General features: G+C 37.6%; 47 protein-coding genes and 1 pseudogene. 31 read left to right on the plus strand and 17 right to left on the minus strand.

The annotated features are described in order from the left end of the window. The first annotated feature begins 156 nt into the window (after positions 1 to 156). The 4 genes from F9U64_RS06645 (at position 157) to F9U64_RS06660 (ending at position 2,941) form a co-directional block, all read left to right on the plus strand. Complete coding sequence (locus F9U64_RS06645; RefSeq protein WP_153402217.1) at positions 157 to 690, plus strand: hypothetical protein; 534 nt, start codon at positions 157 to 159, stop codon at positions 688 to 690. 364 nt (positions 691 to 1,054) lie between these two features. Next, the gene (locus tag F9U64_RS06650; RefSeq protein WP_153402218.1) at positions 1,055 to 1,450 is read left to right on the plus strand and encodes an NUDIX hydrolase; all 396 of its coding nucleotides are present in this window, start codon (positions 1,055 to 1,057) and stop codon (positions 1,448 to 1,450) included. Between the two features lie 83 nt (positions 1,451 to 1,533). Next, entirely contained in the window at positions 1,534 to 2,304 is a 771-nt protein-coding gene (locus F9U64_RS06655; protein ID WP_153402219.1) for an alpha/beta hydrolase family protein, read from the plus strand. Positions 2,305 to 2,383: 79 nt separating this feature from the next. Further along, positions 2,384 to 2,941, plus strand: a complete 558-nt coding sequence (locus F9U64_RS06660; RefSeq protein WP_153402220.1) for an AAA family ATPase — start codon at positions 2,384 to 2,386, stop codon at positions 2,939 to 2,941. A gap of 49 nt (positions 2,942 to 2,990) precedes the next feature. On the opposite strand, the gene F9U64_RS06665 is transcribed toward F9U64_RS06660, so the two are convergent. Then, entirely contained in the window at positions 2,991 to 3,137 is a 147-nt protein-coding gene (locus tag F9U64_RS06665; protein ID WP_153402221.1) for a small acid-soluble spore protein P, read from the minus strand. 106 nt (positions 3,138 to 3,243) lie between these two features. Next, entirely contained in the window at positions 3,244 to 3,486 is a 243-nt protein-coding gene (locus tag F9U64_RS06670) for a DNA alkylation repair protein (RefSeq protein WP_153402222.1), read from the minus strand. 199 nt (positions 3,487 to 3,685) lie between these two features. Here F9U64_RS06670 and F9U64_RS06675 point away from each other — a divergent pair, with 199 nt between their 5' ends. From F9U64_RS06675 to F9U64_RS06700, 6 genes are all read left to right on the plus strand, one after another. Beyond that, positions 3,686 to 4,411, plus strand: a complete 726-nt coding sequence (locus F9U64_RS06675) for a ferredoxin reductase domain-containing protein (RefSeq protein WP_153402223.1) — start codon at positions 3,686 to 3,688, stop codon at positions 4,409 to 4,411. 138 nt (positions 4,412 to 4,549) lie between these two features. Continuing rightward, positions 4,550 to 5,377, plus strand: a complete 828-nt coding sequence (locus tag F9U64_RS06680; RefSeq protein ID WP_153402224.1) for a GNAT family N-acetyltransferase — start codon at positions 4,550 to 4,552, stop codon at positions 5,375 to 5,377. 31 nt (positions 5,378 to 5,408) lie between these two features. Beyond that, a complete protein-coding gene (locus F9U64_RS06685) occupies positions 5,409 to 6,308 on the plus strand; it encodes an aminoglycoside phosphotransferase family protein (RefSeq protein WP_153402225.1) in 900 nt (299 codons plus the stop codon). Between the two features lie 10 nt (positions 6,309 to 6,318). After that, a complete protein-coding gene (locus tag F9U64_RS06690; protein WP_153402226.1) occupies positions 6,319 to 6,570 on the plus strand; it encodes a hypothetical protein in 252 nt (83 codons plus the stop codon). A 35-nt stretch (positions 6,571 to 6,605) separates the two neighbouring features. Beyond that, positions 6,606 to 7,064, plus strand: coding sequence for a 2-thiouracil desulfurase family protein (locus F9U64_RS06695; RefSeq protein WP_153402227.1), 459 nt, complete (start codon positions 6,606 to 6,608; stop codon positions 7,062 to 7,064). A gap of 94 nt (positions 7,065 to 7,158) precedes the next feature. Beyond that, complete coding sequence (locus F9U64_RS06700; protein WP_153402228.1) at positions 7,159 to 8,061, plus strand: alpha/beta hydrolase; 903 nt, start codon at positions 7,159 to 7,161, stop codon at positions 8,059 to 8,061. A 142-nt stretch (positions 8,062 to 8,203) separates the two neighbouring features. On the opposite strand, the gene F9U64_RS06705 is transcribed toward F9U64_RS06700, so the two are convergent. Then, positions 8,204 to 8,596, minus strand: a complete 393-nt coding sequence (locus F9U64_RS06705; RefSeq protein ID WP_153402229.1) for a DUF1259 domain-containing protein — start codon at positions 8,594 to 8,596, stop codon at positions 8,204 to 8,206. A gap of 614 nt (positions 8,597 to 9,210) precedes the next feature. Continuing rightward, positions 9,211 to 9,438 carry a hypothetical protein gene (locus F9U64_RS06710; protein WP_153402230.1) on the minus strand — a complete coding sequence of 76 codons (228 nt, stop codon included), beginning with the start codon at positions 9,436 to 9,438 and terminating at the stop codon, positions 9,211 to 9,213. A gap of 418 nt (positions 9,439 to 9,856) precedes the next feature. Between F9U64_RS06710 and F9U64_RS06715 the strand changes: the two genes are divergently transcribed. Continuing rightward, positions 9,857 to 10,399 (plus strand): NAD(P)H-dependent oxidoreductase, encoded by a 543-nt coding sequence (locus F9U64_RS06715; RefSeq protein ID WP_153402231.1) that lies wholly within the window; start codon positions 9,857 to 9,859, stop codon positions 10,397 to 10,399. An 852-nt stretch (positions 10,400 to 11,251) separates the two neighbouring features. Further along, positions 11,252 to 12,730, plus strand: a complete 1,479-nt coding sequence (locus F9U64_RS06720; RefSeq protein WP_153402232.1) for a serine hydrolase domain-containing protein — start codon at positions 11,252 to 11,254, stop codon at positions 12,728 to 12,730. A 441-nt stretch (positions 12,731 to 13,171) separates the two neighbouring features. Here F9U64_RS06720 and F9U64_RS06725 read toward each other — a convergent pair whose 3' ends face one another. Next, the gene (locus F9U64_RS06725; RefSeq protein WP_153402233.1) at positions 13,172 to 13,621 is read right to left on the minus strand and encodes a DUF305 domain-containing protein; all 450 of its coding nucleotides are present in this window, start codon (positions 13,619 to 13,621) and stop codon (positions 13,172 to 13,174) included. 370 nt (positions 13,622 to 13,991) lie between these two features. Here F9U64_RS06725 and F9U64_RS06730 point away from each other — a divergent pair, with 370 nt between their 5' ends. Next, positions 13,992 to 16,016, plus strand: coding sequence for a heavy metal translocating P-type ATPase (locus tag F9U64_RS06730; protein WP_153402234.1), 2,025 nt, complete (start codon positions 13,992 to 13,994; stop codon positions 16,014 to 16,016). 111 nt (positions 16,017 to 16,127) lie between these two features. On the opposite strand, the gene F9U64_RS06735 is transcribed toward F9U64_RS06730, so the two are convergent. Both F9U64_RS06735 and F9U64_RS06740 read right to left on the minus strand, forming a co-directional pair. Next, positions 16,128 to 16,760 carry a YdhK family protein gene (locus F9U64_RS06735; protein WP_153402235.1) on the minus strand — a complete coding sequence of 211 codons (633 nt, stop codon included), beginning with the start codon at positions 16,758 to 16,760 and terminating at the stop codon, positions 16,128 to 16,130. 84 nt (positions 16,761 to 16,844) lie between these two features. Next, positions 16,845 to 17,357 (minus strand): CueP family metal-binding protein, encoded by a 513-nt coding sequence (locus tag F9U64_RS06740; protein ID WP_153402236.1) that lies wholly within the window; start codon positions 17,355 to 17,357, stop codon positions 16,845 to 16,847. Positions 17,358 to 17,576: 219 nt separating this feature from the next. Between F9U64_RS06740 and F9U64_RS06745 the strand changes: the two genes are divergently transcribed. Beyond that, positions 17,577 to 18,980, plus strand: coding sequence for a sensor histidine kinase (locus F9U64_RS06745; RefSeq protein ID WP_153402237.1), 1,404 nt, complete (start codon positions 17,577 to 17,579; stop codon positions 18,978 to 18,980). Next, the gene (locus tag F9U64_RS06750) at positions 18,958 to 19,632 is read left to right on the plus strand and encodes a response regulator transcription factor (RefSeq protein WP_153402238.1); all 675 of its coding nucleotides are present in this window, start codon (positions 18,958 to 18,960) and stop codon (positions 19,630 to 19,632) included. The genes F9U64_RS06745 and F9U64_RS06750 overlap by 23 nt, the downstream gene beginning before the upstream one ends. A 59-nt stretch (positions 19,633 to 19,691) precedes the next feature. Here the strand turns inward: F9U64_RS06750 and F9U64_RS06755 are convergent, their stop codons facing one another. Continuing rightward, a complete protein-coding gene (locus F9U64_RS06755) occupies positions 19,692 to 20,018 on the minus strand; it encodes a four-helix bundle copper-binding protein (protein WP_153402239.1) in 327 nt (108 codons plus the stop codon). 261 nt (positions 20,019 to 20,279) lie between these two features. On the opposite strand from F9U64_RS06755, the gene corA reads away from it, so the two are divergent. Then, positions 20,280 to 21,236: a magnesium/cobalt transporter CorA gene (gene corA / locus F9U64_RS06760; RefSeq protein ID WP_153402240.1), complete on the plus strand. Its 957-nt coding sequence runs from the start codon at positions 20,280 to 20,282 to the stop codon at positions 21,234 to 21,236. A gap of 100 nt (positions 21,237 to 21,336) precedes the next feature. On the opposite strand, the gene F9U64_RS06765 is transcribed toward corA, so the two are convergent. Together F9U64_RS06765 and F9U64_RS06770 are read right to left on the minus strand one after the other, a co-directional pair. Further along, positions 21,337 to 21,756 carry a universal stress protein gene (locus tag F9U64_RS06765; protein WP_153402241.1) on the minus strand — a complete coding sequence of 140 codons (420 nt, stop codon included), beginning with the start codon at positions 21,754 to 21,756 and terminating at the stop codon, positions 21,337 to 21,339. Positions 21,757 to 21,771: 15 nt separating this feature from the next. Then, positions 21,772 to 23,208, minus strand: a complete 1,437-nt coding sequence (locus F9U64_RS06770) for a SulP family inorganic anion transporter (protein ID WP_153402242.1) — start codon at positions 23,206 to 23,208, stop codon at positions 21,772 to 21,774. Positions 23,209 to 23,295: 87 nt separating this feature from the next. On the opposite strand from F9U64_RS06770, the gene F9U64_RS06775 reads away from it, so the two are divergent. From F9U64_RS06775 to F9U64_RS06815, 9 genes are all read left to right on the plus strand, one after another. Beyond that, positions 23,296 to 23,844, plus strand: a complete 549-nt coding sequence (locus tag F9U64_RS06775; RefSeq protein ID WP_194287299.1) for a recombinase family protein — start codon at positions 23,296 to 23,298, stop codon at positions 23,842 to 23,844. Between the two features lie 329 nt (positions 23,845 to 24,173). Next, positions 24,174 to 25,637 carry a SulP family inorganic anion transporter gene (locus F9U64_RS06780; protein ID WP_153402244.1) on the plus strand — a complete coding sequence of 488 codons (1,464 nt, stop codon included), beginning with the start codon at positions 24,174 to 24,176 and terminating at the stop codon, positions 25,635 to 25,637. Between the two features lie 20 nt (positions 25,638 to 25,657). After that, entirely contained in the window at positions 25,658 to 26,074 is a 417-nt protein-coding gene (locus tag F9U64_RS06785) for a universal stress protein (RefSeq protein ID WP_153402245.1), read from the plus strand. A gap of 560 nt (positions 26,075 to 26,634) precedes the next feature. Further along, a complete protein-coding gene (locus F9U64_RS06790) occupies positions 26,635 to 27,114 on the plus strand; it encodes a DsrE/DsrF/DrsH-like family protein (RefSeq protein WP_153402246.1) in 480 nt (159 codons plus the stop codon). 103 nt (positions 27,115 to 27,217) lie between these two features. Then, on the plus strand, positions 27,218 to 27,790 hold the full coding sequence (locus F9U64_RS06795) for a sulfurtransferase TusA family protein (protein ID WP_153402247.1): 573 nt from the start codon (positions 27,218 to 27,220) through the stop codon (positions 27,788 to 27,790). Positions 27,791 to 27,869: 79 nt separating this feature from the next. Beyond that, positions 27,870 to 28,997, plus strand: a complete 1,128-nt coding sequence (locus F9U64_RS06800) for an MBL fold metallo-hydrolase (protein WP_153402248.1) — start codon at positions 27,870 to 27,872, stop codon at positions 28,995 to 28,997. A gap of 40 nt (positions 28,998 to 29,037) precedes the next feature. Further along, positions 29,038 to 29,265, plus strand: a complete 228-nt coding sequence (locus F9U64_RS06805; RefSeq protein ID WP_153402249.1) for a sulfurtransferase TusA family protein — start codon at positions 29,038 to 29,040, stop codon at positions 29,263 to 29,265. 52 nt (positions 29,266 to 29,317) lie between these two features. After that, a complete protein-coding gene (locus F9U64_RS06810; protein ID WP_153402250.1) occupies positions 29,318 to 30,094 on the plus strand; it encodes a sulfite exporter TauE/SafE family protein in 777 nt (258 codons plus the stop codon). Between the two features lie 526 nt (positions 30,095 to 30,620). Then, positions 30,621 to 32,522, plus strand: a complete 1,902-nt coding sequence (locus tag F9U64_RS06815; RefSeq protein ID WP_153402251.1) for an endonuclease MutS2 — start codon at positions 30,621 to 30,623, stop codon at positions 32,520 to 32,522. A gap of 235 nt (positions 32,523 to 32,757) precedes the next feature. Here F9U64_RS06815 and bioB read toward each other — a convergent pair whose 3' ends face one another. Both bioB and F9U64_RS06825 read right to left on the minus strand, forming a co-directional pair. After that, on the minus strand, positions 32,758 to 33,738 hold the full coding sequence (bioB, locus tag F9U64_RS06820; protein WP_153402252.1) for a biotin synthase BioB: 981 nt from the start codon (positions 33,736 to 33,738) through the stop codon (positions 32,758 to 32,760). Between the two features lie 11 nt (positions 33,739 to 33,749). After that, positions 33,750 to 34,352 carry a biotin transporter BioY gene (locus F9U64_RS06825; RefSeq protein WP_153402253.1) on the minus strand — a complete coding sequence of 201 codons (603 nt, stop codon included), beginning with the start codon at positions 34,350 to 34,352 and terminating at the stop codon, positions 33,750 to 33,752. 532 nt (positions 34,353 to 34,884) lie between these two features. Here F9U64_RS06825 and F9U64_RS06830 point away from each other — a divergent pair. The 3 genes and pseudogenes from F9U64_RS06830 to F9U64_RS22870 all read left to right on the plus strand — a co-directional run. Beyond that, complete coding sequence (locus F9U64_RS06830) at positions 34,885 to 35,301, plus strand: DUF3139 domain-containing protein (RefSeq protein WP_153402254.1); 417 nt, start codon at positions 34,885 to 34,887, stop codon at positions 35,299 to 35,301. 475 nt (positions 35,302 to 35,776) lie between these two features. Beyond that, on the plus strand, positions 35,777 to 36,178 hold the full coding sequence (locus tag F9U64_RS06835) for a disulfide bond formation protein DsbD (RefSeq protein WP_153402255.1): 402 nt from the start codon (positions 35,777 to 35,779) through the stop codon (positions 36,176 to 36,178). A gap of 28 nt (positions 36,179 to 36,206) precedes the next feature. Then, positions 36,207 to 36,343 (plus strand): annotated as a pseudogene (locus tag F9U64_RS22870) (DsbA family protein); the annotation flags it as partial. 281 nt (positions 36,344 to 36,624) lie between these two features. Here the strand turns inward: F9U64_RS22870 and F9U64_RS06840 are convergent. Continuing rightward, positions 36,625 to 37,749 (minus strand): response regulator, encoded by a 1,125-nt coding sequence (locus F9U64_RS06840; RefSeq protein WP_153402256.1) that lies wholly within the window; start codon positions 37,747 to 37,749, stop codon positions 36,625 to 36,627. Between the two features lie 281 nt (positions 37,750 to 38,030). On the opposite strand from F9U64_RS06840, the gene F9U64_RS06845 reads away from it, so the two are divergent. Continuing rightward, on the plus strand, positions 38,031 to 42,857 hold the full coding sequence (locus F9U64_RS06845) for a collagen binding domain-containing protein (RefSeq protein ID WP_153402257.1): 4,827 nt from the start codon (positions 38,031 to 38,033) through the stop codon (positions 42,855 to 42,857). A gap of 53 nt (positions 42,858 to 42,910) precedes the next feature. Here F9U64_RS06845 and F9U64_RS06850 read toward each other — a convergent pair whose 3' ends face one another. The 4 genes from F9U64_RS06850 to F9U64_RS06865 all read right to left on the minus strand — a co-directional run bounded on the left by F9U64_RS06850 (position 42,911) and on the right by F9U64_RS06865 (position 50,601). Beyond that, positions 42,911 to 45,970: a hybrid sensor histidine kinase/response regulator gene (locus F9U64_RS06850; RefSeq protein ID WP_194287300.1), complete on the minus strand. Its 3,060-nt coding sequence runs from the start codon at positions 45,968 to 45,970 to the stop codon at positions 42,911 to 42,913. A 261-nt stretch (positions 45,971 to 46,231) separates the two neighbouring features. Next, entirely contained in the window at positions 46,232 to 47,785 is a 1,554-nt protein-coding gene (locus F9U64_RS06855) for a putative polysaccharide biosynthesis protein (RefSeq protein ID WP_153402259.1), read from the minus strand. Then, the gene (locus tag F9U64_RS06860) at positions 47,782 to 48,522 is read right to left on the minus strand and encodes a WecB/TagA/CpsF family glycosyltransferase (protein ID WP_153402260.1); all 741 of its coding nucleotides are present in this window, start codon (positions 48,520 to 48,522) and stop codon (positions 47,782 to 47,784) included. The genes F9U64_RS06855 and F9U64_RS06860 overlap by 4 nt, the downstream gene beginning before the upstream one ends. A gap of 93 nt (positions 48,523 to 48,615) precedes the next feature. Further along, the gene (locus F9U64_RS06865; RefSeq protein WP_153402261.1) at positions 48,616 to 50,601 is read right to left on the minus strand and encodes an S-layer homology domain-containing protein; all 1,986 of its coding nucleotides are present in this window, start codon (positions 50,599 to 50,601) and stop codon (positions 48,616 to 48,618) included. A 307-nt stretch (positions 50,602 to 50,908) separates the two neighbouring features. On the opposite strand from F9U64_RS06865, the gene F9U64_RS06870 reads away from it, so the two are divergent. Both F9U64_RS06870 and F9U64_RS06875 read left to right on the plus strand, forming a co-directional pair. Next, positions 50,909 to 52,336, plus strand: a complete 1,428-nt coding sequence (locus F9U64_RS06870) for an N-acetylmuramoyl-L-alanine amidase (protein WP_153402262.1) — start codon at positions 50,909 to 50,911, stop codon at positions 52,334 to 52,336. A 4-nt stretch (positions 52,337 to 52,340) separates the two neighbouring features. Beyond that, a complete protein-coding gene (locus F9U64_RS06875) occupies positions 52,341 to 53,981 on the plus strand; it encodes a S8 family peptidase (RefSeq protein WP_153402263.1) in 1,641 nt (546 codons plus the stop codon). Positions 53,982 to 54,408: the final 427 nt, after the last annotated feature.

A 54,408-nucleotide genomic window follows, 5' to 3' on the forward strand; every position in this document is an offset into this window, starting at 1 on the left:
ACTCTGTTGTCATTGCAAGAAATAAGGTGAAACGAATTACACCTACCCTTTCGTCGAAGTTCATCCTTACAATGGCTAATGGGAAAACTGTTGATGTCACAAGAACTTATTACTACATTTTCAAAGAATATTTCGGAATATAGAGGAGGCAATTACATGGGTTTTCCTATTTATATCTTCGCACTGTTTGCCATTCTGATTATATTAGTCGCTACCGTTATCGTCTATTTTCAAGTCTATAAACGGCATGTCAATAAAGCTTTAGAAACAGCAGACGGCAAGCGTACTTCAATGGCTCCACCATATAGAGTCGCTATTGTTATGTCCATAATCGTTCTACTCATTGGCATCTTGATTAGCTATTTTGCGGGATATGCTAATGCCTATAAAGAACACCAAGAAGAGGAAGATGCATGGGTGATGTCACATTCTGATATTCAGACATTCTATGCAGAAGTAAAAGAAGTTGGCGAGAAATCTCTATCGGTTGACGGTATTTCCCTCACTGACGAAAATTATCGAGGTGAGTTTCATTATGATGTATGGGGAGAAGTGACTATATATCGCCAGGATGCTGTTATCCCGCTAACTGATTTGTCAGAAGGTGATTTGGTTTCCATCACACTGTTGACCGACCGTACAGGCCATACTAATATTTTCAAAATTCAGCTATTAGTAGACGAGGAGTAATTTCTTACCTGACGGGTGACTATAAGGTTATATGTGAACAGATTCAGGAAATGATATACTACACTTAGAGAAGAATGTAAGGTAGGGTATTCCTCGAGAAAATTTTAAATGTTGCAGGTATGAAAGAAGGAGTTTTACTGCTTTCATACCTCTCAACGAATTACTGAAATTTGATGAAAGCGTTGCATTACGTTTGAACTCTAAGAAGGATATGACGCTGGATGAGGTATTAGAAATAGTATCGGACATAAGAAAGAATGCTGGTCAGAAATGAAAATATTTGAAAGAGAGCACGAAGAATATATTATTATTTCTTTCTTTTTTTGTAAGCGTTATAATTACTGTGTTAACAAAAAAGGAGCGGATGAATTTGAGGGATAGAGGCTCTGCTGTACTTATCGAAAATAATAAAGTCGCTCTGATCAAAAGAATCAAAAAGGGTGCTGCTTATTATGTCTTTCCAGGTGGAGGTATTGAAAAAGGCGAAACACCTGAAGAAGCAACAAAAAGAGAAGCTTATGAAGAGTTAGGGATTGATATGGAGGTAAAAGAATGCATTGCTGAAATTGAATATAATGGTAAGCAATTTTTTTATCTAGGAGATATTGTTGGTGGAAATTTCGGTACTGGCCAAGGAGAAGAATTATCGGATGAAAGAAAAGGGACGTACATACCTGTGTGGGTGGAAATTCATGAGCTTTTATCCATTGAGGTGAAACCAAAGGAAGTTGCTGAAAAAATATATTTCCTATTCAAGTAATGGATCATTATTTTAAACAGAGGTATGGCTAATTTCCTATTCCTGGTACTAGTTATATTCATCTTATCCACATTGAAAAATACATGGAGGTATATAAAATGAACAGTTATCAAAAAGAAATAGTAAAGATTAAACATCAGGGGAGGGAAATTCATGGTGTTTCTTACATGCCTGATAGGAAGAGAAAGTGCCCTGTCGTAATCTTCAGTCATGGTTTTAATGGAACAAATGCTGATTTTGCTATGAATAGCGATTATTTGGCAAAAAAGGGCGTGGGCGCATTTTGCTTCGACTTTTGTGGTGGCTCCATAAATTCAAAGAGTGACCTAAAGACAGATGAAATGTCTATATTTACAGAAAAAGATGATCTGTCTGCTGTTATTGAAACCATAAAACATTGGAGCAATGTGGATCCTGATAATATCTTCTTATTTGGAGGAAGTCAAGGTGGATTAGTATCAGCATTAGTAGCCGATGAATATCTAGAGGACATTAAAGGGCTCTTATTGTTATTCCCGGCGTTAGGTATCCCAGATGACTGGAATAAAAGGTTTCCAACAATTTCTAGCATACCTGATACAGTTGAGTTATGGGGAGTGCGCTTAGGCAGAAAATATTTTGAATCAATTCACAACTATGATGTATTCAACCATATTGGGAAATTCGATAAAAATGTTCTCATTTTCCATGGAGATCAAGATGATATTGTGGCACTTGAATATGGCAAAAGGGCAGAAATGATATACCCAAACGCTGAATTGGAAGTGTTTTCAGGAGAGGGACATGGGTTTTCAGAAGCTGGTAATAAAAAAGTCGCTGAGATGACATATGAATTTATAAAGAAAAATATATGACATCGATTATGGCAAGTTGCCTTTGAAGGGTTTTCTTTTCTAATGTGCAGGTTCAGTTCATAATTTGGAGGAAAATGAAATGAAGTTTGTTATAATAGTTGGCCCGCAAGCTGTCGGAAAAATGACAGTTGGACAGGAATTGGCAAAAATTACGGACTTAAAACTGCTTCACAATCATATGACGATTGAGTTGCTTGCTCCTATTTTTGGATTTACCTCTGAAATGTGGCGGATATCTAAATTGTTTAGAGAAGAAATATTTACATCTGTTGCGAAAAGTGATTTGCCAGGTATGATCTTTACTTGTGTTGTTGCATTTAACAAAAAAGAAGATTGGCAAGATGTCGAAAAAATATGCGGCATCTTTGAGTCTAATGGAGGCGAAGTATTCCTTATCGAGTTAGAAGCCGAATTGGAGGAAAGGATAAGAAGGAACAAAACGCCAAACAGGTTAGAGCATAAACCATCCAAAAGAGAAATAGAGCAATCAGAACAAAGGTTAGTTGCCTCAATGGAAAAATTCCGGTTAAATTCTGTCGAAGGCGAAGTGGATAAAGAAAATTATTTGAAAATAAATAATACAGAGTTAAGTGCGGAAGAAGTAGCTAGTATAATAAAAAATACGTTCCAATTATAGTTGATGGTGATCCCATTTTGTTGAACAAAATGGGATGCTGCAGGTTTCTTTAACCTATTCCACCATGTGCGTTTCGGGTATGTTTTTTATTTTTTACTTTATGTGATCCTGATAATGGTTCACCGTTGGGCTGTTGTCCGCTTTTCGGTAAATTTGGTTCTTCCTGCTGTTTCGGTCCTTTACGATTTTTAGCCATATCTATTCATCCTCCCATGGTTATTTATCAGACGCTTAAGCATCCTGATAAGTTTCGCTAATGATCAGTGGCAGATCCCAAAACCTCCACTGATCAAAGTCTCACTTTATGATCGCTGTGCATACTTAATAAAGGTGTTTTCATCTTCAATTACGCCACATAAACCGCATTGTATTCTTCTTTCAGGGCCATTGTAGGCAACATGATAAGCTTCTAACGCTTCCTGCTCGTAATTATTGATCACTTCTCCAGTAGCTGAGTTTAATTTTACTGGTTTGGCAACTTGTTCAATTACATTAAAACGTGAACGGTTTGTTTTACATTTCGGGCACTGGTAAGGCTGATTCAATTAAATCAACTCCATGATTACTTTGTATTTGAGTATTGCTACATTTATTTTCTCTAGTTTCTGCTAAATTATACGAAGTAAAGCAGCTCACGAAAAAAAATACAATTCTGAAGAAAGTAAATCATTTACTTGAGAATGATTATCATTTCTAGTATAGTAGATAGTAACAATACTAATAATTGGTTAAGGAGAATAGCTAATGCAAATATACTGGACGAAAATAAATAAAATTATTGAAGAAACACCAGAAGTGAAAACATATCTTCTCGATTTGCCGGAAGGTTTTACATGGCAGGAAGGTTCCCATACTCATTTTGCCTTTGAAGGTTTCAATGCTGGAGATAAGCCAAACCGCAGCCTGATTCGCCATATGTCAATTTCCACATTACCGCACGAAAATTCAATTGGTATCACAACGCGCATCAGGGAACAATGTTCTGAATTTAAGGCCATTTTAAGAAGTCTTGAAGTCGGAAATGAAGTAGCCATATTTAAAACGCATTCAAATGTACCGCTTAAAAGAGAGGACAAAAACGTTTATTTGCTATCATCAGGTGTCGGCCTGGCAACTTTCCGACCGCTTGTACTGGATTATTTAAATCGTGCTGACAATGTCAATCAAATTCATTCCTTGAACATCGATTCATCAAAAGATTTCTTGTTCCCGGATGTATTCGAATCTGCACCTGACAAGAAGTTCACATCACAGTTCGTCGATAATCGCAATGAATACTATGATGAAGTGAAAAAACTTGCAGCAGACAAGGATGGACTTTTCTATATTGTCGGCAGCGACGAATTCCTTGTGGAAAACATGGAAGTCTTACGTGATCAGGGCATCAAGCCAGAACAGATTATGCTCGACAAGCGTGAACAGCAACTGCCTGAGTTATTATCACCGATTTTTGCAAGTGAGATGAAATAATATTTTATAGAGAGCAACGCAGAAACTTCTGTGTTGCTCTTTTTCAATTTTTTATGAACAAGGCAATTAACAGTTGTCTTCTTTTTTTGTGAAAAGATTTGGAATATTATGTTATTATTAAACTGCAGAGAGGAGTAAATGATGATCGTTAAATTGCCTAAAGATGATTATGATAAAATCAATAAACTATTGGTTAGCCCGCAAGAAAAAAATGATAATGTATTAAATGCAGTTATTAGCGGTATGAATCAAGGCGTAGTATATGTTGATCAAATAAAGGAGCCTCGTACTGCGATAGTATATGCAGTAGGCTTGGAATATTATCTGCTCGGTGATCCTGAGAATGAGTCATTTAACAGCTGCCTGGGTGCTTTAATTTCAAAGCAATTAAAACAAGAAAGTCTGGACTTATGTGGAGGCACGTGGTTTATCGCCAGAGTTTTTAACGAGAAATGGATAAAGGCACTGAAAAAAGTAGTTGATGGGCGTAATTATTATGTGGATTACAGCGTCTATTATGAATTGAATAATGATCGCTTTCATGAAGGTTGTGAGCCTTGTCATGTACTTGATGATGATTTTTCCATAATAAAAATTACTAAGGATTTAATTAATTCTGATAAGGATTTAAGAGAAGAATTAACCGAATATTGGTCCTCTGCTGAATCTTTTATTCAATTTGGATTAGGATATGCGATTTTAAAAAATGACAAGGTTATAAGTACATGTTATTCATGTTGTGTGAATGGAGATCGCCATGAAATTTATGTAGCAACTTTTGATCAAAATGTACGAAACCGCGGCTTGGCAACGATACTGGCACAACTATACATAAAGGAATGCATGGAAAGAGGGTTTCATGTATTTTGGACAACTGATGAATCGAATGAGCCATCCAAAAGAGTGGCCGAAAAATTGAGCTTTGAATTTTCGCATCGAGTGATGTCGTTCGAATTTGAGTTTTAATACAAAGTAATTTAAGACAGGGGGCGAGACTATGCTCGAAACATTAACAAATCAAATTCCAATACTAAGTAAATGCAAGGATATTTTCCAAATTGAAAAGGGATTCTCTCAAGATGAAAAATATCTCCTGCATATGAATGATAAAAAGTTAATTCTTCGGTTATTTAACTTGGAAGCATTGGAATCGAAAAAACAGGAATATGCTATTTTGGAGAAGATGCAGCAATATCATGTCACTTGTTCGCGCCCCATCTCTATAGGGGAAATAGGAAATCAAGGCTATTTGATCACATCCTACATAGAAGGAAAAGATGCTGAGGAGGAGCTGCCAAAATACTCGGAACAAGAACAATATAATATCGGGATAGAAGCTGGCAAGGAATTATGGAAAATGCATCAATATGCTGCTCCAATTCATGTCTCCTCATGGTATGAAAGGAAAACGAAAAAACATCAGAGATATATCGATGCATACTTAGCCTGTGGTGTAAGAGTTGAAAATGACCAAAAAATCATGAAGTTTATTGATGAGAATATTCACCTGATGAAACACCGCCCGAACTTATTTCAACACGATGATTTCCATGTAGGTAATATTATTGTAAATAAGAAAAAATTCTCAGGCGTCATTGACTTTAACAGCTATGATTGGGGCGATCCATTTCATGAATTTCTTAAGATCGGAATTTTCACCCGGCAATACAGTATTCCTTTTTCGATCGGACAAATCAGGGGATATTTTCATAATAATGATCCTGATGAATATTTTTGGAGACTGTATTCTCTGTACCTGGCAATGTGCGTTTTCTCAACTGTAGTATGGACATTGAAGGATATTCCAGACGACATCAATGATATGATGGATAAAGTGTACACGTTTTTGGAAGATCATGATTATTTTAATAAGTTGAAGCCGGCGTGGTATAGATAGGAGGGATTACATGAATACAAACAAACTCCATTATTTAATTGCACTCATTTCCTATCCAATAACTATAATGCATTTTATTATCTATTATTTTTTGAATGATTATACAAAAGACATGTTTATTAGTGGCGTTGTCTTTTTTTCAATTGCTTTTCTCCTTTATGTTATTTTTGTTTATTTGTCTTCGAAAAACGATACAGGCAAGAAATTAGTCATAGTGGGATTACTTCTAATTGGCATTGCTTCAATTTTCTTGGCTGTCTAACAGCATAAAATAAAATTCGAAAGGAGTTACTGTTCATGATTCTGGTCAGTTCTTGTTTGGCAGGATTGAAAGTAAGATATAACGGTACAGATAGTTTAGATGAACGGATAAATAAATTAGTTAGAGAGAAAAAAGCAGTTACTATTTGTCCCGAACTGCTTGGTGGATTTTCGACCCCGAGAGAACCCGCTGAAATAGTAGGCGGAGATGGGGAAGATGTCCTTGATGGCAAGGCAAGAGTTGTGGAGAAGTCTGGGAATGACGTAACAGAACTTTACATAAAAGGGGCTTATGCTGCATTGGAAAAAGCTATAAAGCTAAATACATCACTAGTTGTTCTCAAGGAAAACAGCCCATCCTGTGGCAGTTCCATCATCTATAATGGTGAATTTAAAGGTAAGAAAATTGTGGGGAATGGCGTTACTTCCGCCTTACTTAAAAGAAATGGGATAAAGGTAATTTCTGAAGTACAATTTGCTGAAAGCTGCTTTTAGTTTGGCTCTCTTTTTGGATAAAATTAGTGAGTGATTATGTTATGATTGATTAGAGGAACTGGATGATAAGTTTTGCATAAAAGGGGAGAACATGATGCGAAGTATCCAAAGCTGGATTGTAGAGCGCCTGCTTGCTGGTCAGGGGAATAAAAAAACTTTTACCGATCCGAAGCTCTTTGCTGAATATATGGAAAAAAGACGAGTTGAAAATGATAAACCATATGTATTACCTGAAGATATTAAGGGAAAGTTCGGAATAGAAAAAAAGCAATACGACGATATGGATTGTTACATATTTAACCAAGAAACCAATCCATCAGGAAAAAAGATCCTTTATTTGCATGGAGGAGGATATGTAGAACATCCTATTGTTTACCATTGGAGGTGGCTTGGGAAATTAGCAGCAGAAACCACTGCTTCCATCTATGTGCCAATTTACCCGAAAGCCCCAAATCATCAATATAAAGCTTCTTTTGATAAAGTGCTCCCAATCTACGAAGAGTTGTTAGCTGCGACGGATAATAAAAATATTGTCCTGATGGGTGACTCTGCTGGCGGAGGGTTTGCATTATCTTTAGCGCAGTTGCTTCTGGAGAAGGAATTGCCACAACCACGTCATATCATGTTGCTTTCACCATGGCTTGATATAACGCTGACAAATCCGGAAATTTATGAATATGAAAAGAAAGACCCATCGCTAGCGGTTAAAGGTTTAATCGAAATGGGAAAAGCATATGCAGGAGACACAGATCCAACTAACTTTTTACTCAGCCCTATCAATGGAAAGGTGATTGGATTGGGCGAAATTACTATATTTGTAGGAACACACGAAGCATTTTTGCCAGATGCTAGAAAGTTCAGAGATTTAGCGGAGTCCCAGGGAGTTAGCATTAATTATTATGAATATCCGAAAATGAACCACGTTTTTCCGCTTTTCCCTATCCCGGAGGCGAAGAAAGCGACAAGAACGATTGTAAGTATTATTAACGGGATGTAAACGGAAGTTTGGAAAGTGGCGGGCAGGAATAGTAAATACAAGCAAAAGACGAGATCACACACTAGATGTACTAGTATGTATGATCTCTATTTTTTTTAGAATTTAAAAATACCATGTTAGTCGAGGGAAATTCTAATCGCCTCTAAGCCTTCAGAACTTTAATAGAATCTGCTAATTTCTGCGCGAAATCTTCCGGTTTTTCTACAGATTGAACATGCAGATATTTGATGCTTGGCTCGGCAAATAGCCAATGATTATGCAATGCTGTTATGGTTAAATCGTTTTTTCCAAGTGCTCTTGTGAAATCAGGAATTTCTTCAGGGAGCAGAACAATTTCCGCATGATTTAGTGCAGTGCCATCATCTTCTAAAGCTTCAAAATGGATTTCCATGCTTAATTCACTTTTAAACGGTCGCCCTTGGACTGTTACATCTAAATCTCTTTCTATCTCTGCAGCGCCCATACCTTCCTCTGTTGAAACTTCTGTATCTAGAATTTCTCCGAATTTTTTTGCAATACTTTCTAGATCTGCCATTTTATCAGCTCCTTTTATTGTTTATAAATCATTTCCTCACAAAGTCGAGTGATAAACATCATCAAGCCAAGGAGTTTTTTTCTGCAAAATTGTGAATCTTCCAGCTAAAGATAATAAACACAACATTGCTGACTCAGTCATGAGATAACCGGGAAAACATGGAAGAAGCAGCGAGTGATTTCCGGTTAATCAAGAGATAACCGGGAAAACGAAAGAGAAGCAGCGAATGATTTCCGGTTAATCAAGAGATAATCGGGAAAACGAGGGAGAAGCAGCGAGTGATTTCCGGTTAATCAAGAGATAACCGGGAAAACGAGGGAGTAGTAGTGAGTGATTTCTAGTTAATCAAGTTATAACCGGGAAATTGAAGGAATAGTAGCATGAGTTTTCCGGTTAATCAAGAGATAACCGGGAAAACGAAGGAGTAGTAGCGAGTGATTTCCGGTTAATCATAAGATAACCGGTAAAACGAAGGAGAAGTAGCCTTTGATTTCCAGTTAATCAAGAGATATTAAATTTTATATTAGAATTTTTAACATAATATAAATAATAATGTAATGGGGAATTTTTTTTGAAAAAGAAACAGACCCCGAAAAATATCGAATGGGTCTGCTTTAAACCAATATACTATATTTATGTTTTAATTCGTTTTTTATTACAGTAGCCCAGTACTTTTCATCGAAATGATGGACATATTCTGGGTTTTCCTCAAGTCTTCTAATAAAACTGGATTCCAAAAGGATATATCTTGCTTCGTTACCAAAATAACGTTTTAATTCTTCTGTTATTTCCAAAATTAAGTCAAGGTCTAACTCATCTAGATTATAATTTGATTTTCTCAATTATATCGACCTCCTTATTTATTACACAATCCAAGATCTGTTCGTGATTCATTGAAAGTTGAAATACCTCACCTCTAGGTTTAATTTCATCCCTAAATTCTTGAGGAGTTATTCTCTTCTAGACCCAAATAGCACTGTCTGGTAATATTCTAATCTAGTATATTGCAAAAACATGGTATTTTAAAAGTATATTGTATGAATCTTTTAAAATTAGCTCGGATATTACAAGTTAGGACCCAACACGAAATATCTGAATACATTTGTTATGCTTCTTATGATACAAGTTTAGTGAAATCATCAAATGGGAAAGGGTAAATAGTAATCATCTTGATACTGAGAGAAAAAGTATTAGGAGTACTGGGTTACTCTCCCTTACCATTTTAATAAAATTTATTTATCATTTGAAAGGAGCTTTTCGATGAAGGTCTATGTTTTATATGGAAGTTTGTTTGGTCACACAGAAGTACTAGGTAATGCTGTTGCAGAGGGTGCCAAGCAGGCTGATGGTGCGGAAGTTATTTTCAAGTCGGTGGAGGACGTAGATCCAGACGAGCTTAAAGACGCGGCGGGTATAATCTGGGGCTCATCAGGAATCTTCGGTGAACCGAATCCAAAACTGGCAACATTCTTTTCAAAATTAGGACCACTATGGTTTTCAGGAGCACTCCAAGGAAAAGTTGGCGGGGTTTTTGCGACAACTTCGACTCAACATGGGGGAGTGGAAAATGTCTGCCGAGCATTACAAACGCCAATGCAGCATCACGGCATGGTGATTGTTTCCAAGGCTGGGCCAGTAGATGACGACCGCGCAAAATACGGAAACCCTTATGGAGCAACTGCGGTTATCCCTGTAGAAGAGTCCAAAGATGCACCAATGAACAAGCCAAATGATACCGAAATGCAGATTGCCAGAGAATATGGAAAATTAGTTGCGGAAACTGCGATAAAACTTCATAAATAATGGAATCAAGGCAGCCTGATTGGTTGCCTTGATTTTTTTTAGTTAACTAGAAGATCTATGATAAATAAGGAGTCGGCTTTTGATATGGATAATTTAGGAATCATTCGAAGTGAGAAATTTTATGATAAAACAGCCTGCATAAAAAGCAGACGACCATGTAGTAATTTAAGAGATTTCCGCTTTTTACTGTGATAAACGGGAAATCTTGATTGATAGAACGGCAGATTTCCGCTTTTTACTGTGATAAACGGGAAATCTTGATTGATAGAACGGCAGATTTCCGCTTAATCATGAGATAAACGGGAAATGCCGGTAGAAGAAGCAAGAGATTTCCGGTTATTCATGAGATAAACAGGAAATCCCGGTAGACGTAGCAGGAGATTTCCGCTTAATCATGAGATAAACGGGAAATCCCAGTAGACGGAGCAGCAGATTTCCGCTTAATCATGAGATAAACGGGAAATCCAGGTAGAAGGAGCAGCAGATTTCCGGTTAATCATGAGATAAACGGGAAATCCAGGTTGATGAAGCAAGAGATTTCCAGTTAATACCATGTGAAATAGCAAAAAAACTTATGGAGATTGGAGAATAATATAATGAGATATATCTTCGTTCATGGTTTAGGACAAAGTGCCTCAAGTTGGGATAGTAAATAGGGAGACTCCAGAAAATTTGGCATCTATACTTAATGACTTTTTCACAAAAAGAAAACATTGAGTCTTACCGCTTTCCGCCTCCTTCTTACCTTACAAAAATGTAAGCCTTCTGTAAGATAGTTCGATATTACCTTGAATCATCCTTTGATATTCTGTAAAAGAACCCCTCTATATGAAAATCAAAGGAGAAACAAAAATGAAATCATACATAAAAATACTTCTGGTTATAATTGCTGTAATCATTAGCGGCTTGATGCCCCAAACCGTACATGCGGAAGCTGATGAAAGAATAAAACAATTTGTGGAAGAGCAAAGAGAAATTAGTGAAATTCCAGGAATCTCATTGGTCATTGTGGAAAAAGGGAAGACAGTTTTTCAAGAAGGCTTTGGTTATGCAGATATAGATGCGAAAACTCCCGTAACCTCTCATACATTATTTGAGTTGGGATCTACGGCGAAGGCATTTACAGCCCTGGCCATTTTACAATTGGAAAAAGAAGGGCTGTTACAGCGATCAGATAATGTTCAAAAATATATTCCATGGCTGGAGTTGGAATATAATGGAGAACCACAGACAATTACGATCGACCAACTGCTTCATCATACCAGCGGGATCGCCTCTAAGACTATCGTTCATATTCCTGAAAGTAATGCAGAAAATGCACTTGAAGAGACAGTAAGAACTCTGCTTGATCAACACCTAAACCGTAAACCAGGAAGCTCTTTTGAATATGCAACAATCAATTATGATGTATTGGGACTTGTAATCGAAAAAGTAGCCAAACAACCATACGATACATATATCAAACAGCAAATTTTAGAAAAAGCCAATATGCAAGATTCCTATGCAGGGTTGCATCAAGTCAAATCCGATGAAATGGCAACAGGTTATAAAATTGGCTGGATGAGCGCACAACAATACATCCCACCAATATACCGCGGTAATATCCCTGCTGGTTATGTTATCAGCAACCCCCAGGATATTGCCGAATGGATGAAACTTCAGCTCGGTAACAATCCTGACAGTCCAATTGATCGACAACTGATTCAGCAATCACATGTGCCTGATCAATCAGTAGAGCCTTTTGACAAGAATACTTACTATGCAAGTGGCTGGTCTGTTATGACAAAAGATGATCAAAAATACATCTACCATGCAGGAGAAAATCCGACTTTTTCATCTTATATCATCATGCAGCCTGATAAACAGTTGGGAGTGGCCGTATTATCGAATATGAATTCCTCTTTTACACCCAGCAGTGGGCAAAATGTCCTGAATCTATGGGAAGGAAAGAATATTAGTACAAACCATACCGACAGCTACCAGAAAATTGACCAGATCGCAACAATTGCCTGTATTGTCGTCTGTGTGATCGGCGTTCTTTTCCTCCTTTTCTCAATGAGAGTGCTTCGGCAGATTATCACAAAAAAACGAAGCCGAGCTGTCAACGTAAGGAGAATTATTTTTTTTATAATTCATGTGTTGGTTGCTGTCGCTGTTTGGATAATGATCATTTGGTTGCCAAAAATCCCTGGAATGACCTGGAAATTTATCGAAGCATGGGCCCCTGTCTCGGTTACAACACTTTTATATATGGCACTAGCCGCAAGCCTGCTTTATTTTTTATTGGGAGTGTTGCTTATTCTTACTAGAAAAAGTAGGAGCATAGATTGAAATGGGAGGGAATCCGATTTTTTTAAGAAAATTCGTTCAATTTGATGATATTGAAACCCCATAGCATCAAAACTAGAGATAGAGCGAGGAATTATGATGTTATGAAAGCATCATAGCATCAAAAGTCGGGATAGAGGCAGGAGTTATGAAGGTAAGGAGCCCTCAACCTATCAAAACTCCCACACGACCGAAGAGTTATGATAGGAAAAAGCTCTCATCCTATCAAAACCCCCGCGCGACCAAAGAGTTATGATAAGAAAGAGTGTTCAACCTAAAATAAAGAACAAATCCAAGCCACCAAAGCAGAAGATTTGTCGATAAAACAAAAATAAAGAACAAATCCAAGCACCAAAGTCCAAGATTTGCCTTTTAAAAAAACATAATAAACTCATCACGAAACAAGCATGAAACGATAATGTTCCATGCTTGCTTCCAAAAAAACTATTCTTCCTCTAAATCATCGATATACTTCTTCATTTCCGCAATTTCTTTCCGCTGGGCTTTTATGATTTCGTCTGCCAGTTCTCTTACTCGCGGATCGGTAATTTCTGCTCTTTCACTTGTCAGAATCGCGATAGAATGATGGGGAATCATTGCTTCCATATAGTCCACATCATCGACGAGCGTCTGGCTTCTAAGCAGATAAAGGGAGAAAGCAAATACGACGGCGCTTCCCGCAAAAATGCCGATATTCACTTTCCGGTTTTTTAACATATGAGACATAAATAACAACATGATAACAGCCATCGTTGCACCCATTAATAAAGCCATATAACCCCTTGTCTCACTGAAAAAAATGTGATCAGCTTTGTATGTGCTCCAGTACTTAAAGATAAACATGATAATAGTTGATGTAATAACCATTCCAGCAAATTTCCAATATGGTTTCATTTTTATACACTCCTTTAAATTAAATTCTATCTCTTACATCCCCGGCACTTTTGCAGAAAGTGTGCAAGATATAAATTTTTTTAATTCAATTTCAAATAACCAAATCAGCTTTGGATATAATACAGATATAAATTGGATATGCAGGTAGTTTCAAACAATTAAATATTGTCTTAATTTTAGGAATCTTTCCTTTGCATAACGTAACAAGACGGAATATGTTATTTATCTGCAAAGCAGATGGTTCGTTATTTACGTAAAGTATTTCAACTCGATCGTTCCAATTATATTGAGATTTAATAGATGATCTTCACACTTTTTGCATTTTTTATGGGAATAACATATCAGACACTAGATTGAAGGAGGTATTTCTATGAAGCAACATCATCATCATACAGAAGGAGAACAGCATTCTGAAGAGGGTCATCTGCATGAAAGCAAGGAGGATCATGCGTCTCATCATGCCCATATGGTAGATGACTTCAAAAAAAGGTTCTATTTATCGCTGGTAATTACAATTCCTATATTGATTCTTTCACCAATAATTCAAGATTTATTAGGAATAGATTTTAGCTTTCCTGGCGCTAGGTATATTTTGTTTGGTCTTTCATCATTTATTTTCTTCTATGGAGGGAAGCCATTTCTACAGGGGGCATGGGAAGAGCTAAAGAAAAAAGAACCCGGAATGATGACATTGATTTCCTTGGCCATAACCGTTGCTTATGTCTACAGCTCTTTAACGGTTTTTGGACTTTCTGGTAATAACTTTTTTTGGGAATTGGCAACCTTGATTGATATTATGCTGCTTGGTCACTGGATTGAAATGAAATCAGTAATGGGTGCTTCACGTGCCTTGGAAGAATTGGTCAAACTAATGCCGTCTGAAGCTCATCTCATCGATGAAGCAGGGAATATACAAAATGTCCCAACGTCTAAGTTAAAACAAGGGGACAGGTTGCTGATAAAGCCAGGTGAGAAAGTGCCAGTGGATGGAGTCATTATAAAAGGAGAGTCCTCACTTGATGAATCAATGTTAACAGGGGAATCAGTGCCTGTAGATAAATTTAAAGAGGATCAGGTGATCGGCGGTTCGATTAATGGAGAAGGTTCCTTAACTGTTTCCGTCGAAAAAACAGGAGAAGACAGCTATCTTTCCCAAGTGGTTACAATGGTTAAAGAAGCTCAAGAATCGAAGTCGCGCACACAGGACCTTTCCAATAAGGCGGCAAAATGGCTTTTTTATATAGCTTTACTTTCCGGTATTATTACTTTGACAATCTGGCTGTTCCTTGGACAGAGCTTCGTATATGCTTTGGAAAGAATGGTAACAGTAATGGTCGTTGCCTGTCCGCATGCGTTAGGATTAGCTGCACCACTTGTAGTTGCACGGTCAACTGCGATTGCTGCGAAACGCGGATTGTTAATTAGAAATCGAGCTAGCTTTGAAGGAGCCAGAAATCTTGATGCAATCGTATTTGATAAAACTGGAACATTAACTGAAGGAAGGTTCGGGATTACTGATATAAAGACGATGGGGAATTTTGATGAAGAACAAGTGATATTACTAGCTGCATCATTAGAAGCTCAATCAGAGCACCCAATTGCAAAAGGAATTTTTGAAGAAGCGGAAAAAAGATCACTGCAATTGGTGGAACCAGAGAACTTTCAATCTCTTACCGGTAAAGGCCTTAAAGGGATCGTAAATGGAAAAAGAGTGATGGTCGTAAGTCCGGGTTTCATGAAGGAAAAAAACAATTCCTATGATGAAAAAACATACCTGGATCTATCGGAAGAAGGAAAGACCGTTGTGTTTGTATTAGTTGATGGACAATTGGCTGGAATCATTGCTCTTGCTGATCAAGTGAGAGAAAGCTCGAAGATAGCCATGAAAAGACTGAAGGAACTGAACATCCGATCAATGATGCTGACAGGAGATAACAAACAGGTAGCGAATTGGGTAGCTGGAGAATTAGACATGGATGAGGTATATGCAGAAATTCTACCACATCAAAAAGCTGATAAAATTAAAGAACTAAAAGAACAAGGTCTAAGGACAGCTATGACTGGTGACGGTGTAAATGATGCTCCTGCCCTTGCCAACGCTAATCTTGGGATAGCAGTAGGAGCAGGAACGGATGTCGCGATGGAGACAGCGGATGTAATTTTGGTAAGAAGCAATCCGAATGATGTGGTTTCTATCATCGCACTTTCCAAAGCTACTTATAAAAAAATGATTCAAAACCTCTGGTGGGCTGCTGGCTATAATATAGTCGCCATTCCACTTGCTGCAGGAGTGCTATATAAAATGGGAATTGTTTTAAGTCCTGCGGTTGGTGCAGTACTTATGTCACTTAGTACAGTGATTGTGGCGATTAATGCCAGATTGCTCAAAGTATAATCAAGTTAGAAGAGGTGTTTCCCCAGCAGGAAAACACCTCTTCTTTTGCTATCGTTATTTCCAATACCGGGAGTATACATTTATTTGAGTTAGAATTTTATAATTTTATGATTATTCAACTGGCGAGAGTTCGTCTTCCGTAACCCATTTATGATAGAGAACTTCTTCACCTGTTTGAGTATCCGGATAGCTTACCATATATACAGTGGTGTCTTCTGCAGAGTCAATTGCAGCGGCAGCTCCTTCCATGCCTTCCATATGAGCAGCTTCGATAACAATTTCCTCTCCTGGTTCATATACCTTTTCTTCTGCATTTTTAATTTCTTCCTGGATAATCCACTTATGACCTACTACCTTTTTTCCACCAGTAGTAGGTGTATAGGTAACGGTATAAACAGTTGTATCATAAGCTCCGTCAATAGTTGCGACAGCACCATTCATGCCTCCCATATGATCCGCATTAATTATCGCTTCACTCCCAACAGGGTATGCTGGATTTTCTGCGTTCGCTAAATCCTCTGGAACTTGATCCGTATTAGAATGATGCATACTTGAATGGTCCAAATCTTCCACAGAATCAGCTTGATCAGATTGCGCCTTTGCTTTTTCTTCTGCATTGTCAGAAGTTGAGTTATTCTCCGTTTGGGTGTTTTGTTCAGGTGTGCTCTCGTTAGTATTACTACAAGCTGCTAATACAACAGCCATAAGGATAATGGCAATACTAAGCAATATTTTTTTCTTCATTTTTTTTACCTCCAGTAATATTTTTAATTAATCCAGATTTTCTCCCTCACCATTAGGGTTTGGTAATGGAAATAAGTGCAACTTCTATGTCAACTTCATTGAAGTTATACAAGTATTGTCACCTTCAAAGGTAGATATTTCAGATTTAGCTGTTTTTCCTTGATGTTTTATCTTCACTTGAAAGGTCTCTCCACGTGGTAACCATAAATCAATAAATCCATTTTTAAATGATGTGATCGTTTCATTAACAATCACATTGCCTTCTTTATCCTCAATATATACATCAAATGGTTGTTCAACCAATTCCCCTTGGCAGCCTGTTAAACTATGATTGGTGCAGGGGTGTGTATTATTGATAAAGGGGGCAATCGATACAAAGAACTCCTCTTCAGGAAGCTTATAGGAGACTTGCCTTTTATCACTTTCTGTCACAATCAGTTCAGTAGATGTAATAGATGCAGAGACATCCTCAACATTTAAAGCACTATAGCTGCTTACAAGTTCCTTGATATCCTTGGTGTCTGATGTGCTTTCCCCACAAGCGGCAACAAGGATAAGGAGGATGAATCCAAATGTCTTTAATAATCCTTTACGCATAAATGTCAACTCCTCATTTATTCAAAACGTTAGCTTTATCCATTATAGCCAGAAAATATGCAAAAAATATCGAGAATCTATCTGCACAAAAAATGGATAATTCTCTTCTAAGATAAGAAAAGCAATCGTTCCATTTGGTATTCTGATATTGGTGAGCTATCCTAAAAGAATGCAGATCCGCTATTCTGCTGCAAAAACTATTGGTAAATGAGGTCAACTATGTTTAATAAATTATCAATAAAAATTGGACTTTTATTTTTTCTATTTCTATTTATCATTGAGATTTTCGTTTATTTTATCCTTTATACAAGTATAGCGAATGAGCGGATTGATGAAGTGATGAACAATTTATTAGCACGCGCCAATACCCATAGTGCTGTGTTAGAAAGCAACTTTGATCCATCCACATTGGAGCATGTTGCCATTATGGAATCAGAATCAGATTTTGCCGTTATTATTACTGATGGTAATGGGGAGATCATTATTCATTCCGATCCTCTGGAAAAAGAAATGCGTGAAGTAATAAAACATACAGACTATGAAGAGGTGCCACGCGAGGGGAAAGTAGTGGAACAAAGCTGGAAAGAAAAACAATACATTGCCGTCGATAGTCCGATAACTCTCGATGAAACGCATCACGGTCATGTCTTTATGTTCGCCGATACCTCGATTGTGAAAAGGATGGTGAACCATTTAACTGGTCAGTTTGTTTTCATCGGACTTATCACAATTCTAGTTACGATTATTACTATTTTTATTCTGTCTCGTTTTATTACATTGCCATTAGTGAAAATGAAAGAGGCAACAGAGCAGATAAGCAAAGGAAATAATAAAGTGGAATTACATACAGAGCGTAATGATGAACTGGGCGAATTGGCTGGTTCGATCATGAAGCTATCGAATGATCTCGAACGATTGAAAAATAACCGCAATGAAGTTCTTGCAAGCATCTCGCACGAACTAAGAACACCATTAACTTATATCAAAGGATATGCAGATATCATAAGCAAGCAGGATGTTACAGAGGAAGAAAGAAAAGAATACCTGGCCATTATACGGGAAGAGACAAAAGATTTAACAGCATTGGTTAAAAGTTTGTTTGATCTTGCGAAAATGGATGAAAATAAATTTATCATTCATCGAAGAAAAGTAGATCTTAGAGACTTAATCCAAACGATAGAAGAGCGAATAAGCCCAGCACTGGAAGAAAAAAATATACGATTTTCGGTATTATGTCCAAGTAATATTCAAGCAAATATTGATCCTGACAGAATGCAGCAGGTTTTACTGAATATTCTGGACAATGCCAGAAAACACACACCAGAAGGGAAACAAATTTCATTAGAGGTTTCCCGGAATAATAGCGGAGTAACGATCACCATTTCTGATGAGGGAGAAGGAATCCCGGAGGAGGATCTCCCGTATCTGTTTGAACGTTTATATCGGGTAGAAAAATCCCGTTCCAGAGAAAGAGGCGGGTCTGGCCTAGGGCTGGCAATTGCAAAAGAAATCATTAAATTGCACAAGGGGACGATTGAAATCGAAAGTGAACAAGGGAGAGGAACGACTGTGAAGATTCAATTAACAAGGAGTGAAGGCAATGGCGAAAGTTCTCTTAGTTGATGATGAAAAAAGAATGTTGGATTTAATGGCATTATACTTAAGGCCACATAACTATATATGCAGAAAAGCTGCCAATGCAAAGGAAGCATTATCTTTTTTAGAAACAGAAGCATTTGACATTGTACTGATTGATGTGATGATGCCTGATATGAGCGGCTGGGAATTATGCCAGCAAATAAGAAAAAATTCAGATATCCCGATGATTATGGTAACTGCCCGTGAACAGAAAGAAGATATTGTAAAAGGTTTAAAACTAGGTGCAGATGATTATGTAACCAAACCTTTTGATGAAGAGGAATTATTAGCAAGGATGGAAGCATTATTACGCAGAACGGAACCTGCCAATCAGATTGAGATTAACGGACTTTTATGGAATGAAGAGAAGTTTGAGTTATCTTACAATTATAATGTAATAAAGTTAACCCCAAAGGAATTTGCTATGCTGGGATATTTTATGAGAAAACCAAATCAGGTGTTTACAAGAGAACAATTGATTGAATTAATCTGGGGGTATGATTCACAGACAGAAGGAAGAACAGTGGATTCGCATGTTCGTAACATGAGAGAGAAAATCCGCCAGGCCGGTTTCCCGATCGATTCCTACTTTAAGACCGTCTGGGGAGTTGGCTATAAGTGGTTAATGAATTTGTAATAAAAAAACTTCTCAGAAATAAAGTGTTCTTATTTCTGAGAAGTTTTTCGGTTTCAGGATTATGCAACACTTTTACAAGCTTCTGCACATTTAAAGCATGCATCTGCACATTTTTGACAATGGTCATGATCATGCTTTTTGCATTCATTTCCACAATCTTCGCAAATTTTCGCGCAAACAGCAGCAAGATCAGAAACATAAGGGGAATTTCTTGAAATCGCCTGTTCAAGATAATTACAAATATCCGCACATTCTCTGTCCAAGCGGATACATTCTGCCATCATTTTGACATTGTCTTCCTGTAAGCATGCATCAAAACAGTGGTTACATTCCGTCATACAGTCATGCAGTGTTTGAATAAGTTCTCGATGTTGTTCATGTGCCAATGTTCCATTCCTCCTTTAAATCATTTCACTCGTACTATTACCTAAGAGGTTTCACAATAAACACAAATGAAAAAAATCCATAAAAACTGCACAAAATCTTAACAATGCAAGCTGGTTTTGATAAAAATTCCGGCAGCAAACGGACCGGATCATAAACCTTTCTTAATTAGAAAAGGTTTATGATAAAATAGATCATGTTGTGAAAAAACGTTCGAGAACAATCATATTAACAAAGGTATTCTCGGGAGGGATTAAATATAGATGATTGAAATCATTGGCATCACATCTGAAAATAAAATAGAGAAAGATATTTTCACAAATGCAGCGACGTTAAATAAATATAAATGGTATTGGGTCGATTTCCACGAGCCGACAGATGAGGAAATCAGGCATTTAGCGGATACTTTTCAATTCCACCCTTTAGCAATAGAGGATTGTGTACAGATACTGCAACGGCCAAAGCTTGATTATTATGAAGACCATACCTTCTATGTGGCACATTCTGTTCGGGAAGAAGATAGAGATATTGTAAAAGATGAATTCAATTTTTTCGTCAGTCCGACTTACATTGTCTCCTTCCGTCGGGAACCTTCGAAAGAGCTGAAGCAGGTTTGGGACAGACTGGCTGCTGCTAAGAACACAGACATGTGGGATCCTTATTATGTATTTTATCAAATCCTGGATAAGATTGTAGACAACTATTTTCCGCTGATTTATAAAATAGAGGACGAATTGGACCGCATTGAGAACAACACCCAGCACAAATCGATGAACAATCTGATGAATGAAGTCTATGATATCAGGTACATGCTGCTAAGTCTGCGGCATACTGTGAATCCAATGCGTGATTTGCTTTACAGAATGCTGAATTCTAATCATTTACAGGAGATCAGTGACAGAAAAGAGTACTTTTCTAATATCCATGACCATCTGTTGAAAGTATCCGAAATGGTCATGTCCAACCGTGAGCTTACAGCTGACATAAGAGACAGTTATCTTTCACTGAATTCCCATCAAACCAATAATGTAATGAAGGTTTTGACCATTATCACTTCTATTTTCGCTCCGTTAACTTTTATCGCAGGGATCTATGGGATGAACTTTGAGAATATGCCTGAATTAACATGGGAATACGGGTATTTTCTTGCACTTGGTTTGATGCTTGTAATTGGAGTTTTGTTGTATCTTTGGTTTAGGAGTAAAGGCTGGTTTAAATAACTCCTCCTTAAGATATATGGAAAGCAAACCGTTAAACGAAAGAAGGAATAGAAAAAACCGAAATTGTAACATCTCGGTTTTTTTCCTGCTTACATAATATTTATTTCACAATCATGGCAGGGCAGTGTACACGTTTCATTACCTTATGACTCACACTGCCTAGTACCATTTCCTGCAGTGCATTCAAACCTCGGCTGCCGATCACTACAATATCTACTTCTTGCTCATTTGCATACTTTACGATTTCCGGTCCCGGCTTACCGCGAAGAATAGTTGTTTTGTAATGAACGTTTGCCTCATTCAGAAATTGAATGACTTTAGAATTCTTTTTACGACGTTCTATATCAATCTCTTCATTGGAATGAGAATGCAGAACATCTGATTTGGATTTATCAATGTTGATAACATAAACAACTTCAATTATCGAATCTTTATAGTGAGATGCAAGCTTTACAGATTCCTTCGCTGCACGCACCGCATTCTCTGATCCATCTGAGGCCAATAAAATATGTTTATACATAGCAAATCCTCCTAATTAATGTGATGAAGATAAACCATCCAGTTTATCCATGATTTCCTTACTTGTTGCATCCATTTCAATAATTTCCACTTCAATATCTTTTTCTTGCAATAATTCCTTCACTTTCAGTAATGCACCTACGCTGGAATCATCCCAAATCCTTGTATGAGATAAATCGATTTTGATACTTTTTTGTTGAATATCCGCTTTTTTGAAGTAATTAACAAAGCTGTCAGTTGATGCAAAGAAAAGTTGACCATGAACCTTAAAACGATTTCCCTCTTGATTAACTTTAACGGTAGAAATCTTGATCACAAAGAAGATGGCACTCAATAACACCCCTGCAAGCACACCTTTTGATAGATCATGAGTATAGACGACAATGGCAACAGTTGCTACCATAACAACGGCATCTGTACGCGGGGCCTTTAGCAGATATTTAAACGAACTCCAATCAAATGTACCGATACTTACCATAATCATTATACCAACTAAAACAGGCATCGGAATTTGAATAACTAAATCACCCAGTACGATAATCAGGAACATGAGAAAGATTCCTGCAATAAGTGTAGACAATCGTCCGCGACCGCCAGATTTCACATTAATAACAGACTGTCCAATCATCGCACAGCCAGCCATTCCTCCGAAAAAACCAGTAATGAAGTTGGCAATCCCTTGTCCCCGGGCTTCCCGGTTTTTATTACTTTCTGTTCCTGTCATATCATCGACAATTTGTGATGTCAGCAATGATTCCAGCAGACCAACGATTGCTAATGATAAGGAATAGGGAAAGATAATTTGCAATGTTTCCAAATTAAATGGCACATCAGGAAGGAAGAATGACGGCAGGGATTGGGTAATCGTCCCAAGATCTCCTACTGTGTTTAATTCGAACCCGCCAAATATTGCTGCAGCTGTTAACACGACAATTGCTATTAATGGTGCTGGAACTACTTTTATGAAACGTGGTAAAGTGTATAATAAGACTAAAGTTACTGCAACAAACACATATGTTAATGTGGAAATACCAATAAAGTGTTCTAACTGTGCGGTGAAAATCAGTATAGCCAGTGCATTGACAAACCCAATCATCACAGCGTTAGGAATAAATTTCATCACTTTTGCGACTTTGAATACCCCGAATAAAATTTGAATAATTCCAGTTAATAGAGTCGCTGCTAATAGATAATCAAGTCCATGTTCCCGGACTAATGGCGCCATCAGTAAAGCCATTGCACCTGTTGCAGCGGAAATCATACCCGGTCGCCCGCCTGCAAAGGCAATGACAACAGCAATTATAAAAGAGGCATATAATCCAACCATTGGATCAACACCAGCTATAATAGAAAAAGCAATTGCTTCGGGAATGAGAGCAAGAGCAACGACCATACCTGCTAATATATCGCTGCGTATGTTACTAAACCATTGTTGTTTTATTTTTTGCATGATAATCTCCTTCTCTTAATTTCTTTAAACATTGTAACACCAACCGTTTCAAAAGGGAACCCTTTTGGGAAAATGAAAGGAATGAATTCAATGAATTACGGCTACATAAGGCCCTTATATAATGATCCTAATTCAGAACATCAATTAAAAAGACTGAACGATAAGTGTGAAATGATCTATAAAGAAGAACATGGCTCACCTAAAAAGAGGCATCAATTAGAATCGCTGCTGATGGAAATGCAGCCAGGTGATTCAATTACTGTGGAAAGGATGATCGTTCTGGCTGATTCTTTTCACAATTTTATGGAATTATTAAAAGTATGTGAAAAGGACAACGTAACCATACATTTTTTGATGGAGGGGCTCCAAAGTGATCAGTTACTGCATATTCAGCTGAAAGATGTCATGGAATACATATTGGCATTTCAATCAGATATTATAAAGCAATCAACAACTATCGGTATGAATCAGGCAAAGAAACACGGCAAATCAATAGGTCGCCCAAAAAAGTCAGATGATAATATTAAAAAGGCGATTTCTATGTACCATGACGGGTGTAAACTGATAGATATTAAAAATCAGACAGGCATAAGCAAGTCGACACTTTACCGTTATTTGGAGTCTGATGCAGGGCAGTAAGATTGTCCTGCTGTATTTATTTCTGCTGAAGCGTATGTAAAAATTTTATTTAATTTTGAGAAACCTTCTTAAAAACAAAACCTCAATTATCCACTTTACCAAAGCCTCTATTGCAGAAAAATAATAAACTAGTGATTTAAAAAAATAGGATATTTTATGATAATTGGCAGTATTTGAAAGATATTCTCTGAAATTCTATGAAAACAGAAATTGTTCACGCTTCCATTCCGTTTTGCTAATTTTGTGAACTGTGTTAAGTTCATTTTGTTCACGCCGGAATTTTCTCTGAAACGCTCAGGGAAGCAAAAAAAATAAGGAAGAGGTGCTGCATGAACAGAGTGGAAAAAATTAAATATGAATGGTTTGGCAATGTAAGAGGTGATGTGTTAGCAGGTATTGTTGTTGCCTTAGCGTTGATTCCAGAGGCAATTGCTTTTTCCATCATTGCAGGGGTTGATCCAATGGTTGGCCTGTACGCTTCATTTTGTATTTCTGTCATTATCGCCTTTATTGGTGGGAGACCTGGGATGATTTCTGCCGCAACAGGAGCAATGGCATTATTGATGGTTTCATTAGTAGCAGATCATGGGCTGCAATATCTATTGGCAGCAACCATCTTGACAGGGATTCTCCAGTTCTTGTTTGGGGTATTAAAGTTAGCAACTTTAATAAAATTCGTTCCTCGTTCTGTCATGATTGGATTCGTTAACGCGCTTGCTATTATGATCCTTACCTCACAGTTTCAGCATTTTAAAGGGGAAAGCTGGATTATGTACAGTATGGTCGCATTGACATTGGCTATCATCTACCTTTTGCCAATGGTTACAAAGGCGGTTCCATCCACTTTAGTTGCCATTATTGTAGTAACTGCCATTGCAGTGTTTGCTGGACTAGGAATTCGTACAGTTGGAGACTTAGGAAACATTACTTCCCAATTACCTGTCTTTATGCTGCCGGAAATTCCTTTGACATTTGACACATTGATGATAATTTTCCCATACTCGTTGGCGTTAGCGATTGTTGGTTTGCTAGAATCATTGTTAACAGCTAACATTGTTGATGATATGACAGACACGGGAAGTAACAAAAACAAAGAAAGCCGTGGCCAGGGGATTGCGAATATCGTCACAGGTTTCTTTGGCGGAATGGCTGGTTGTGCAATGATTGGACAATCCGTCATTAATGTGAAATCTGGCGGGAATGGTCGTTTGTCATCGTTAGTTGCAGGGGTTTTTCTCATGTTTTTAATTATTGCATTAGGTGGTATTGTTGTACAAATTCCAATGGCTGCATTAGCTGGTGTCATGATCATGGTATCGATTAGTACTTTTGACTGGTCATCCTTGCGCAACCTGCATAAAGTCCCTAGAACAGATGCCATCGTAATGATTGCAACAGTGATCACTGTAGTTGTTACACATGACTTATCTAAAGGTGTTTTACTAGGTGTTTTATTAAGTGCCATTTTCTTTGCTGCAAAAATTTCCAAGGTAAAAGTAAAAAGTTATGCCACGACTGATGGTAAGAAGAAGATTTACCAAGTGGATGGACAGATTTTCTTTGCCTCTGTTAATGATATGGTTGAAAAATTCGATTTCACTGAATCTATTAATGAAGTAGAAATCGATCTGACAAATGCCCATCTCTGGGATGACTCGGCTATCGGTGCTTTAGATAAAATAGAGACAAAGTTTGAACAGAACCATGTGAAGGTAAAGTATAAAGGATTAAATGCCGAAAGCAGATTGCTAAAGAGAAAAATCGGTGGTCTATCAAAAGCTTCCGGTCATTAAAAGCAGGAGAGGTGAAGGGTTTGTATAACAAAATATTGCTTGCAACAGATGGTTCAGAGCACTCCATTCGGGCAGCATCACACGCGATAAGTCTTGCTCAAGTTGATAACGGAATGATTGATATCGTGTATGTCGTGGATGGGGAAACTTCCAAGTCGGATGTACTTCATAGTGTTGATAAATATGAAGTGAAAAAAGAGAGAGAAGAAATGCTGCAGCCTATTAAGATGAAGATTGAATCGGCAGGTATAGCTTCTGAATTGCATCTTCTCCATGGCGAACCTGGCCCAACCATTGTTGAATTTGCAAATGAAAACCATTATGATTTAGTAGTTGTCGGGAGCAGAGGCCTGAACAAATTGCAGACACTAGTTATTGGAAGTGTAAGTCACAAAGTTATGAAACGGGTGGACTGTCCCGTTTTAGTTATAAAATAAGGAGAAGGCTGGGACAGAACAATATTACACGCAACAAAACCCGAACATTTTTTCATGTGTTCGGTTTTTTGTTCATGCAAAAAGTTGGGTCATATTTCGCTCCGTCAAAACATTTCGCTTTCACCACGGGCATAAGTGCGACATCTACTCAAGCACACTAAGCTTTCGTAGTGTGTTCTTTACCGCGGGCACGGCCTTAGCTTCCTCGGAAAGCAAAGTCCGCTTTCCTGCGGGATCTTCGGCTCGCGCTGTTCCCGCAGTCTACATGTTTTGACTACGCTTAGTAAGTGCGTTCATTTCTACAAATCGTATCGTTCGCATTTTAGGTAAAGCCTTTTAATTTTGTCCCAGCCTTTTTTCTATATCTAAAAGTTTTACTTAAAACAGTATAGCTTCTAAATTATTTCAAAAATTCATTGTTGACAAAATACCTAGCAGGGTATATGATGAGCTATGTAAGAAAAAATGATTCGACTAAGAGGGTAGAGACTCACTTTTTTTTGATTTCAATTATACCCCTAGGGGTAGTTAGAATGCCGGAATTATACAGGAGGATTAACATGTCAGAAAAGAAAAAAACGACGATTGTTTTATTCAGCGGAGATTACGACAAGGCGATGGCAGCTTATATTATTGCAAATGGTGCAGCTGCCTATGATCATGAAGTGACCATTTTTCATACTTTCTGGGGCTTAAATGCATTAAGGAAAGATGAGAATATCCAAGTGAAAAAGGGTTTTATGGAAAAGCTGTTTGGCAAGATGATGCCAAGAGGTACAGATAAAATGGGACTGTCAAAAATGAACTTTGCAGGTTTTGGGCCGAAAATGATTAAAGGTGTAATGAAAAAACATAATGCCTTGCCATTGCCTGATTTAGTAGAAATGGCAAAAGAACAGGATGTAAAACTAGTCGCATGTACGATGACAATGGATTTATTAGGACTTCAAAAAGAAGAACTCTTAGATAATATTGATTATGCTGGCGTTGCAGCTTATCTAGGTGACGCTGAAGATGGAAATGTGAACTTATTTATCTAAAGATGGTTGTTTGACATGTCTGGCGGAAATGTAAGGCAAGGAGAAAAAGAATCAATATTTTTTTGAATAAAAATATACCCGTACAGGTATTGGAGGATTTGATATGGAAAACGTAAAAGCAAATGTTTTATTGGATGCAAAAGGTTTAGCTTGTCCGATGCCGATTGTGAAAACAAAAAAAGCGATCAAAGATTTAGAAGCAGGACAAGTCATTGAAGTACAGGCAACGGATAAAGGATCCACAGCGGATATGGAAGCTTGGGCCAAGAGCTCTGGACACTTATATTTAGGCACACTAGCGGAAGGTGACATTCTAAAACATTTTATAAGAAAAGCTTCGAGTGATGAAGACACAGTTGAAAAGAAACATCCGCTGACGGCTACTAACGAAGAATTAGCATCAAAATTAAATGAAAATATTATAGTTCTTGATGTAAGAGAGTCAGCAGAATATGCATTTAATCATATTCCCAGCGCCATTTCGATCCCTTTAGGAGAACTGGAGGATCGTTTAAGTGAGCTGAATAAAGGCGATCAGATTTATGTGATTTGTCGTACTGGGAGTAGAAGTGATTTAGCAGCTCAAAAGTTAGCAGACAATGGTTTTGAAGATGTAATGAATGTACTGCCGGGTATGAGCAATTGGTCTGGTGAAACGGCTAAATTAGATAATTAACAATGGTTGGAAATGGGGCAGAGGCATTGATGTAGGGAAGAGCCTGTAACAAATATTATACCATAGGGGGTAATGTTGTATGACGGTAAATACGATGAGTTCACATGAAGTGACAAGAAAGATCGTGCAAAAGGAAACATTATTTATTTTGGATGTTCGCAATGAAGATGCATTTGCTGATTGGAAGATTGAAGGAGCTAACTTTGATTATCTGAACATTCCTTACTTTGAACTGCTGGATGGAGTTGAAGAGATAATTGAAAAGCTTCCGGCTGATAAAGAAATTTTAGTTGTATGTGCGAAAGAAGGTTCATCGGTTATGGTAGCCGAAATGCTTTCTGAAGAAGGGTGGACTGTTTCTTACTTGCAAGGTGGAATGAAAGCATGGAGTGAACACCTGGAACCCGTTAAAGTTGGAGATCTTCGAGATGGCGGAGAAGTATATCAGTTTGTCCGGATCGGTAAAGGCTGTCTTTCCTATATGGTCATTTCTAATGGCGAAGCTGCTGTTATTGATGCCACACGTATGACAGATATTTTCACAGACTTTGCTGCAAGTAAAGGGGTAAAAATCACCAACGTATTTGATACTCACTTACACGCGGACCACATTTCTGGCGGAAGAAAAATTGCGGAGCAAACAGGTGCCATGTACTGGCTGCCTCCAAAAGATGCTGAGGAGGTAACGTTTACGTATGCAGCGCTGGAAGATGGAACGGTTGTAACAATCGGGAATACTGCTATCGATATTCACGCACTGTATTCACCGGGACATACCATCGGTTCAACATCATTTATAGTAGAGGAAAAATTCCTGTTGTCAGGCGACATTCTATTTATTGATTCAATCGGACGTCCGGACTTAGCAGGAAAGGCGGAAGACTGGGTTGGCGATTTAAGAGAAAGTCTCTATTCTCGATACAGAGAATTATCCGGGGAATTAGTCGTATTACCTGCACACTTTATGATAATGGATGAATTGAATGAAGATGGCAGTGTTTCAGAACAACTAGGGACACTTTTTAAGAAAAACCATGGATTAAAGATGGAAGATGAAGAGAAATTTAGAAAACTGGTTACAGAGAATTTACCACCACAGCCAAATGCTTATCAGGAAATTCGGAAGATAAATATGGGTAAAATCATGCCTGCAGAAGAAGAACAGCGAGAAATGGAAATTGGGCCAAACCGTTGTGCGGTCCGTTAAGCAAAATTCAATAGTAATTAATTTTTAGGAGGAATGGAAAATGGATGTAAATAAAGTATTGGATGCAAAAGGATTAGCTTGTCCCATGCCAATTGTAAAAACAAAAAAGGCAATGAACGATTTGGAAGCAGGTCAAATATTGGAAGTGCACGCTACAGATAAAGGTTCGAAGAGTGATTTAACAGCATGGGCCAAATCTGGCGGTCATGAGTTAATAAAAGATACCGAAGAAAATGATGTGCTGAAATTCTGGATTAAGAAAGGATAAAAAGCTGGGAACCATATGGATGGTTCCCTTTACTTAAGGGGGAAAGCATAGAATGGATATCAGTTTTATCATTACTATATTTTTAATCGGCTTTATTGGTTCCTTTATTTCCGGAATGTTAGGAATAGGCGGTTCGATTATTAAATATCCCATGCTCTTATATATACCGCCATTATTCGGTGCAGCCGCATTTACCGCACATGAGGTATCAGGAATCAGTGCTGTACAGGTACTGTTTGCAACTATCGGTGGTGTCTGGGCATATCGAAAAGGTGGCTATTTAAATAAGACACTGATTGTCTATATGGGGATTAGTATACTTATTGGCAGCTTCATTGGTGGTTTTGGATCGAAGCTATTATCGGAAAGTGGCATCAACTTAACTTACGGTATGTTGGCTTTAATAGCTGCAGTGATGATGTTTGTGCCCAAAAAGGGAATTGATGATATCCCGTTAGATCAGGTAACATTCAATAAATGGCTGGCAGCAATATTTGCATTAATTGTTGGTATTGGAGCAGGGGTTGTTGGAGCTGCCGGTGCGTTTTTATTAGTGCCGATTATGCTGGTGATTTTAAAAATCCCGACTAGAATGACGATTGCTTCCTCATTAGCCATCACCTTTATTTCATCAATCGGTGCCACAGCGGGCAAAATCTCGACAGGGCAGGTGGAATATTTTCCGGCTGTCATTATGATTATCGCCAGTTTACTTGCATCACCATTAGGTGCCAATGCTGGAAAAAAATTGAATGCGAAGACATTACAAGTTATTTTAGCCATACTGATCGCCGGAACTGCGATTAAAATCTGGATGGATATTTTTTAGTATAGACGAACTAATAGATCCAATGGCAACAAGGTAATTGAAGCGGGAGATATAATAGGACAATTAATCTTCAGCATACGAGCGGATCATCGAGAATATATCCACTTTACTTTCTTATTATACCGTGGTACATTGAAGATAATTAGATTTAAATGATGAAAATTAAAAATTAAATTTGAGGTGTTTTTGTGAGTGTCGTAGGTTCTAAATAAGGAAAACTTAATGAAATAAATTTGATGATAAATGGGATTTTATGGAATTCATATCCTTCGTTTTGTCATGGATTTATTTCAGTACTTATGAAGATACCTACTATACTTTATTAACCGTGTAATTATTTTGAGATAGCTATCCTTATTTAGATGGCTTATTTCGATGTATCTGTTTACTGCGCGGGCCTTATAAATGTAAAAAGCTGTGGTATCCCCGCAGCTTTTTTGTGCTTATTTTTAAATTTCATTGGAATCTAAGAAGGTAGGCATCTTCATATGCGATAGTAAATAAATCGTTGTGAGGAGAATAGAAAATGAATAAGATAACGTATGAAAAGTTACAATATAACGAATTAAAACAACTAGTGAAGTCTCATTGTGTAAGTGGACTAGGAAAACAATTATTAGATAAATTGAAGCCAAGTTCCAACATCAAAGTAGTAAAAAACCGGTTGAATGAAACAACAGAGGCGCGGGCAATATTAGATGCAGAAGGGCATGTGCCATTTTCAGGAATTTCCAATATTCAAAGCATTATTCAAAAACTTGAAAAAGGGATCATGCTGGAACCAGGCGAATTGGTCAGTACATCGGATTTTTTAAGAGGATGCAGTAAAATGAAAAGTTTTATGTTAAAAAGGGAATTCTTTGCACCTGTGCTGGCATCGTATGCGAATTCAATGTCGGAATTTCAAAGTGTAGAAGAAGAAATTAACTTTTCCATTAAAGGAAATAGCGTTCATTCAGCTGCAAGCAAAGAATTAAAGAGAATACGAAGTAGTATGGAATCAACAGAAGAAAAAATTAAAGATCGTTTAGATAAATTTTTAAAAAATAGTGCGAATAAGAAGTACATTCAAGAATTTTTTATTAGTAAAAAAGATGAGCGATATACGATTCCAATTAAAGCTTCATATAAAGGTCAGGTCTCAGGAAAAATAATCGAAGTTTCTTCTAAAGGTTCTACGGTCTTTATCGAACCAAATACGATTACAAAATTAAGTGATGAACTCGCAAGTTTGAAAGCTGAAGAAGCAATAGAAGAATATCAGATATTATCGACTCTATCAGGAATGCTCTTAGAGAACATTTATGAAATTAAGATAAACTTAGACCTTATTAGCCAATATGATATGGTATTTGCCAAAGCCAAATTCAGCAGGCTGATAGGTGGAATGGAGCCCAGATTAAATAATCAAGGATATATTAAATTAGTGAATGTTAAACATCCACTTTTAGCAAGCGATGCTGTACCACTTAATTTTGAGATTGGGAAAGATTATCGCAGCTTAATTATTACGGGTCCCAATGCTGGCGGAAAAACCATTGTTTTAAAGACAATTGGATTATTAACATTAGCAACTATGTTAGGGCTTCATATTTCTGCTGATAAGGGAACGGAGATTGCGGTATTTGAAAACATCTTCGCAGATATCGGAGATAATCAAAGTATGGAAAATGCATTAAGCACCTTTTCCTCACATATGAAACATCTCGCAGAAATTATGAGCCTGTCAGATAATAATACGCTATTACTATTTGATGAAATAGGCAGTGGTACAGAACCAAATGAAGGAGCTGCCCTTGCTATTTCAATATTGGAGGAATTTTACTATATGGGATGTATAACTGTAGCGACAACTCATTATGGTGAAATAAAACGTTTTTCCGAATTGCATGATGATTTCATGAATGCAGCAATGCAATTTAACAACGAAACATTGGAGCCAATGTATCAATTAGTGATAGGGAAATCAGGAGAAAGCAATGCGCTTTGGATTTCCAAAAAGATGAACATACAGGAAAAAGTATTAGAAAGAGCAAAAGAATATATGGAAAATAAAGATTATCATTTAGAACGTGTGAATGGGGATAAGATCAGGAAGCCTAAGGTTGTCCATGAGAAAACGGAAGAGATGTACGAATTTAAGAAAGGGGACAGGGTAAAATTATTAAACCAAGATGACTTTGGAATTGTATATAAAGAAATGGATAATTTCTATAATGTTGTGGTGTTCTATAATGGAGAATTTATTGAAGCAAATGTTAAGCGGATTTCCCTTGATATATCAGCGAAGGAATTATATCCAGAAGGGTATGATTTAGAGACATTGTTTATCGATTACAACACTCGGAAAATGGAGCATGATATAAAGCGGGGTTCGAAAAAAGCCCTTCGGAAAATACAAAAAGAAATTAGGGAAAATAGAGATTGAGATAAGTCTATAGTCGAACCCTAATTAGCTAAGATTAACATATGCAGCTGAAGCTCTTCACGATGAATTGTTAAATCCCTGGATATTTCACATTTAATTTTACCAACAATGGTTGAGGAACCTCACTGTCAGTGACTACAGAAGTGCTTTGCTAATAAAGCACTTCTGTAGTTATTATTTAGAAGAAAGCTATTCTCAAAAAATACAAATCCTCTTATGCTGTTTCAACAGTTTTCTATGTAGTCACATAGTCAATTTCAAAACCTAGATCTTTAATCATTTGATGATCCCTAGATCCTTCCTGACCAGCTGTAGTCAAGTAATCTCCTACAAAGATTGAGTTTGCTGGGTACAGACCGAGTGGTTGAAGGCTTCTTAAGTTAACCTCTCTTCCACCAGATATCCGGATTTCTTTTGTTGGATTAATAAAACGAAACAGACATAGCACCTTTAGACAATACATAGGATTTAATTCATCCGTTCCTTCGAGTAGTGTACCATCAATAGCATGCAGAAAGTTAACAGGTATTGAGTCTGCATCAAGCATTTTTAGTGCACGTGCCATTTGAATAACATCTTCTTCTTTTTCCTTCATTCCCACAATAACCCCTGAACAAGGAGATATTCCAGCATGTTTCGCGTGGTTAACAGTTTCCACTCGATCATGATACGTATGACTCGTTGTAATGTTATGATGATGCTGTTCGGATGTGTTGATATTATGGTTATAGCGATCTACCCCAGCTTCTTTTAATTGTCGTGCTTGCTCAGGTTTCAATAAGCCCAAACATGCACAAATTTTCATATCGTAATTTTTTTTAATTTCTTTAACGGCTGAGGTAACAATATTGAGTTCTCGATTTGTTGGTCCACGGCCGCTTGCCACGATACAATAGGTACCGGACTGAAGCTGGTCAGCTTGTCTGGCTCCTTCGATAATGGTGTCTTTGTCCATCATCCGGTATTTTTGAATCGGTGCGGAAGAATCTCTTGATTGGGCACAATAACCACAGTTTTCGGGGCAAAATCCTGACTTTGTGTTAATGATCATATTTAACTTTACCCGATTTCCATAATAATGCTTGCGTACTTGATAAGCGCTGTGTAATAGTTCTAATATCTCTTCATCAGGACATCTTAAGACAGTGTGTGCTTCCTGGTCTGTTAGTTCTTCACCTAGCAGCACTTTTTCAGCTAAAAAATTCCAATTATTCATATTATCCCCCTTTAGGCAACTTTGTTTTGGTTTCGATAGGCACTTTTGGATAGAACACTTTTTTCAAGACGATGAGCCATAAAGCCTGCAAAGATAGTTAAAACAACATCTTTTGGTAAAGGGAACATCATCCAATACCAAACCATTTGATAGTTAAACCCATCTGGTGCATCAAACCAAAGCATATAAGCAGCATACATCCAATTTGTACCAAAAATATAATTGATCGCCATTGCTAATAAAGCAGCCGCAATGTACATAGGAAAAGTCCGATTTTTTTCAACGAGCTTACCTGCTAAATACGCAATCAGTATAAACGATAAGATAAATCCGAAAGTGGGAGATAGCACCACTGCTGCCCCTCCTTTAAATTGAGCGAAAATGGGTGCCCCGGCTAATCCTAAAATTATGTATGAAAACATAGACAGAGCACCGACCCTGCTACCTAACATAAGTCCTGCTAAGATAGAAAAAAATGTTTGTAATGTGATTGGTACTCCGCCAACTACCATAAAAGGTGCAATAGCTGTGATATTTGCGCCGATAGCCATCAATGCGACAAACATACTCCCCATAGTAAGGTCCAGTGGAGTCCAATGCTTTCCTTTTTGCATAAATCTTCCTCCTTTTTATAGACTAGCTTAGTAGCTAACACAATAATTGTCAACCTTTAATTTATTTGAGTTAACAATAGTTGTTTAGACGTGGTATAAACTTTTGTAGAAAAAATAAAAGAAGCTGCCAATACTCAGTGGACTAAAGAGTTAATAAATTTACCAGTAAGAGGGTGAGCATGACATTACAAAAAAGCTCGCTTTTAGCTTAAAAAGAAATAGCGAGTTGAGAGCAGCGTATTTTCTGGCTATTTTTTATTTGCCAAAAAGCGATGGAAAGCTGAATTAATCATTGTTGCAGGGATATGCCGATCTAAGGCCAGCTTAGTATCATAATTTAAAGAGCAAATAATCTACAGCAAACAGGAGATAGTGGAGTTACTACTGTGACTGCATAGTAGACGGATACTGCGTAATATATTTTTTACATAATTATTGGAAAAAAGAACAATAATTTCTTATATTTTGGTATGATTTAATTGTGAAGGAGTCATCGATTTATAGTTTTGTCACACACGGAGGAGGAAAAGATATGAAGAAAAAAATTATCTGGTTTGCCATGGGTTTAATTATATTCGTTACCGTGATGGTTCCTATTGGTTTCTTTTATGTGCTCTACAACGGAAACCCTTATACAAACTATATAGCGGATAAGAATGTTCCAGTATATTTAGAGGAAAAGGGATACACGGAAAACGATATAATAGAATCGCATTTTATAGCACCGAAACACATCATAAATAAGGATTTTTATCAAGGTCATTATATGGTTATCTTTCAAGACGAACCAGATTTGACGTATTATTATGGCATAACCAAAAAGGGAAAACAGGTTATGCAATTCTGTGAAAAAGACAAATTATCATCTGATGGTGTTTCAGAAATAGTTGAAAGTAAAACAAAATACAGTGAGAAAAAATGTGTTAATTCTCTCGATAATCGAGATTAAGGCATAAGGTGGATTCATTAGATGCTTCATGCATCCTTATCCTTATTAGGTCGTGATTGATTAATAAGCGTCTGTGTTGTTCCCAACTTCAAGGCGTTGGATAAACAAGCTCTCTCATTTTTAGTGATGCATAGTACAAATATACTGTTTAAGAATTTCTAGGACGATTACTTTTATTAAGTGATCGTCACTTCTACGTATTTGACTGATACTACGCAGTAATGATTTCCAAAATGTTGTAAAAATTGACCAAACAATCACTATCTTCTGGTATGATTTTTGTATAGAGATTTATGATATTATGAAGTGTTGATCTTTAACTAAAGAGAAGTTTAGTTGAAGAATCAAAATTAAACTCTGATCAACAAACGAGCCATTTTGTTGAACAGTGAAACGTAAATATAGTTCAATCCGTATTAAAGAGGTGACAATGAAATGGGGTACCTCAATTCTTACGGGAGGGTGAATGGTAAAAATGAATAAAAAGGTATTTAACATAATCGGATGGATTTTGCTTATAGGAATGGGGGCTTCTTGGATTGTAATTGACTATTCAAGCTGGTACGTATTGTTTCTTCCATTGGCTTATATCTGCTTTTCAATTAGTGACGGTAGTATTAAAAAAGCAAAAAAGATAAGAAAAATGTCGATATCGCAAGTAGTTTTAATCTTGCTCTCGTTTGTTGTATCGGTGGGTATTGTATTTGGTCTTATTCAATTAGCTAATTATGTGATTAACGATAGTTTACACCTAACAGGATGGATGAAGACATTCAGCCAGATTATTGCTGTTATTCTTTCGTTATACCCTGTTAAGTTTACATTTGGTAGTGTTGTTTATAAAGTAACCAGTGATTTAAACGCTAAAAGATCGTAAGTTCAGACTATGCTATCGCTGTTTTTGCTTTTCCGCATTACGTTCTTTCGCACCCGTACGTGCATTGTCTCTTGCTTCGCTATGCAATATGCATTTTATCGTGATGGCAAGAGTCTCAGTGATATAGAAACTTATCGAAAAATAGCTATTGCAAATAATCTGGAGAAATAATATTCACATAGGAGACATAATAGATAAAGAGGAATAACACTTGGGAGTTTAGGTCAAATGATATGAGAAAAAGCCTTGTACCATTCTTATTGATACAAGGCTTCTTTCTATTTCTTAAAAAACTTCCCTGCAACAGGAATCTCCTTAAGATCGACAGCTTTCATCACAATCAGCAGCAACCCGTAAATCGCTGCCCCGACAGCAATCGCGACCATCACATAGCCCATCGCTATTAACCTTTAGTAGAAAAACGAAGGGGAATATACACTGTCCTATTAAATACTCTTCCTCCAGCCTTCATACCATTTTTTTATAAAACTACTCATAGGAAGATTAAGATCTTGTAAATATAATCTTAATTCATTGTATTGATGTTCCACCAATAAATGATAACCTAAACTAGCATATACCTGCATTAAGGAATAGTGGGCCTGTTCGTTGTCCGGGTTCATTTTACAGATCTTCAAATACCATTCGGCAGCTTTGTCTAAAGATCCTCTATCCCGATAGTAATTAGCAATTTGACTTGCTGCTTGTAACCAGATCATATCTAAACGTTCTCTCTCTGCAACTGCCCATAAATAATCATAACTTTCCAAAAATGAACCTGTATATAGCTTCAATATTTCTTCCAATTCAGAAATAGTTTCAGTGGAGATGTTTTTGTGATCTGATAATTGTTTCTCGAATTCTGCTACATCGATTTTCACATTGTTTAGTAATAGAATATAGCCTTTTTGATGATTTGTTATGGAGATATATCCCTCAAATTCTTTCACTGTTTTTCTCACATGGTGAATCGTTACATACAATTGGGAAATTGCTTTATCCACATCGATGTGTGGAAATAATACTTCTATTAATTCAGAACTATGGACAGCTCTCCCATGTTGTTGTAACAGGTATAAGAATAATTCTTTCGCTTTAGATGTCCGCCAATATACTATTCTTTGATCTTGGTTTAATAATGCAAAAGTTAATTCTTTGAATAAATTAATATGTAAAAGTGGTTTGTCATTGCTGTGGGATGTAATATCAGATGCCAGGAAAGCCCTTGCCCTTTCAAATGTAACTTGTAATCGTTTAAGCTCAATAGGCTTTACTATATAATCAAGGGCATCTATCTCAAATGCTTCTGCAGCATATTCTTTAAAAGCTGTTACAAATACGATAGGCTTCTTAGGGTGTGATTGCAGAATTTGCTTTGCTAATTGAAGCCCGCTTACTTCTGGCATTTCAATATCTATAAATATAAGATCTGCGTCTCTGATCTGATCCATTTTATTTGTAATGTAAGGCTGTGTATACTGGCCGATAATCTTAACATCCTTTAAATTCTTGATTTGATGTTCAAAAAACTTTAATGCATGAAGTTCATCATCAAAAAGAATGACTTTCACCGCTATCCCTCCGTAAAAGTGATTAAATTTTCCATAACAGTTAGCTCTAAAACCATAAATATGATATTACCAAAAAGTAGAATAATAGGGAAATAAATCGAAATAGTAATCTGATATATAGTATAATAGCAACTTTTGGTAAAAAGTGGGTAAATAGTGAGTAAATTTACATATTTATGCTGTGTTATTGTGGCTAAGTTGTTTAGGATTTGTATAGGTAAGATGACTAAAATATATAGTGATGTTCTGTCATAAAATTCTTAATAGGAAGGTGGAAGTAAATGAAGAAAGTACTCAGTATGTTATTTATTATGTTACTAGTCTTTCAGCCAGCGCTTATTTTTGTGTTGCCTGCAAATTTATCAGCTGCGGAGAATGGAGAGTCTCGTGTGATTCAAGATGTCCGTTATGAAGATTCGACTGGTACTTTAGTGGATTTAGAAACAACCAGCTTATCTGCTATTATGGTTACAACGGTATGGTCGTTAGAGAATACAGCCATAACAGATGGATATCAGGAAACGTATCAATTGCCAGATAAAGTAACCAATAATGAAGTGAAATCTGGTGTGCTAATGAATTCGGAGAACGATTTGGAGATAGGTACATACAAAGTAACGACAGATGGTCTGATAGCAGTTGTGTTTAACTCCAATGCAGTAGAACTGAATGCAAATGGCCAATTTTCATTTGAAGTCCAGGTTGACAATGGTAACCAAATGGAGGAAGTAAACAGTCCTGATGAACAACCTCATGAAGCTGATCAATTGGGTGACGAACAGACGGAAGAACCTGACTTACAAGGGGACGCTAGTGAGCAAGTGGGAGAAGAAATTGAAACAGATCCTGATTTAAATGAGAGCACTAGTGATCAAACGATAGACGAGACGGAAACTGAATCTGATCAAGTAACGGAAAGTGATACAGAACATCAACTTAATGATATAGATCAGACCGAAACTAGCTTAGAAGACGAATCAAGTGAAGAAGGTACATTTGAAGCACTAGAAATATCAGAAAGCATCCTGACAAATGTTTCATTAAAACAACGATTTGAAGATGGAAGTGAAAGTAAAGAATTAATACCTGGAAATGAAATTGTAGTTGATAACCCTTATAGTAATTTCAAAGTAGAGCTAAAATACGACTTTGCTCTTCCAAACGGACATAGCTATGGTGCAGGATCAACTTATACAATCACTATTCCAAACCAGTTTAGTATTCAACCAAATCCTGAACCAATATCGTTAAAGCGACCGGATGGATTAGAATTTGGCTCATTTACCGTAACGAGCAATAACCAAATAATTATTACATTCAATGAAAATATTGAAACTAATTCTAACATTAGTGGTTTTCTAACATTATCGTCAGAATTTGACCAGCATTATGCCGGATCAGCTGAAGGAGAAGCAATCACATTTCCACTTGAAGATGGTTCAACTATCTCCTTTCCAGTTAAATTCATTCCAAATGGTTCTTCGATTGACAAAAGAGGAGAAGCAGATAAATCGTATAATGCAAAGACGATTACATGGACAGTAGATTTTAATAAAGACTTACAAACAATAGAAAATGCAACAATTACTGATGAATTAACTGGAGATGGAGCACAGCAATTTGTTGCCGGATCGTTAAAAGTTTACAAGATCCATATGAATGCAGATGGTTCAATAGATGAAAGTAAAACAACCGAGTTAACGGGTCATAGTTTTGGTACATCTTTTCCACTAAATTTAGGTACCATTGATTCTGCTTATCGATTAGTATACGAGACAGAAATTACCGATAATACTGGTACTAATTATTGGAACAATGCTACATTAAATGGTGATAATATTGAGAAAGCTAGTGCAAGTGCTTCTGTTGCTGTAAAAAGAGGCCAACCACTTGAAAAACGAGCAGTTGGCTATGATGCAGCAACTCAAACCATTAAATGGGAAATAAAGTATAACTATGACGAAAAGGAAATTGAAGAATCAAAAGCGGTCTTACAAGATGTATTAGGAGAAAATCAACAACTTGTATCAGGCTCACTTGAAGTGGTAGAAGTCGAAATTGATCCTGAAACAGGTAATGAAACGGCAACCACTCCATTTACCGATTACAATGTTGATCCCGCAAGCACTGATTTCGAATTAAGTTTTCATCAAGCAATAGATAAAGCATACAAGATTACCTATGAAACAACAGCTGTGGATCGTGTAGAAGAAAATGCAACAATTACCAATAAAGTTAGTGATCAGTTTGGTAATGAAACAGAAGCTCAACAAGGAATTACCCAACAGATTTTTCACAAATGGAATAATGATAATGCGAATTACGATGCAAAGACAACCAGTTGGACAATGGCGATCAATCGTGACAAATACACGATGGAAAATGTTGTCCTAACGGATAAACTGCCTAAAGGTTTTACTCCTCGAGATGTAGTTGTGAAGCATGGCGAAGAGGGTTGGAATGAAACAGAAGATTATAGTTATACTTTTGATTCTTATTCACAAATGATAACCATTGAATTTGGGCAACCATTAACAGATCGAGTGGAAATTACTTACACAACAGATATTGACTTTAATCAAGTAGATTCCGATCGATCCTCATTTACCAATACAGCTTTCATCACTTGGAATCCTGAAGGTGAATCGACCGGAAAGAGTAAAACAGACAGCGCTACATTTACTCCTGACAATTTCACCGTAAATAATGGGTTTAAAGGTGGAAGCTATAATCCTGTTACGAAAACCATTGATTGGGAAATTGGTGTCAATTATAATTTAGTGACAATGGAAAATGCAGTTGTAGAGGATTATATAATTGGGGATCAGAACTTTGATATTAACACAGTTAAAGTGTATCACATGGATTTAACTGGCGGGAGCAATGGTATTGAGCAGGGTGAAGAGTTAGACTCGGCGGAATATGAAGTAGAATCTATTGCAGATGATGATGGTAATCAAGGTTTTAAAGTAACACTTCACGATATTGATTCACCATATAAAATTGTTTATCAAACAGATTTGATCGATCAATTAGTTGCTGATAAATATGAAAACACAGCAACAGTAACAAGTGATAACCGTGATACGTATGAACTTCATGCTTCCGTATCACCAGATTACGGTGGTGAGTATACAAATAAAACAGCCGAACAAAATAGTAGCAATCCGCGTGTAGTTAATTGGAGTGTTCGAATTAATTACGCACAATCTACTGTTTCGAATGTAAGTATCACTGATACGCCAAGTGTCAATCAGTCTTTACGGAAAGATTCGATTAAGCTTTATGACACTAATGTCACTACATCCGATATTTCAAAAGGTGAGCTATTAGAAGAAGGTACGGATTATACATTAACATTCCATGAAGAGGAAAATGGTGTTGTATCTTTTACATTGGATTTCATTGAAGAAACGATCGATACTGCTTATGTATTAGAATATGACACCTATATCATGTTTAAAGACGATGGTTATATAGAAAATACGATACGTTTTAATGGGGATCAAACAGAAGAGGTGCCCACTGACAATTCGTTAAGAAAAGCAATTAATTTCTCTCAAATTGGTGGAGGAATTGATGGAAAAGTCGGTAATTTAACTGTGACAAAGGTTGATGCTGACGATCAATCCCCTTTACCAGGCGCTGAATTCACATTGTATGATAAAGATGGAGAGCAAGTAATTTATACGGAAACAACAGAAGAGAACGGCCAAGTTACTTTTCATAACTTACTATACGGTGACTATGTATTAAAAGAATCTAACGCACCTTCAGGTTATGTTGTGGGGATTACTGATCAGCAGACTGTTACGATTGATAAAGATTCGATCAATTTAACGATTGAGAATAAGAAAAATATCCGCGGTGTAGAATTAACTAAAGTCGACGCAGAGACAAAAGAACCGTTAGATGGCGTTGTTTTTCAATTAGTTGATGCAGAGAGTAACCAGATTGTATTAGGATATGAAAATCTTGTAACAGATGAACATGGGAAGATTATTCTTTCAGAGCTGGATCCTGGAGATTACAGACTAGAAGAGGTGACACCACAATTAGGTTATAAGAAAATGGAATCTCCATTGGAATTTACGATTACTGCAACACAAACGGAAGTCATTCAACTTGAGGCAGAAAACGATATTATCAAGGGATCAATTCAATTAAATAAAGTAGATGGTGATAATAACAATGCCCCTCTTGCAGGAGTGGAATTCCAGCTGGAGGATGAAGAAGGAAACTTAATCGAGCGTGATGGCAGCACGACGTTTACAACAGATGAAAATGGAGAAATTGTGATTCATGATTTGCGTCCAGGTAACTATCAATTTATGGAACAAAAAACCCTGGAACATTATCAATTAATGGATACTCCAATTCCATTTGTTATTGAAAGAGCTCAATCAGAAACAGCGAAACTAACCATTCCAAATTATTTAATTACAGGATCAGTTCAGTTAACTAAACTAGCTGAAGGCAGTGATAAACCTTTAGCAGGAGCAGTTTTTGAAATTAGACAAGGGGATGCTGTGATTAAGGATAACTTAGTGACAGATTCGGATGGAAAAGTTGTCGTAGATGATTTAACACCAGGTGAATATCAATTTGTAGAAGTAAAAGCTCCTGCAGGCTATCATTTGGACCGCACACCAATTGACTTTACCATTGAGTTAAGTCAAACCGAAATAGAAGAACTAGTTGTTTATAATAAGAAAAGAGTAAGTAGTGGTGGAGGTTCAAATAATCCTGGCAACAATGAAGATGGAGAAGACCCAGGTAATGAAGACGGGGAAGATCCGGGCAATAATGACGGAGAAGTTCCAGGTAATGAAAATGAGGATGGTTCAGATAAGACAGATGATGGTTTGCAGAATGATGGAAGTGATAATGAATTATCCGGCAACAACGGGAATAATCAAGGCACTGAAGGAACTGAGGAAGACAACAATAAAAATTCATCAGAGAAACAACAGGATCATTCATTAGCAAATAATCATGAATTACCGAACACCGCAACGAATGTATTTAATATTGTACTCGCAGGGTTTGTGCTGCTGGCATCTGGCTTGATCCTACTTTTATCTAATAAGAGACGGCAAAGTAAGTAAAACTCAACTAAGAAGACATGATCATTTCAATTGATCATGTCTTCGTTTTTACTCTATTTTTTCGAAGATTTTGGTATCTGGAAGCTCACTTTCGTTCCCTCTCCTAGCTTACTGCTAATACTCAGGCCCTTTCCAAATAATTTCTTTAGGCGATTATTCGTATTAGTTAATCCAATACCGTTATGGGAGTGATCATTATTTACTATTGCGGCTATTTTTGATTCTTCGCAACCAACACCATTATCGATAACCTCTATTTGATAGTAAAGAGATCTCTCTATTATCTTAATCCAGATAACTCCGCCATTCATTTGTTTTAATATGCCATGTTTTATCGCATTCTCTACCAGTGTCTGGATCGACAAAGGTGGAATTTCAATGTTGATATTGTCATCCACTTCCCACATCACATTGACTCTATCATCGAACCTTTTTTTATTGATATAGACATAGGAACGGACAAGTTCTAATTCATCACTTAATGGCACAAGTGGCAATGTATTTTTGATATCAAAACTTCTGTATAAATAGTTTCCAAATTCATTTAACAGCTCAGTCATTTTTTCTGCATCAAACGTACTGAGTGATGCAATAGTATTGAGTGTATTGAAAATAAAATGTGGCTTTATTTGCGCTTGCAGCCAAGCAGCTTCCATCCGTAATTGTTCATTTACCGACCGTTTTAAATCTGTTAAGGCTTGCACCCGTGCTTGTAATTCCAGTGCGTCGACAGGTTTTGTAATATAGTCATTTGCCCCAGCACGAAATCCACTGTAAATATCTTCTGGTTGGTTTCTTGCTGTCAATAATAGAATGGGCAATTCGGATAATTTATATTTTGTCCTGATTCTTCTTGTCAACTCATAACCGGAAATTTTCGGCATCATTACATCTGTTATGATTAAGTCCCAACTTTTTTCGTTTATCTTATTTACTGCAGCTTCTGGCCTTGTTGTTGTAACAACCTGATAGCTTGATCCTAATAAATTCTGAATAACTTTTAAGTTAATTGGATCATCATCAATTACAAGAATACTAGGATCTGTGTTTTTACCTGGAACATAATTATCGGCTTCAGGCAGTAATGAAGAGTCTGCTTGATTTATAATTGTCTCTGTATGCTGCGTTAATTGGTGATTCGTACTGTTAATTGCTAGTGGTATACTAAATGTAAATGTCGTTCCTTTTCCGACTTCTGAGTGAACACTAATTTCTCCACCGTGGAGCTCAATCATCTGTCTGCAAATATTAAGACCTAATCCAATCCCTCCACTGTCTACTTCCATTTTGCTAAGTTTTTCATAAGGAAGGAAAATCCTTTCCAGATCAGCGTCACTAATCCCAATTCCAGTATCTTTTACGGAAATAATGGCAAACTCCTTTTGTTTATTTGCATTAACGGTTACAGAGCCAGTGTCTGTGAATTTAACTGCATTATGAATAAGATTAAACAATATGCGAATCATTCTATTCTCATCTGCTTCTATTAATGGGAATGAAGAGGAGATTTCATTTTTAATGGTTATTTTTTTATTTTCAGATAAAAATTGAACCATCTCAATCACAACAGTGGTTAGTTGTGGTAGATTTATCATTTGCTTGTTTAATTGCAGCTTGCTTTCTTTTAATCTGGTAATGTCTAGAATATCGTTTAATGTAAGTGTAAGCTGATGACCAATTTGTATAAGTAAATTCAAATTATTTTTCGTTTCGTTATCTAATTGCTGATCATTATTTATTAAAATAGATTGTGCAATATTAATGATTCCATGTAATGGATTTCTTATCTCATGAGAAGTGTTGGCGAGAAATTGATCCTTTTTCTTATCTTCTTCTACTAATTTAGCTGTTTGTTCCTCTGTTAATTCGACTAAGTGTATATGTCTTCTGAATAATAATATTGCAATCAGAACAATGGAGATAAAAAAGTCAAATGGATAAAATGGAAATTCTATTTGTCCAGTCTGAATAGCAGCCCCCCAAATAATATTCGATGTGTAGCTGCAAATGAATAATAGAATAAATATAGCGTTATTGTCTCCGTTTCTTATATGCTTCAATGTTGTCATAAACATGTAAGAAATAGAGATAAAATAGTATAAATATAAAGCCATTACCAAATAGACAAAATAATGAAACGGAAAAATAAATAAAGTTAACACAGATAAAACGATATTACTGATTGTCAATATTTTAATGAAAGTTGTATTTGTTCTATATAAATGATGAATAAATTTAATCAATACATAGAGTGTAAGAATAAAGATAAACATTAAAAATCGAAAGGAAAAAGCAGTGTCGAATGGCAATTGAATAAATACTTCATCATCGATTAAATTACCTGACGCTAACAATAACAGCATAAAACCAAAGTAAATCAATTCTTTCTGTGATTTTCCTCTTCCTAGTAAAACAAGGGTAAATGCGTAGAATGCATGCAAAAGGAAAATGACGATAACAACTAGTTGCAGGAATTCTAACGTATTCGTTTCATGTAAGATAGCTTCTTCTGTACCAAATGTTATGGATTCATTTATCCCGCAGAAGAAGGGTATTTCATAATTGGATACTTGAATAATAATCTCCAATTGATTGTTATCAGAATAGAATAACGCAGTATAAGGTCCGCGAAAAGTTGCTGGCTCTATTTGGTTTGCTGCCGGTTGATTGAGCTTTGCTTCCTTAGAACCATTTACAATTATATTAGCTGCTGTATGTATATTATTTATGCGCAATCCGTACAGATTTTGATCTGTTTCAGGTAAGAGAACGGTTAAACGATAGCTTCCATAACCATACCCTGCAGAAATGGGATGATTACTGTCTAATGTTTCGCTCCAGTCTCCCGGTACTGTGATGAATTGTTTATCCGCATCATCCGGATTATTGGAGATGAATTCATTTGGATAAAAATACCATTCGCCATTAAGAGCTATCGTCGTATCCTTATTTAATTCTATGTTTCTTAAATCTAACACACCATTTTCAGCCGTTGGGTTGGCTGTATTTTGATGATAATTAATCCAGATGATACGAAAAGTTACCAAAAGACTAATAAAAAGCAGAAGGATCATGAAGATCTTTGTTTTTGACATTACCTGTTTATTCACCATTACTTTGTTCATCCCCACTCATTCATAGTTCAAAAATGAAAGTACTTACTGTAGAATAGGTTCATTATGCCTGTACATGGTGACTATCTTTATATAAAACCATTCATGATCATTACCGAATATATGCCGAGACAGAAATCATGTACATTTTTTTATGCAAAAAACATGTTCTGCCATCGCTCGCAAAATAAAGAGCTCCGTTATTTCACACGGACAAAAACAAGCATCCCACGAAAATCTCGTACAATGCTTGTTTGGATTTTACTTCTTAAAAAACTTCCCAACAACAGGAATCTCCTTAAGATCAACAGCTTTCATCACAATCAGCAGCAATCCGTAAATCACTGCCCCAACAGCAATCGCCACCATCACATAGCCCATCGCCATTAATCTTGTCATCTCACTCACATCAAAATAGAATAGCGGAGTCCCAATCACTGCTCCCATTACAATCGATGCAAACAAGATTTTGAAAATACTTTTATCAAACAAGCGGAACGGGATATGCTTGTTAATAATGATTGTGTTCACAATTGAGATCACAATATAAACGAACAGTGTTGCCCATGCGGCGCCGACTAAGTCGAACCATTGGATGAACAGCAGATTGGAAACTGTTTTTAACGCAACACCAGCTAAGATCACATAAGCAGCGGTCCGTGCCAGATTCATCCCCTGCAAAATTCCTGTGCCAAGCAAGGTGAAGGATGTGAAAACAGAGCTTGCATTAATGATTGCGAGCATTGTATTACCTTCCATGTTGGTAAATAAGCCTATGTTCAATGGCGAAGTTAATACAAGCAGACCAACCGCTGCCGGCCAGGAAATTAAATGGGTCATGCGGAATGTCTTTTCAATAATCGCTTTTGTTCCATCCTTGTCCTTGTTCAATAGTTTCTGTGTGATCAATGGCACCAATGGCAGCACGATGGATGTAGCAAAAACGGTGGCAATTTGGACAAGTGCCAATCCACGACTGTAGATACCAAATAGATAATCAATATTATCACCATCGACACCAGATGCGCGCAGTCCATAGGAAACGGTAAAGGAATCAACAAAATTGAACAATGCCATTGTCAGGGAACCAATCGCAATCGGAATCGAGATAGCTAATGTAATTTTGATCCATTTTTTGAAAATCTGGAAGGAATATTTATGTCCTTCCGGCTTCTGAATACCTGCACGCTGATATTTTAGTCGAAGGTAGAATAAAGATGCTAATGCTCCAACAATGGAACCAATCATTACCCCACCAGCAACGATCTCGTCAGAATAACCTTGTTCCACCAGATAATAGGCAATTACAAGAATCAGCCCGACACGGATGAATTGCTCTAATACCTGGGAAAGGGCAGTTGGCTTCATGTCGCCGATCCCTTGGAAATAGCCGCGGTAAACGGCCATATATGGTGCAACTAGCAAGGTCCCTGCCACTACAATTAACGCTAGTTTTGCATTTGGGCTTCCCCAGAACACATTGACAATCCAGTCAGATAAACTGAAAACTACCAAGAAGCTGATGATCCCAAACAGGATGGCCAGCAAACTTGCGGTAAGATAAATTTCTCTCACTGACTGTTTGTCCTGCTTGGCCTGTGCTTCTGCAATCAATTTGGAGATCGCAAGCGGCAGCCCTGCAACAGACAGGATGAGTGCAACCATATAGACAGGGTACACTAAGCTGAAGATTCCGAATACTTCATCACCGGCAATATTCTGCAAGGGAATCCGGAAAACACTGCCAAGCACTTTGGACAATAATGTTGCGATTGTTAAGATGATTGTACTTTTGACAAATGTAGAGGAACTCATGACCGTTTTCCTTTTCCTGTTACTTTCATTCCCAGCACTTTTAAGCCGAAGTGGGGAAGGGCCATCATTCTTCTCCATCTGCTAGGCTGTTTGACTAAGCGGTATAGCCATTCCAGATTCAGTTTCTGCCATACAACTGGTGCACGTTTCACTGTTCCTGCGATGACATCAAACGATCCGCCGATTCCGATAAAAATACCATGCGAAAATCTGTCAATATTTTCTGCAATCCATTTTTCCTGTCTTGGTACACCTAAAGCGACAAATGTCATATCAGGCTTGAGCTGGTCAATTTCATCGGCAATCTGGTTATTTTTCCAGTCAAAAAAGCCGTCATGGGAGCCGACGATTTTTACATTCGGATAATCTTTTTCAATATTGGCTTTCGTTTTTTCCAATGTTTCTGGCTGTGCGCCGAGCAGGTAAATTGAGTAATGATGCTTGTTGGCTTTTTCCAGTAATTGAATCATCGTGTCATAACCTGTTACCCTTCCAGGCAATGGATCGTTTAACAGCTTGGCACCGATCACCACACCGATTCCATCTGCTGTTACATAGGTTGCTTTTTGAATATATTGTTTAAAGGTTGGATCTTCCTGTGCTTTCATAACAATCTCCGGATTTGCCGTGATAACAAATGTCTTCTCCTTTGATTGAATACGTTCATCTATTAAGGAAACAAAACTGGACTGATCCGTATGTATAAAAGGAACATCCATAATATTAACTGTCTTCATGTTTACTAACTCCTCCGTCTAAAGATACACTAATAAATCTTACCATAAAAATAGAAGGAAACATATAAGTCTCCTTCTATTTTCGATCATTTTCTATTGTAGGGTAAGCTCATCCTGATGGATAAAGCCTTCTTTGCCATCTACTGTCACATAATACCATTCTCCCTGCTGGAAGACTGTATTAACTTTTGCGTTTTTTTGCAGTTCGGCAATGACTTCATAACCTTGCTCTAATGCATCTGATCTAATGACAACATCATCTTTGTTTACGACTGCATTGCCATCTTCTGCAGTTAAAGGCACATTGTTCGATCTTACAGGTGAATCGTCCTCTGTAGCGTCCGTATCTTCACCATTTTCCTGATCTACTGAATCAGTCGTTTCTTCGGCAGTGTCTTCGGTTGTTTGCTCATCTTTCTCTTCTGTATCAGGGTCTTGCTCTGTACTGGGAGTTTCTTCAGCTTGCATTTGCTTCATTTTTGCTTCTGTTACAAGATAGTCGCCATGCACCCAGCCAGTTTTGCCGTTTGCTGTAATCTTGTACCAGACATTGTTATGGCCGACGATCGTTACTTTTGTTCCTTCAGGCAATTGTGTAATCACATCATAGCTTGTGGTAGGACCTGTCCGGAAGTTCAAGTAATCAGCCGTTGTATATCTGATTTGACCAGCTAAGCTTGTATCAACAAAGTATTGTGCCAAACCTGTTGGCTTCGATGTTTTGCCAGGCTGATTGTTGAATGCCGGCACATCAAAGTGAAGTACTTTGTTATCAAGCAGGCTGTACATTGAATCCATTTTTTCTGATTGGATGGTTGCCCACATTACATGTGTTGCGTATTGCGGATATCCCGGGCTGTCCGGATTCCATCTCATTTTGTACAAGGTGTTCTGGCCATCATTTATATAGTTATTGGCAATATCTGTTGCCCCGCCAATAATCGCATCTTTTACCGTAAACCACTTGTTATCAAACGCGTATTTCGCGCCGCCTCTGATTGGGTTACTGTCTCGTGCGCCATATCCGTATACATTGTAAACAGTATGTTCTGCTTCTTCTTCTGACACAATGTTCCCTTTATCATCAACAGGAATTCCTTTTGCCAGACTGGAAGCACCATTGCCTGTTTCATGCAGAGCATGGGCAATCAGGTAGATTTCATTCACATTGTTTTTCTTTCCTGCTTCAATAAAGGCACTCGCCTGACCTGTTAATACACCTTTATTTGTCAGGATTTGTCTGTTAATTTCGTTTGCGTCACCGCCAGCAGTTTTCGACAGATCAAGGAACTGGAAGAATCCGCTGGTTCCCTGTGTGAAGTTGCTAGGGTTGGCATAGTATTCTATCATTGCACTGCTGGCGATATAAATACCGGCACCATCTGCTTTTGGTGTTCTTGTCATTTGTGTATTTACCATATCGGCAAAAGAATAATTATAGTGTGTCTTCTCTACAACGATTGTTTGCGGATTGTCTTTTTTATTAAGCAAGCGAACGATAACGGCTGCTGTTTCGCCTCTTGTTGTAAAATCTTTAGGTGCAAAACGATTGCCGCCTTTTCCAACCATGATGTTTAAGTGGAGCATAAACTTAACAGATGAATGGAATACAGGATTGATCTCGTTGTTATCCGCGAATGTCAGCGGCTTTTCCCCATAGGGAATTCCCTCGGCAGTTGCGGCACGGTGAAGAATGGAAGCCATCTCTTGTCTGGTAATATTGTCATTTGGCTTGAAGTCTCCGCCTGGATAACCGGAGATGAATCCATGGCTTGTCCCGATAGAAACGGCATCATAGTACCATTCCCCTTCCTTAACGTCTGAGAAGGTTTTGGTGTCTCCATTCGCAGACAGATCAAGGGCTCTTACTAGTAAAGAAGTGAATTCTGCTCTGGATACTTGTTTATCCGGCCTGTAGGTGCCATCTTCATAACCCTTGAACACGCCCTTGCTGACCAAGCTTCTTATCTGATCCTCAAAAAAGTGGCCAGAAAGATCATCTGCTGCAGATGCAACTCGTGGTGACAGGAATCCGAGAACTAATGATAGACTGAGTAGACAGGTAAAAAACTTTCTCATTTTGTGACTTTTCCTCCTTATAAATATGTAAGTTGACTGATGAGAAATCTGCTGAAAATATTTCCAATAGTCTATTGAAAATATTGCGGAGTGTGATATATTGTAATGAGTAAAACAATGGAAACGAATTAATCTAGTAATCTAGTAATCTTTCATTAACACAATTTCCCACACGCTCAAGCATACATCACTTTCTCCTTTTGGTAAAGAGGATATTATTCCTATTTTCCTCTAATTTTACAAATTGAGAAAATGCTAGTTTTCCATATACTACTAAACTATTTTACATAAGAAAGGAAAATGAAGAATGCAGAAGAAAGTTCTATGCTCCGCCCTGTTTTTGATGGTGTTATCCCTCGCTGTTTTTGGCCAGGCAGTATCAGCGAAATCATTACCGGATGTTCCGGAAAAGTATGCTGACATGATTAACCCTTTAATTGAAGAAGGGATTATCAGCGGGTACACAGACGGTACGTTCAAGCCAAATAATGAAGTAACAAGAGCTGAGGCAGCAACGATGATTGGAAAGGCACTAGATTTAAATGGTGATCAAACATCATCCAGCTTGTTTACAGATGTGGACGCATCCCATTTTGCCTCAGGTTATATCGAATCCGCTGTTAAAGAAAAAATTGTACTAGGTTATCCTAACGGCGAATTCAGACCAGAAAATTCGATTAACAGGGGAGAAATGGCGATCATTATTTCCCGTGCGTTTGATCTGAGTGAAACTGCAGAAATCAGTTTTTCCGATGTTGCGGGCACGAATTACGAAGTAGAGGTAAGTAAAGTTTACGCAAGCGGAATTGTCTCAGGATACCCTGACGGCACATTCAGACCAGACAAGTCCATTAATCGGGCAGAGTTCTCGATCATGATGTACAATGCGCTGAACCCGGTTGTTGATAAGCCGCAGCCAAAGCCGGATCCAGAGCCTAAGCCAGAACCGAAACCTGAGCCAAAGCCAAAGCCAGAACCGGACAAGCCGATAGCAGTAAAATATGTGAATGTTACAACATCACTTAATGTGCGCAGCGGGCCTGGTACATCTTACGCAAAAGTTGGCAGTTTATACCGAAACAATCAAGTAAACGTAATGAAATATGCCGGAGATTGGGCGCAAATTCAATCAGGCACGATAAAAGGTTATGTACATACAGATTATTTAATGGATAAAAAAGAAGAACTAAGAGGTATTATTGCAATTGATGCAGGTCACGGTGATCAAGATCCAGGAGCTGTAGCAAATGGTGTCAGAGAGAAGGATCTGAACCTTGATGTTGCGAAATATGTCCAAAAATATCTGGAAGCAGAAGGCATCAAAGTGATCATGACAAGAACAGATGATACGTTCCTATCACTGGGCAGGCGTGTGGAAGTTGCAGAGAATGCGAATGCTGATGCGTTTATCAGTATCCATGCCAATGCCGCAACAGCAAGTGCTAATGGAACAGAAACTTATTATTCTGCAGCTTCATTAAATAGCAGAGCAGCAGACAGCAAGCAGTTAGCAGGATTTGTTCAGACAAGGTTAGTTAAGGCATTAGGTACAAATGATCGTGGCGTGAAAGAAGCTGGATTCCAGGTAATCAAAAATACTTCCTTGCCTTCCGCACTTGTAGAATTAGGTTTCTTAACAAACCAAGGTGATGTAAAAATCTTGCTTGCTAAAAAAGAAGAAGCAGGAAAAGCAATTGCACAAGGAATCATGGATTATATGAATTGGAAGGAATAATGAATTGAAAAAACTATTTTTAATCATCGCTTTATTTCTTTTTGTCACAACGAACAGCCTGGAAATAGAGGCAAGTGAAGAGTCTGCAGAAACAAGAGTAATCGCAGGTTTTGACAAGTCGATTGATTTATCTGTTCTTGAAGGAATCCCATATCAATTGCATCATACACATGACAGCATTGATGCTGTATCCATCTCGTTACCATCCGATTATGTTGATGGCTTATCAAAGATAGACGAAATAGACTGGGTAGAAAATGATCAGGTAGTCAAAACAAACTTCCAATCGTTAAGCTGGGCGAATGATGTAATCAGCAGTAATTTCTATCAGGATAACAGCATAACAGGGAAAGGTGTCGAAATCGGTGTGATTGATACAGGAATAAGAATGGACCATCCAGATTTAAACGTAGTAGATGGTGTGAGTTTTGTTGAAGGAATGTCCTCCTATGAAGATAATAATGGTCACGGTACGCATGTTGCAGGTATTATTGGTGCACTGAATAATGATGAAGGTGTCGTAGGCGTTGCACCAGATACTGACCTTTACGCGATCAAATCATTGGACATTAACGGAGAAGGACGACAGGCGGATATTATCGAAGGGGTTGAATGGGCAATCGCACAAGACTTGGATATTATCAATCTAAGTGTGACAACTCCAATCCCGTCGATAGCATTAAAAAAAGCAGTCGAAGCAGCAGATGAAGCAGGAATCCTGGTTGTCGCAGCTTCCGGAAATGCAGAAGATGGAGAAGGACAAATTACCGATGATGTCCTCTTCCCCTCACGTTTTTCCAGTGTGATAAGTGTTGGCGCGATTGATAAAAGATTAGAGAAAACCTACTTTTCCTATCAGGGCGCGTCACTGGACTTTGTCGCACCAGGTGAAGATATCTACAGTACGTATTTCGAAGCCCCTGATTATATTACAATGAGCGGAACATCAATGGCCGCGCCGTATGTTACAGGGATATTGGCACTATATAAAGAAGTGTATCCAGATATGGACAATCAGTCGCTGATAAAAATTGTCCAAAACAAAGCCAAAGATATTGGCGCAAAAGGCAGAGACGATGTATACGGCTATGGATTGATTCAAGGACCGGACAGCTGGTTCTGGGATGTTGATCCATCCAGCTGGTTCGCAGATTATGTCTATTTATTACGCCAGTCTGAATATATCGGCGGCTATCCTGACGGCTCCTATCAGGCAGAAAATCAAATTACAAGAGGAGAAGTCGCAACAGTGATTGGTTCCATTTTAGAAATGGACGGAACAAACCGCTTAACGGACTTCACTGACGTAAACCTCGATTACTTTGCTTCAGGATATATTGATTCCCTGACAGCAGCTAATATTGTCTCAGGTTATCCAAACAAGACATTTATGCCGGAAAAAGCAATCACAAGAGGAGAAGCAGCAGTCCTCATCCAAACCGCTTTTTCATTAAATGCCGACAGCGAGAATCAGTTCGGTGACGTGAATGCTGACAGATTCTATGCAGATGCCGTCAATGATCTAGCAGTGCTGGACATCATATCAGGTTATCCGAACGGTCAGTTTAAGCCGGAAAATCAAATATCAAGAGCAGAATTTTCCGTTATGGTCGGGAAAATTTTAGACGAAGCGTTTCAGAGTTAGTGAGAGTCCTTTCACCTTGGTGGTGAGAGGGCTTTTTTTTTGTTGTGTGGAGGAGGAGGTGAGGTGGATGCCGTGAGTGGGCTGGAGAGCGGGCGTGAAGATGTTTGGGAGGAGGCTGATTGCTTTGAGAGTTTCGCGGAGGAGAAGTGAAGGTATTCAGAAGGAGTCTGAATGCCATGAGAGGAGCGGGAAGGAGAAGCGAAGGCATTCAGAAGGAGTCTGAATGCCATGAGGGGAACGGGAAGGAGGGGTGAAGGTATTCAGAAGGAGTCTGAATGCCATGAGGGGAGCAGGGAGGAGAAGTGAAGGTATTTAGAAGGAGTCTGAATGCCATGAGGGGAGTGAGTCAGGGTTAAGCCAGTATAATTGTGTAAAAAGAAAAGCCATTATAGCTTTCCTCATGATACAATGTTTTCAACCACGATAA

Origin of the sequence: Gracilibacillus oryzae (genome assembly GCF_009498735.1) — a bacterium.
Classification (GTDB): Bacteria; Bacillota; Bacilli; order Bacillales; family Amphibacillaceae; genus Gracilibacillus; species Gracilibacillus oryzae.

Coding starts and splice junctions, on each gene's coding strand:
- F9U64_RS06645 (WP_153402217.1), top strand. CDS start 157: ATGGGTTTTCCTATTTATATCTTCGCACTGTTTGCCATTCTGATTATA.
- F9U64_RS06650 (WP_153402218.1), top strand. CDS start 1,055: ATGAATTTGAGGGATAGAGGCTCTGCTGTACTTATCGAAAATAATAAA.
- F9U64_RS06655 (WP_153402219.1), top strand. CDS start 1,534: ATGGAGGTATATAAAATGAACAGTTATCAAAAAGAAATAGTAAAGATT.
- F9U64_RS06660 (WP_153402220.1), top strand. CDS start 2,384: ATGAAGTTTGTTATAATAGTTGGCCCGCAAGCTGTCGGAAAAATGACA.
- F9U64_RS06665 (WP_153402221.1), bottom strand. CDS start 3,137: ATGGCTAAAAATCGTAAAGGACCGAAACAGCAGGAAGAACCAAATTTA.
- F9U64_RS06675 (WP_153402223.1), top strand. CDS start 3,686: ATGCAAATATACTGGACGAAAATAAATAAAATTATTGAAGAAACACCA.
- F9U64_RS06680 (WP_153402224.1), top strand. CDS start 4,550: ATGATGATCGTTAAATTGCCTAAAGATGATTATGATAAAATCAATAAA.
- F9U64_RS06685 (WP_153402225.1), top strand. CDS start 5,409: ATGCTCGAAACATTAACAAATCAAATTCCAATACTAAGTAAATGCAAG.
- F9U64_RS06690 (WP_153402226.1), top strand. CDS start 6,319: ATGAATACAAACAAACTCCATTATTTAATTGCACTCATTTCCTATCCA.
- F9U64_RS06695 (WP_153402227.1), top strand. CDS start 6,606: ATGATTCTGGTCAGTTCTTGTTTGGCAGGATTGAAAGTAAGATATAAC.
- F9U64_RS06700 (WP_153402228.1), top strand. CDS start 7,159: ATGCGAAGTATCCAAAGCTGGATTGTAGAGCGCCTGCTTGCTGGTCAG.
- F9U64_RS06705 (WP_153402229.1), bottom strand. CDS start 8,596: ATGGCAGATCTAGAAAGTATTGCAAAAAAATTCGGAGAAATTCTAGAT.
- F9U64_RS06715 (WP_153402231.1), top strand. CDS start 9,857: ATGAAGGTCTATGTTTTATATGGAAGTTTGTTTGGTCACACAGAAGTA.
- F9U64_RS06720 (WP_153402232.1), top strand. CDS start 11,252: ATGAAATCATACATAAAAATACTTCTGGTTATAATTGCTGTAATCATT.
- F9U64_RS06725 (WP_153402233.1), bottom strand. CDS start 13,621: ATGAAACCATATTGGAAATTTGCTGGAATGGTTATTACATCAACTATT.
- F9U64_RS06730 (WP_153402234.1), top strand. CDS start 13,992: ATGAAGCAACATCATCATCATACAGAAGGAGAACAGCATTCTGAAGAG.
- F9U64_RS06735 (WP_153402235.1), bottom strand. CDS start 16,760: ATGAAGAAAAAAATATTGCTTAGTATTGCCATTATCCTTATGGCTGTT.
- F9U64_RS06740 (WP_153402236.1), bottom strand. CDS start 17,357: ATGCGTAAAGGATTATTAAAGACATTTGGATTCATCCTCCTTATCCTT.
- F9U64_RS06745 (WP_153402237.1), top strand. CDS start 17,577: ATGTTTAATAAATTATCAATAAAAATTGGACTTTTATTTTTTCTATTT.
- F9U64_RS06750 (WP_153402238.1), top strand. CDS start 18,958: ATGGCGAAAGTTCTCTTAGTTGATGATGAAAAAAGAATGTTGGATTTA.
- corA (WP_153402240.1), top strand. CDS start 20,280: ATGATTGAAATCATTGGCATCACATCTGAAAATAAAATAGAGAAAGAT.
- F9U64_RS06765 (WP_153402241.1), bottom strand. CDS start 21,756: ATGTATAAACATATTTTATTGGCCTCAGATGGATCAGAGAATGCGGTG.
- F9U64_RS06775 (WP_194287299.1), top strand. CDS start 23,296: ATGAATTACGGCTACATAAGGCCCTTATATAATGATCCTAATTCAGAA.
- F9U64_RS06780 (WP_153402244.1), top strand. CDS start 24,174: ATGAACAGAGTGGAAAAAATTAAATATGAATGGTTTGGCAATGTAAGA.
- F9U64_RS06790 (WP_153402246.1), top strand. CDS start 26,635: ATGTCAGAAAAGAAAAAAACGACGATTGTTTTATTCAGCGGAGATTAC.
- F9U64_RS06795 (WP_153402247.1), top strand. CDS start 27,218: ATGGAAAACGTAAAAGCAAATGTTTTATTGGATGCAAAAGGTTTAGCT.
- F9U64_RS06800 (WP_153402248.1), top strand. CDS start 27,870: ATGACGGTAAATACGATGAGTTCACATGAAGTGACAAGAAAGATCGTG.
- F9U64_RS06805 (WP_153402249.1), top strand. CDS start 29,038: ATGGATGTAAATAAAGTATTGGATGCAAAAGGATTAGCTTGTCCCATG.
- F9U64_RS06810 (WP_153402250.1), top strand. CDS start 29,318: ATGGATATCAGTTTTATCATTACTATATTTTTAATCGGCTTTATTGGT.
- F9U64_RS06815 (WP_153402251.1), top strand. CDS start 30,621: ATGAATAAGATAACGTATGAAAAGTTACAATATAACGAATTAAAACAA.
- bioB (WP_153402252.1), bottom strand. CDS start 33,738: ATGAATAATTGGAATTTTTTAGCTGAAAAAGTGCTGCTAGGTGAAGAA.
- F9U64_RS06825 (WP_153402253.1), bottom strand. CDS start 34,352: ATGCAAAAAGGAAAGCATTGGACTCCACTGGACCTTACTATGGGGAGT.
- F9U64_RS06830 (WP_153402254.1), top strand. CDS start 34,885: ATGAAGAAAAAAATTATCTGGTTTGCCATGGGTTTAATTATATTCGTT.
- F9U64_RS06835 (WP_153402255.1), top strand. CDS start 35,777: ATGAATAAAAAGGTATTTAACATAATCGGATGGATTTTGCTTATAGGA.
- F9U64_RS06845 (WP_153402257.1), top strand. CDS start 38,031: ATGAAGAAAGTACTCAGTATGTTATTTATTATGTTACTAGTCTTTCAG.
- F9U64_RS06850 (WP_194287300.1), bottom strand. CDS start 45,970: ATGGTGAATAAACAGGTAATGTCAAAAACAAAGATCTTCATGATCCTT.
- F9U64_RS06855 (WP_153402259.1), bottom strand. CDS start 47,785: ATGAGTTCCTCTACATTTGTCAAAAGTACAATCATCTTAACAATCGCA.
- F9U64_RS06860 (WP_153402260.1), bottom strand. CDS start 48,522: ATGAAGACAGTTAATATTATGGATGTTCCTTTTATACATACGGATCAG.
- F9U64_RS06865 (WP_153402261.1), bottom strand. CDS start 50,601: ATGAGAAAGTTTTTTACCTGTCTACTCAGTCTATCATTAGTTCTCGGA.
- F9U64_RS06870 (WP_153402262.1), top strand. CDS start 50,909: ATGCAGAAGAAAGTTCTATGCTCCGCCCTGTTTTTGATGGTGTTATCC.